Raw genomic sequence first — 57,671 nt, forward strand, 5'->3', positions numbered from 1 at the left:
CGCCCGCGCGCCCCCCCCCCGCGCCGGGGGGGCGACTCTTCTCCGCGGGGGGGGGCCCGGTCGCGCCCGGGCGGTCCGGGTGGTTCGCCCACTGGCTCCAGGAGCCGGGGTAGAGCACGGCATCGAATCCCGCGACGGCCAGCGCGAGTGCCTCATGCGCAGCGGTGACACCGGAGCCGCAGTACACGCCGACCGGCGCATCGCGTCGGACGCCGAGCGTCGCGAACCGCGCACGCAGGGCGTCGGGATCGAGGAAGCGGCCGTCGGCGCCGAGGTTCGCGGTGGTCGGGGCGCTCACCGCCCCGGGGATGTGGCCGGCGCGCGGGTCGATCGGCTCGACATCGCCGCGGTAGCGCTCGGCGGCGCGGGCGTCGAGCAGCACGCCGGTCAGTGCGAGGTCCTCCACGTCGTCCATGCCGACCCTCGGCAGGGCGCCGGCGCGGAGCACGACGTCGCCCGGCTCCGGCGGGGCGGGGTCCCCGGTCTCGAGCTCGAAGCCGGCCTCGCGCCACGCGCGGAGGGCGCCGTCGAGCACTCGCACGTCGGCGAGCCCCGCATCGCGGAGCATCCACCAGGCGCGCGCCGCCGACATCCCGCCGAGATCGTCGTAGACGACCACCGTGTCGCCCGTGTTCACGCCCCACGCCCGGGCGGACGACTGCAGCGCCTCGCGGGACGGCAGCGGATGGCGGCCGTCGGTCGGCGCCCCGTCCGCGGCCAGCTCGCGGTCGAGTTCCACGTAGACGGCGCCGGGGATGTGCCCGGCGCGGAAGTCGCCGCGCCCGTCCGGCCGGTCCAAGCGCCAGCGCACGTCGAGGAGCCGTGGTCGCCGTCCGGTCGGGAGCCCCGGGTCGAGGATCGCCCGCAGCTCGGCGGCCGTCACGAGAGGATCGGTCACGGCTCGACGCTACGCGCTCCGGAGTCTGCGGGCCCGGGGTTCGATGAGGTGCCGGTGGTCGGCGACGCCCCCCGGCGGGCCAACCACCGGCGTGCTCTGACGCGATCGGATAACCCCCCGACTACGCGCATGCACCCGCATCATCCCCCTTGCGAGAGATCGATCGCGGAGCGCCACACAATACCGGACAAGGTTGAGAACCTCCCCAAAAAGGGGGGCATTTCCGCGCAGTCCCCCTATTCGTGGGCAGTTATGAAGATCTCTTCACATTTGGCGCTTGACGTTCTCGGGAATGCCTCGATAACCTGACGACGCTTCGCCCCCCCGACGAAGCGTCGAGCGCAACCCGCAGCACTCTCAGCATCACAAGCTCGACGTCCACCTGTACCCCCCGACAGGTCTTCAATGCACGCGCCCCCCAGCGTGTCCGTCGTCCCCCACGACATCGACGCGCCCTCTCTCAGCACCTCGCAGCACCCCTGCGCCACGCGCCCGCACGGAGCGGAGCGATGACCGCGGCCACGCCCACCAGGGCGGACCTGCGGTCGGCCGTCACCGCAGCGCGACCGATCGAGCGATCGATCTGGTCCCGCCAGCGTCTCCTCGAACGGCGCCTCGTCGACCTCGCCGCGATCCTCGTCGCCATCGCAGCGGGGCTCGGGGTCGACGTCGTCCTCGGCATCGCGCCCGACGCGTCGCTCCGCGCCGGGATGCTGATCCTTCTCGGCATCGTCTGGTTCGCGGCGCTCCGGGCCGCTGCGCCGCACGAGCTCCGTCGCGTCGTCGCGGCTCGCCTCGATGCGCGCGCGGTGGTCGCCGGATCGGCCGCCGCGTTCGGTCTGCTCGCCGCGGCGGCGGCCTTCGCGCCCGGCCTCGACGTCCGCGCCGATCTGCTCGTCACGTTGCCCCTCGGCCTCGCCCTGCTGCTCGCCGGCCGCGGCGTCTGGCGCGTGCGTCTCGCCAAGGCGCGTGCCGCCGGCCGTCACCTGCCCCGCGCCGTCATCGTGGGCACCGGTCCTCAGGTGGACTTCGTGCTCCGGCAACTCGGCCGGACCCCCATCGCGTCGTACGTCGTCGGCGGGATCGTCCGCATCGGCGACATCTCCAGCGGCGCCGAGCTCCCGGAGAGCGACATCATGGCGTTCCGCGGTGCGGACGCCGTCCACGAGGCCGCGACGATCACGCGCGCCGACGCCGTCATCGTCGCGGGGACGCCGCACGACTCCGCCGAGTTCCTCCAGTCGCTCGCCTGGCAGCTGGAGCGGACGCCGACGGAGCTCGTGCTGGCCTCGACGCTCGACAGCGTCCGCCAGGGCCGGATCTTCTTCGACACCTCGGCCGGGCTCCCGCTCCTGCGTGTCGCGTCGCCGACGTTCTCCGGCGCCAAGCACGTGGTGAAGCGGGCGATGGACGTCGCGGTGTCGGGAGCGGCTCTCCTGGCGGCAGCCCCCGTGCTCGGGATCCTCGCCGTTCTGGTCCGACTGGACAGCAAGGGGCCGGCCCTGTTCCGTCAGGAGCGGATCGGGGTCGACGGCTCGACGTTCACGATGTTCAAGTTCCGTTCGATGGTTGTCACGGCCGAACAGGACCTCGCCGCGCTCGTCGCGCAGAACGAGGGCTCGGGCGTCCTGTTCAAGCTGAAGCGCGACCCGCGCGTCACGCGGGTCGGCGCGATCATGCGCAAGTACTCGCTCGACGAGCTGCCCCAGCTCTGGAACATCTTCGTCGGCGACATGAGCCTCGTCGGGCCGCGTCCTCCGCTGGCGCGCGAGGTCGCCGAGTACGAGGCGCACGTCCACCGTCGCTTGACCATCAAACCGGGCCTCACCGGTGCCTGGCAGGTCAGCGGTCGGTCCGACCTCAGTTGGGACGAGAGCGTGCGTCTCGATCTGCTGTACGTCGAGAACTGGTCCATCTGGGGAGACCTCAAGATCCTCTTCCGGACCGTCAAGGTCGTCATCGATCCCGCGGGGGCTTACTGAACATGGTCCATCTCTCTCAGCTCCGGCCGGCGACGCGCGAAGGCGTCGCCGGCCTTCCGGCGTCCCGTCGGCGACTGCGCGCCCTCGGTGTGGCGATGGTCGCGGCGATCGCGGCCTCGATGATCGTCGGTGTGGCCGCCGCCGCCCCCGCGCGCGCGGCCGTCACGGATCCGTGCGGCACCGGCTCGAACGCCATCGTCTGCGAGAACAGCAAGCCGGGGACTCCGGAGTCGCAGTGGGACATCGACGGGGCCGGCGACGCGACGATCCAGGGATTCGCCACCGACATCAGCGTCAACGCCGGGTCGACGATCGGCTTCAAGGTCAAGACCGACGCGAGCAAGTACTCGATCCGCATCTTCCGCACCGGGTACTACCAGGGCAACGGCGCGCGCCTGATCGCCACCATCGCGCCCTCCGCCGCGCTGCCGCAGACCCAGCCGCAATGTGTGAGCGACGTCTCGACCCAGTTGTACGACTGCGGCAACTGGGCGCTCTCGGCCAGCTGGGCCGTCCCGGCCACCGCGGTCTCCGGTGTCTACGTCGCCGACCTCACCCGGACCGATACCGGCGGCACCAGCCAGATCCTGTTCATCGTGCGCAACGATGCGAGCCACTCGCAGGTCGTCTTCCAGACCTCCGATCCGACCTGGGAGGCCTACAACTCCTACGGCGGCGCCGACTTCTACCAGGGCGCCGCGGTGGGCCGCGCCTACAAGATCAGCTACAACCGGCCGCTGATGACGCGGGACGGCTCGACCAACCACGACAACTACTTCAGCGCGGAGTACCCCGCCGTCCGATTCCTCGAGCAGAACGGCTACGACGTCAGCTACATCGCCGGAGTCGACACGGACCGCTACGGCTCGCTCCTCACCAACCACAACGTGTTCCTGTCGGTCGGTCACGACGAGTACTGGTCGACGGGACAGCGCGCGAACGTGGAGGCGGCCCGCGACAAGGGCCTGAACCTCCAATTCCTCTCCGGGAATGAGGTCTACTGGCACACCCGGTACGAGTCCTCCTCCGTCGATCCCTCCGGCGGCGGGTACCGCACGCTGGTCTCGTACAAGGAGACCTGGTCGAACGCGAAGATCGACCCCTCGACGACCTGGACCGGGACCTGGCGCGACCCGCGTTTCGCCCCGCCGTCCGCCGGTGCCGGCCGACCCGAGAACACCCTCACCGGCACCATGTACATGTCGAACTCCGACGACCTGCCGGTGACGGTCTCCTCGACCGAGGGCAAGCTCCGGATCTGGCGCAACACCAGCCTGGCGACCATGGCGGCGGGGACCAGTCAGGCCCTGGCGCCCCACACGATCGGGTACGAGTCGGACGAGGACGTCGACAACGGGATGCGACCCGCCGGGCTCATCGACATGTCGACCACGGTCGGCTCGACGCCGCAGTACCTCCGCGACTTCGGCAGCGTCGTCACGCCGGGCACCACGACGCACCACATCACGCTGTATCGCGCGCCGAGCGGTGCGCGGGTCTTCTCGGCGGGCAGCATCCAGTGGACCTGGGGACTCGACCAGGACCACGACGGCAACGGCGCGGCCGCCGATCCGCGGATGCAGCAGGCGCAGGTCAACCTGCTCGCCGACATGGGCGCGCAGCCGCTCACGATCATGAGCGGTCTCGTCAAGACGACGGCGAGCACCGACACGACCGCCCCGACCGTCACGGTGACCACCCCGGCTGCCAACGCCTCGATCGCCAACGGCGCCAGCGTGACCGTCACGGGCACGGCGAGCGATGTCGGCGGCGTCGTCGCAGGCGTCGAGGTCTCGACCGACGGCGGCACGACCTGGCATCCCGCTCGGGGGACCACCAACTGGACGTACACGTACGTGCAGCACGGCCAAGGCGCCCAGCGCATCCTGGTCCGGGGCATCGACGACAGCGGCAACTATCCTTCGACGCCGACCACGGTGACCGTGCAGTCCACGGGAGCCGCGACCGTGTTCGGCGCGACCGTCCCCACGACGCCCGACGCCGGCGACCCCTCGAGCGTCGAGCTCGGTCTGCGGTTCACTCCGGCCGCCAACGGGTACGTCCAGGGCGTGCGCTTCTACAAGAGCGCGGGCAACACCGGTGTCCACACCGGATCGCTGTGGGACGCCACCGGGGCGCGTCTGGCGAGCGTCACCTTCACGGGGGAGACCGCGAGCGGCTGGCAGAAGGCCACGTTCAGCTCGCCTGTCCCGGTGGTCGCCGGACAGCAGTACACGGTGTCCTACACGGCGCCGTCGGGCCACTACGCCGGCGACTCGTACTACTGGGCGTACTCCGCCCAGGCCTCGCCGCCGCTGACGGTCGACGGTTCGTACGCCGCGCCGTCGCCGGGCGTCTACGGAGATCCGGGCACCTACCCGGCCAAGGACTACCAGCGCACCAACTACTGGGTCGACCCCGTGTTCGACACGGTGGACAGCACTCCGCCATCGGTCGCGTCGCAGTGGCCGCTGCCCGGCTCCACCGGCGTCGCCGCCGCGACCACCATCAGCGCCGCGCTCACCGGCGGCATCAACGACGCCACGGTCGGGCTGACGGTCAAGTCCGTGCAGGGCTCGCTCGTCGCGGGGACGTCGGCGTACGACTCGACCCGCCATGTGATCACCTTCACGCCGGCGGCGGCCCTCGCGGCCGGCGCCTCGTACACGGCGACGGTCACCGCCCAGGGCCAGACGGGCACGCCCCTGTCGACCGGCGGCACGTGGACCTTCACGGTCGCGGCCGCGGGCACCGAGACCGGTTGCCCGTGCACGATCTTCCCCGACAGCACGCTGCCGACCACGCTGCAGGTGAGCGATGGCACGGGCGTCACGCTGGGCTCGAAGTTCATCCCGAGCGTGAGCGGATCGATCGTCGGCCTGCGCTTCTACAAGGGCCCGGGCAACGTCGGCCAGCACATCGCCACCCTGTGGAACGCGAGCGGCACGAAGCTCGCCCAGGTCACCTTCTCGAACGAGAGCGCGAGCGGGTGGCAGACCGCCTACTTCACCTCGGCCGTGGCGCTGACGGCGGGCACGACGTACGTCGTCTCGTACGTGTCGACGACCGGCAACTACTCCGTCACCCCGGGCCGCTTCACGAACGACTACGTCTCGGGGGCGCTCACCGTTCCCGCGCAGGGCGGGGTCTTCACGTACGGATCCGGCATGCCGACCTCGACCACGTCCACCGATTACTCGGTCGACGTCGTCTTCATGCGCAGCACCGCCGCGCCCGTGGTGCCGCTCACGGTGACGTCGCACGCCCCCGGCTCGGATGCCGCAGCCGTGGCGCCGACGGCACCGATCACCGCCACCCTCTCGGCCGACCCCGGCTCGACGATCCCGACGCTGTCGGTCGCCTCCAGCGGCTCGGCGGTCGCGGGCACGAGCTCGTACGACGCCGCGTCGCGGACGATCACGTTCACGCCGGGCGCTCCGCTCGCGTGGTCGACGCAGTACTCGGTCACCGTGTCCTCCGGGTCGACTGCGCTCGGCGGCGGCACCTGGTCGTTCACGACGGCCGCGCAGGCGCCGCCGGGTGCGAGCTACCACCTCATCGACGACACCCCGGCGACCGCGTCGAACAGCGACAGCGGCGCGGTGGAGCTCGGCATGTCGTTCACGGCCTCGCAGGCCGGCAGCGTCACCGGAGTCCGGTTCTACAAGGGCACCGGCAACACGGGCACCCACACCGGCTCTCTGTGGTCGTCGACCGGGCAGCGGCTCGCAACGGTCACGTTCGCCAATGAGACGGCCACCGGCTGGCAGACCGCCACGTTCGCGACCCCGGTCGCGCTGACCCCCGGCCAGCACTACGTGGTGTCGTACTACGCGCCGAACGGCCACTACGCCTCGACGAGCGGGTACTTCTCGGCGATGCACTCGTCGGGCCCGCTCAGCGCGGACACGGTGCAGAACGGCCGCTATCTCTACGGGGCGGGCGGTCAGATGCCGACCGGCAGCTGGAACGCGTCGAACTACTTCGTCGACGTCCTGTTCACGACAGCCGGCTCGGCCGCACCGGTGACGGTCGCCTCGACCTCGCCTGCCGCGGACGCCACCGCGGTGCCGACGTCCGCGACGGTCACGGCGACGATGTCCGCGGAGAGCTCTGCGGGACAGCCGACGATCGCCGTCACCGGTCCGTCGGGCGCCGTGGCGGGCTCCGTCACGAACGACCCGGTCGGCCACACCGTCACCTTCGCCCCGACGGCACCGCTCGCGACGAGCACGACGTACACGGCGACGGTCTCCATCGCGGGCGGCACGGTGACGGGTGGTTCCTGGTCGTTCACGACGGCGGCCGCGAGCGCCCCTGACGCCGGCTTCCACCTCGCCGCGCCGACACCCGCGGTCGCCGCCGAGGACGACACGGGGTCGGTGGAGCTGGGCATGGCGTTCTCGTCCTCGGCCGCGGGCAGTGTGACCGCGATCCGTTTCTACAAGGGGTCCGGCAACACCGGCACGCACACCGGCTCGCTCTGGCTGCCCGACGGCACGCGCGTCGCGCAGGTGACCTTCACGGGCGAGACCGCGGGCGGATGGCAGACGGCCACCCTCGCGACCCCCTATGTGGTGGTCCCCGGGCAGACGTACATCGTGTCGTACCACGCGCCGAACGGGCACTACGCCTCGACGAGCGGCTACTTCGGCACGACGCGCACCAGTGGGCCGTTGACCGCCGACGCCGTCAACGGCCGGTACAACTACGGCTCGACGCCCGCCCTGCCGGATGGCTCGTGGGGGGCGACCGACTACGGCGTCGACGTGACGTTCGTGCCGTCGACGTCGTCGACGCCGAGTACGCCGCCCACGACGCCGAGCACGCCGCCCGCGACCCCGTCGGTGACCGTCGGCACGACCAACCCGGCGCAGGGCACGACGGATGTCGCCCCGACGCTCACCGTGACGGCGGCGGTCACCGGTTCGGGCGCGTCGGGCACCAGCCTGGTGGTGACCGCCCCGGGCGGAGCGACGGTCGACGGAGCCTCGACGTATTCCGCGACCGACGGGACCGTGAGCTTCACGCCCACCACCCCGTTCGGATGGTCGACCGCCTACACGGCGACCGTGATGGCGGGCGGCGCGGCGGTCGCGGGGGGCACCTGGTCGTTCACGACGACCGCCGCACCCACCCAGGTCACGGGCGACTCGATCTTCGCCCTCGACGCGACGCCGCAGAACGCCGCGTGGAACGACCCGACCGACGTGCAGGTCGCCGTGCGCTTCAGCACGGACGTCGCCGGGACGGTGACCGCGGTGCGCTTCTACAAGGGCGACACGAACACCGGCACGCACACCGGCTACCTGTGGGGCCCCGACAAGGGGCTCCTCGCGACCGTCTCCTTCACGAACGAGACGGCGAGCGGCTGGCAGGTGGCACAGTTCAGTCAGCCGGTGTCGATCCTGCCGGGGCAGGAGTACCGCGTGGGTCTGCGGAGCACGACGGGCAATTACGCCGTCGACCTCAACGGTCTCGCGAACGGACTGACGAGCGGCCACATCACGGTGCCGGCCCAGGGAGCCGCGTACTCGAGCGGCAGCGCCTACCCGGACGCCCTGTCGAACCACAACTACTGGGTCGACCTGCTGTTCGCGCCGCAGACCCCGGGAAGCTGACCTCCGTTCGGGGACTGGCCATCGCCGGTCCCCGAACGCAGAATCGAAGCACACCGCACTGAGCCGGAAGATCATGACCTCCACCCTGAGCATCGCCGTGATCGGCGCCGGATACTGGGGTCCCAACCTCGCCCGGAACTTCCGTTCCAGCGAGCACTGGGATCTCGCCGCCATCTGCGATCTCGATCGAGCGCGTGCCGAGAAGCTCGCCACGTCGCTCGGGGGGATCCCGGTCGTGACCGATCTCGCCGACGTCCTCGCCGATTCCTCGATCGACGCGGTCGCCATCGCGACGCCGGCGCGCACCCATCACCCCATCGCGATGGCCGCGTTGCGGGCGGGCAAGCACGTCGTCGTCGAGAAGCCGCTCGCCGACAGCCGGGAGCTCGGCGAGGCGATGGTCCGCGAGGCCGACGAGCGCGGTCTGGTCCTCATGGCCGACCACACCTACTGCTACACCCCGGCCGCCCTCCGCATCCGCGAGCTCGTCGAGGCGGGCGAGCTGGGCGACATCCTCTTCATCGACTCGGTGCGTATCAACCTCGGGCTGATCCAACCGGACGTCGACGTCTTCTGGGATCTGGCGCCCCACGACCTCTCGATCATGGACTTCGTCCTTCCGGGGGGCCTGCAGACCGCGTCGGTCGCTGCCCAGGGCGCCGATCCGCTCGGAGCCGGGAAGGCCTGCATCGGCTACCTGAGCATGCCGCTCGCGAACGGCGGCGTCGCCCACGTGCACGTCAACTGGCTCAGCCCGACCAAGATCCGCCAGGTCGTCATCGGCGGATCCCGACGCACCCTCGTCTGGGACGATCTGAACCCGCAGCAGCGCCTCAGCGTCTACGACCGGGGCGTGGACCTCGCGCAGCAATCGGCCACCGACCGCACCGCCGCCACCGTCTCCTACCGTCTCGGCGACACCTGGTCGCCGGCGCTCCCGGAGCGCGAGGCCCTCTCGGCGATGGCGGCGGAGTTCGCCGCGAGCATCACGGAGGGTCGTCCGGCCCGTACGGATGGTCGGGCCGGATTGCGCGTGCTGTCCGCTCTCGAGGCCGCCCGCGGCAGCCTCGCCCAGAACGGCGCCCCCTTCGCCGTCACCGCATCCCCCAACTAGGAGTCCCTTCCCATGACCGATCTCAGCGGCCAGAACGTCCTCGTCACCGGCGGCGCCGGCACGATCGGCTCGACGCTCGTCGACCAGCTGCTCGATGCGGGTGTCGCGCACGTCGACGTCCTCGACAATCTCGTCCGAGGCCGCCGCGCCAATCTCGACGACGCGCTCGCCACCGGTCGGGTCGAGCTCCACGAGGGGGACATCCGCGACCGCGCGGTCGTGCGACGGCTCGTCGACGGCAAGGACACCGTCTTCCACCAGGCCGCGATCCGCATCACGCAGTGCGCCGAGGAGCCGCGTCTCGCGCTTGAAGTGCTCGTCGACGGAACGTTCAACGTCGTCGAGGCCGCGGCAGAGCTCGGCGTCGGCAAGCTCGTCGCGGCCTCCAGCGCCTCGGTCTACGGGATGGCGGAGGAGTTCCCGACGACGGAGCGTCACCACCACCACACCAACGACACCCTCTACGGCGCCGCGAAGTCGTTCAACGAGGGGCTCATCCGCAGCTTCCGCGCGATGCAGGGCCTGGATTACGTGCTGCTGCGCTACTTCAACGTGTACGGCCCGCGCATGGATGTCCACGGCCTGTACACCGAGGTCCTCGTCCGATGGATGGAGCGCATCGCCGACGGCAAGCCCCCGCTCATCTTCGGCGACGGCCAGCAGACGATGGACTTCGTCTTCACGACCGACATCGCCCGAGCCAACGTGCTCGCGGCGCAGAGCGATGTCGTCGAAGGCGTCTACAACATCGCGCGCGGCGAGGAGACGAGCCTGCTCGGCCTCGCCGAGGCCCTCCTGCGGGTCATGGGATCGGACCTCTCCGTCGAGCACGGCCCCGAGCGCGCCGTGAACGGCGTGGTCCGTCGGCTCGCCGACACGCAGGCCGCGCGTAGCGATCTCGGATTCGAGGCCACCACGGGCCTCGAGGACGGGCTCCGCCAGCTCGTCGCCTGGTGGGAGCCGCTCCGCGAGGAGATCGCGGCCGGTCGCGCGGAGGTGCCGGCGTGAGCCGCATCAACGTCATGAAACCGTGGCTCGGACCGGAGGAGGCCGAGGCCGTCGCCGAGGCGATCGCCTCCGGCTGGGTTGCGCAGGGCCCGCGTGTGGCCGCGTTCGAGGCGGCCTTCGCCGAGCGCATGCAGGCGGAGCACGCGGTCGCGCTCTCCAACTGCACGACCGCGCTGCACCTCGCCCTCGTCGTCGGCGGTGTCGAGGCCGGTGACGACGTCGTCGTGCCGTCGTTCTCGTTCATCGCGACGTCGAATGCGCCGACCTACGTCGGCGCCCGTCCGGTGTTCGCCGACGTGGACCCGATGACCGGCAACGTCACGGCCGAGACCGTCGAGGCGGCGATCACCCCGCGCACCCGCGCCGTGATCGTCGTCGATCAGGGCGGCGTGCCCGTCGACCTGGATGCGATCCGGGCCCTCTGCGACCCGCGCGGCATCCTCGTCGTCGAGGACGCCGCCTGCGGCGCCGGGTCGACCTACAAGGGTCGGCCCGTCGGTGCCGGCGCCGAGCTCACCGCCTGGTCGTTCCACCCTCGCAAGCTGCTCACGACCGGCGAGGGGGGCATGCTGACGACCCCGAACGCCGAATGGGCCGCGCGCGCGCGTCGTCTGCGCGAGCACGCGATGAGCGTGTCGGCCGCCGATCGTGCCGCCGCCGTGATCGCGCCCCCGGAGGAGTACGGGGAGATCGGCTTCAACTACCGCATGACCGACATGCAGGCGGCCGTGGGGCTCGTGCAGCTCGGTCGGCTCGACGCGATCGTGGCGCGCCGGCGCGGGATCGCCGCGGCGTATCGCGCGGCGCTCGGGAGCATCCCGGGTCTGCGCGTCGTCGCGGACCCGGAGCACGGCACCGCGAACTTCCAGTCGCTCTGGGTCGAGGTCGGCCCCCCGTATCCGCTCGACCGCGAGGCTCTCATGGTGCACCTCGCCGAGGCCGACATCTCGGCTCGTCGCGGCATCATGGCCGCGCACCGCCAGCCCGCCTATGCCGACCGCGACACCGGCGGCGTGCCGCTGCCCGTCACGGAGCACCTCACCGACGACACCCTGATCCTGCCGGTCTTCCACCAGATGACCGATGAGGAGCTCCAGCGCGTGATCGACGCGGTGCGGGCGCCGGTCGCCGTCGCCGCCGGTTGACATGGACGTCCTGCTGCTCGCCGCGGGCGGTCTCGCGCGCGAGGTCCTCGGCGCCGACCTGCCCGGGATCGACGTCATCGGCCTGCTCGACGACGACCCCGCGCGCGTCGGCGCCGAGATCGGCGGCCGACCCGTGCTGGGGGGCATCGACCTGGCCCGCGAGCGACCCGAGCAGCTCCTCGTGTGCGCCGGATCGGGCGCGGCCCGCCGGCGCATCGTCGAGCGGATCGGCGCGGGTGACGAGCGCTTCGCGACGGCGATCGACGCCTCGGTGCGCATCCCCGCGGGGTGCACGGTCGGCGCCGGATCGATCCTGCTGGCGGGGACCGTGCTGACCGCCGACGTCACGGTAGGGCGGCACGTCGTCGCCATGCCGGACGTCGTCCTGACGCACGACGACGTCATCGCCGACTACGCGACTCTCGCCGCCGGGGTGCGACTCGGCGGGGGTGTCCATGTCGGCGAGGCCGCCTACCTCGGCATGAGCGGCGCGGTGCGGCAGAATCTGCGGATCGGTGCGGATGCGCTGATCGGAATGGGAGCGGTCGTCCTTCGGGATGTACCGCCGGGAGAGACCTGGGTCGGCGTACCGGCCGAGAAGATGGGGGACCGTTCGTGAAGGTGCCGTTCCTGGACCTCGTGTCGCAGCAGGCCGAGATCGCCGACGAGGTGCTGGCCGGCTGGCAGCAGCTGCTGGCCACGTCGGCCTTCATCGGCGGGGAGCCCGTGTCGGCCTTCGAGCGCGAGTTCGGCGCCTACATCGGATCGACGCACACGGTCGGGGTCGCCAACGGGACCGATGCGATCGAGCTGGCCCTGCGCGCGCTCGGCGTCGGGCCAGGCGACGAGGTCGTCCTCCCGGCGAACACCTTCATCGCGACCGGGGAGGCGGTGTCCCGCATCGGAGCAGTGCCGGTGCTCGTCGACGTCGATCCCGACCATCTGCTCATGGACCCGGACGCGACGAATGCGGCGGTCACGTCGCGCACCGCCGCGATCGTGCCCGTCCACCTGTACGGCCAGATGGCGCCCATGACCGAGATCCTGGCCGTCGCCGAGCGGCACGGCCTTCCCGTCGTCGAGGACAACGCGCAGGCGCAGGGGGCGAGCTCGCCGGCGGGGCGTGCGGGTGCGGTGGGCAGGATCGCGGCGACGAGCTTCTACCCGGGTAAGAACCTCGGGGCGATGGGCGATGCCGGTGCGGTGACGACCGGCGACGCAGAGCTCGCCCATGCCGTGCGCGAGCTCTCCGCCCACGGGAGCTCCGTCAAGTACGTCCATGAGCGCATCGGTATGAACAGCCGGCTCGACGCCGTCCAGGCCGTCGCCTTGAGCGCGAAGCTGCGCCGGCTGGAGAGCTGGAACGCGGCGCGTCGTTCCGCCGCCGACCGCTACGCCGAGCTCCTCGCCGACATCGACGCAGTCGCGGCGCCCCGATCGCGGGAGGGCAACATCGACGTCTGGCATCTCTACGTCGTGCAGGTGGACCGGCGGGACCGCGTGCTGACCGCGCTCGGCGAGGAGGGCATCGGCGCCGCCATCCACTATCCGACCCCGGTGCACCTGAGCCCGGCCTACGCCGGTCTCGGGATCGCGCGCGGCGCCTTCCCCGTGGCGGAGGCCGCGGCCGACCGGATCCTCTCGCTGCCGATGTTCCCGCATCTCACCGCCGACCAGCAGGAGCTGGTCGCTGCGGGGCTGCGCCGCGCGGTCGAGGCGGGCTGAGGCGGAGCGGGCGCTGGCCGGGCGGCACGAGGGGGAGCGGATGACGCGGAGGAGGAATCGGCCTCCGGGCGGGGCCTCGCGCGCGCTCGTGTGGAGCTTCGGCAGCAACATCGTGTCCCGTCTCGGCACGCTGGCGATCGGGATCCTGCTCTCGCGCATCCTCGGCCCCGAGGCGTTCGGCACCTACGCCGTCGCGTTCGTCGCTCTGACCGCCGTCCTCAGCTTCAACGACGTCGGAGTCAGCCTGGCCATCGTCCGCTGGCAGCGCGATCCGCGCGAGATCGCCCCGACCGTCGCGACGGTCTCCCTGATCGCGAGCGTCGTGATCTTCTCCGCCGGGTTCTTCGTCGCGCCGTTCTACGCGGCGGCGATGGGTTCGCCGGAAGCGACGGGCGTGGTCCGGGTCCTTCTCATCGGCATCCTGATCGACGGACTCGTCGCCGTCCCCGCCGCCCTCCTGCAGCGCGAGTTCCGGCAGGGGACGCGCGCGGGCATCGACCAGCTCAACGTCTGGCTCGGTGCGGCGGTCTCGGTGGCGCTCGCGATCCTGGGCATGGGGGCGATGAGCCTGGCCATCGGTCGGGTGGTGGGGAGCGGGGTCTCCGGCATCATCTTCTTCATCGTCTCGCCGCATCCCCTGCGGTTCGGCCTCGACCGGGCGGTGCTGCGCGAGCTGCTCGGATTCGGTCTCCCGCTCGCCGGGACGAGTCTGATCGCCTTCGCCATCGGGTACGCCGATCAGGTGGTCGTCGGGGCCGTCCTCGGGCCGGTGTCCCTCGGCTTCTACGTCCTCGCCTTCAACCTCTCGAGCTGGCCCGTCAGCGTCTTCTCCTCCCCGCTGCGCGCCGTCGCCCCCGCCGCCTTCTCCCGGCTCCAGGACGACCCCGTCCAGATGGACCGCGCCTTCCGCTCCGCATTCCGTCTGGTCGCCATCGCCGCCCTGCCGGTATGCTTCTTCCTGGCCGGAGCCGCCGAGCCGATCGTCCGCTTCGTCTACGGTGAGCAGTGGGCGCCCGCCGCCCACGTGCTCGGCTGGCTCGGGCTCTTCGGCGCGTTACGGATCCTGTTCGAGTTGAGCTACGACTTCCTGGTCGTCCTCCGGCGTTCGGGCTGGTTGCTCACGATCCAGGCGATCTGGGCGCTGGTGCTGGTCGGCGCGCTGATCGGCGGGACGCTGCTCGACGGGATGCGGGGCGCGGCGATCGCGCAGCTGATCGTCGGATCGGTGGTGGTGCTTCCTCTCTACCTCGGGATGCTCGCGCGCTCGGGCGTCCGGATCGGGCCCATGCTGCTCCGGGCGGCCGTGCCGCTGCTCGCGGCCATCGTCGTGCTCGTCTCGTCGCTCCTGCTCGCCGCGGTGCTGGCGCCGCCGGTCGTCCCGGCCGTCCTGTCCGGCTTGCTCGCGGTCCTCCTGATCGGCGGCCTGCTCCTGCTCGAGCGCTCGTCGATCGCCGAACTGCGCGCCACCTGGGCGGCGAGCAGGGCTCTCGAGGCGAGTGCGGCATGAGGATCCTGGTGTACCCGCACGATCTCGGGATGGGCGGGAGCCAGCTGAACGCGGTCGAGCTCGCCGCCGGGGTGCGCGATCTGGGGCACGACGTGGTCGTCGCCGGGCGGCCGGGGGCGTTGAACGCACGGATCTCCGAGCTCGGCCTCGATTTCGTCGAGCTGCCGCGGCCCGGGAAGCGCCCGTCCCCGACGGTCGCGCGGGCGCTCCGCGACCTCATCGACGCCCGCTCGCTCGATCTCCTGCACGGCTACGAGTGGCCGCCGACCCTCGAGGCCGAACTCGCCGCCGTCGGGCGCCCGCGCGTCGCCGTGGTCTCCACCGTCATGTCGATGGCCGTGCCGCCGTTCATCCCGAGCGGCGCGGACCTCGTGGTGGGGACTCGCGAGATCGCCGACCACGAGGTCCGACGGCGGGGACGCCGGCGTGTCCACGTGGTCGAGCCGCCTGTCGACCTCTCCTACAACCGTCCGGACCTCGACCTCGACGTCGCCGGATTCCGGGCGCGGTACGCCCTCGACGACGACCGGGTGACGGTCGTGGCCGTCGCCCGGTTCGCCCACGAGCTGAAGCTCGAGGGGACCCTGACGGCGATCGACGTGGCGGCGGAGGAGCCGCGCATGCAGCTCGTCCTGGTCGGAGACGGACCGGCCCGAGACGAGGTGGCTGCTCGAGCCGACCGTGCGAACTCCGCCGCGGGACGCCGCGCCGTGGTCCTGACCGGGGCGCTGGCCGACCCGCGGCCGGCCTACGCGGCCGCCCACATCTCGCTCGGCATGGGGGGATCGGCGCTCCGCGCCCTCGCCTTCGGCTCGCCCCTCGTCGTCCAGGGGGAGCGCGGGTTCTGGCGCCTTCTCACGCCGGAGTCGCTGGAGTCCTTCCTCTGGACGGGCTGGTACGGCGTCGGCGAGGGCCCCGAGAGCGGCGCGTCGCGGCTGCGCGGGATCCTCGGACCGCTGCTCGGCGATGCGGCCCGGCGGGCGGACCTGGGCGCCTACGGCCTCCAGGTCGTGCGGGCCGGGTTCTCGTTGGAGCAGGCCGCGCAGCGGCAGGCGGAGATCTACGCTGCGGCGGTGCAGGAGCCGCCCTCGCGGGCCGTCCGGCGGCGGGGCGACGTCGCCTCCCTCGCCCGTTACTCGGCCTACTACGCCCGGAAGCGGCTGCGGCGGTTGCAGGGAAGCGAACGCGCGGACGACTTCAATGCGCGACCGGTGGCAGCGCGGAACGCGGCGGCACCGGGCCGGAGGGGCGCATGACCGGCGGAGCCGTCGTGTGGCTCGCCGGAGTCGACTGGGACGGGCCTCCTGGCACGGATCGACGCCTCGTGCCCGAGCTCGCCGCACTCCGCCCCGTGCTGTGGGTGGATCCCCCCGCGTCGGTGTTCGGGGCGGGGCCGGTGGACGAGCGACCGGTCGCCGGCGTGGTGCGCCGTCGCCCGATCAGCCTTCCCGGGATGACCCGGCCCGGATCCCGCGTCGTCGCCTCCGCACGGGCCGGCGCCGCGGCGCGGGCGCTGGCCCGTGCGCACGGGCCGGTGGCGGCGACCGTCGTGGCCCGCCCGCTCGCGACATTCCCACGGGGGGTCGGGGGCGCCCGCATCCTCTTCGCGACCGACGACTGGATCGCAGGGGCGGCTCTCATGGGCCTCGATCGTCGCGCCGTGGAGCGCGACCTCCGCTCCGCGCTCCGTGCCGCCGACGCCGTCGTGGCGGTGAGCCCCGCACTCCTCGACCTGCTCGACGGAATCGGGGTGGCACGACCGGAGGCGACGCGCCTGGTGCTGCCGAACGGCGCCCCGGCGGTCACCGTCGGCGCAGGTTCGGAGCCGGTGGCCGTCCTCGTCGGACAGCTCAACGAGCGTCTGGACCTCGCGGCGCTCGAGGCGGTCCTGGCTGCGGGGGTCGCGATCCGCGTCTACGGGCGGGTCGTCGCCCGCGAGGAGACGGTTCGATCGCGTCTCGAGGCGCTCCTGGCCCACGAGAGGGTCGAGTGGCGCGGTGCCGTCGCGCCCGAGGTCCTGGCGGCGGAGCTCCCGACCGCTGCCGTCGGCCTCACGCCGTACACGGACACGCCGTTCAACCGGGCGAGCTCGCCCCTCAAGACGTGGGACTACCTGGCGGCAGGGCTCCCCGTCGTGTCGACCGACCTCTCGGCGTCACGGTGGATCGACAGCTGCGAGGTCTTGGTCGCGACCGATGCGGTCGACTTCGCGGACAAGGCGCGGGCGCAGATCGATCGTGCTGCGGCGGTCGGACGAGCCGACGAGCCCCACCGACTCGCGACGGCGCACTCCTGGGTGCACCGCGCCGCCGCGATGGACCGTCTCATCGGCGCGGTGGCGACGACGCGGCCCACACCAGTGGGATCGGCTCGAGGGTGACGGCGTCGCGCCCGTAGCGCGTGGCGTAGACGTAGCCGCCGGCCAATCCCGCGGTGAGGAACAGCATCCCCGCGGCCTTGGGGAATGACAGGGCGTCGAAGAACGCGCTCTCGGCGGCCCCGACCAGCAGCGCCGCAGCGATCGCCGGGCCGAGTTTGCGCATCGCGATCGGGACCACGGGCGCGCGGCGTGCCGCGGTGACGGCCAGGATCGCCGGGACCAGCAGCACGGCCAGGAAGGCGGCGGTGCCGACGATCCCGATCTCGAGGAGCAGACCGAGGTACTGGTTGTCGAAGATCCGGTACATGGGCAGGAAGGTCCCGAAGCCGCGGCCCACGATCGGGCTGATGGCGAACTCGCGGAAGAACACGCCGAAGCTGTTGGAGCGCGAGAGGGCGCTGCTGTCGGAGCTGGCGTCGACGAACAACCGGATGACGCCCTGGATGAGGCCAGGAAGGGCGACCGCCAGCGCAGCCACCCCCGCGACCGCGAGACCGAGCGCGCGCCACCGGACCTTCGCGGACCATCCCGGGATGAGCGGGAGCAGCCCGAGGACGAGGCCGATGACCGCCGACCGCGAGCCCGAGCTCGCCAGTGCCGCGCCGAGGAGCGCGACCCACAGCCACGGCAGGATCCGTCGACCGCCGCGGTCGAAGATCGCCATCGTGACCGCCAGGGGCAGCAGCATCGCGAGCAGCGTCGTGTATTCGAGCGGATGCGTCGCGGTGGAGGCGCTCCGCACGAAGTCACCCCGGGTGACCAGGCCCTGGTAGTCGGTGGTCGCCGTCAGGCCCGGGATCGGGATCCGGGAGACGATCGGTGTGCGCGTCGCGAACTCGATCAGACCGATGGCGGCCACCACGCCGCCCGTCGCGACGAGGCGGCGCAGCAGCACGAGAAGACGGTCGAGGTCCGGGATCCCCTCGCTCGCCACGAGCAGGATGCCCGAGTAGGAGATGAGTCGCAGCACGCCGTTGTCGGCGGGCCCGATCTCCACGGTCGCGATCGCGCGGGTCATCGCCACGAAATAGCTGATGGCGACCGTGCAGAACAGGACGAACGCCAGCGCGCGAAGGGGGCGATCGATCTCCATCGCGTCCGACCGGACGCGTCGGATGCGGTGCCAGACCCACCAGAGCGCGGCGGCGAGTCCCCAGAGGACCGCCGGCGATCCGGAGGCTCCGATCCCCGGCAGATACCGATCGGAGGGCACGAGGAGCAGGAGCAGGACGTACACCGTCAAGAGGGTGACGGCGTCGAGCGCGACCGGTCGTCGCTCCGAGCGCGGGCGCCGGGAGGTCGACCGGGGCGCCGCGATCGTCATCGGCCGCGTGAGCGGCCGGGAGAGCGCCGAGCCGGTAGACGGGGGCCGGAGGATCCGGAGGACCGCGCGGGCGTCACGGCCTCACTCTCCGTGGTGTCGGCCTCGGCCTCCGCGGTCTCGGGCGCCGTCGGATCGTCGTCCGCCGGCTCCGGGTCGTCCTGGCGTGCCATCGCCTGCGGATCGTCGGCCCAGGCGGCGGACGCGGCCGACTCCGGTTCCCCGGCGGCCACGATGACGGGAGGGGGCGGCGCGTCCTCGTCGGACGGTTCACCCGTGAAGCGGCGGCGTCGCGCCGCCAGTGCTCGATCCACCACTCCCGCGACGAGCACCGTCAGAACCACGCCGGCCGCGATGACGATCAGGGTGATCTGGGTGCGGCTCTTGGTGCTCACGGTCGGCGAGTCGTCGACGGCGACATCGGTGATCCGGATCCGCGAGGACTCGGGGACGTCCAGCTGCGCCTGCAACCCGTTCAACGTGTCGGCCGCCGCGGCGCGCAGATCGGTGAGGGTCCGCAGGGCGCCGCTCGCCCGCGGTGCCTCCGTCGACAGCAGGAGGATGGGACCGCTCGTGGTCGTGTCCGGCCCCGCCACGTAGGTGACCCCCGGGTGCTCCGCGGCGATGGCGCTGCGCTCGCTCTCCGAGCTCATCCGCTGACCGAGGATCTCGAGCGCCTGTGCCAGCCCGTCGAGCTGCAGGTAGGGGTTGCCCGTCTTGTCGACGGACGCCGACGGGGGCAGGAGCACCATGCTGGCCTGCGCGGTGTAGGTCACGGGCGTCGACGCGAAGGCCGCGATCGCCGACGGGATCGTCAGCAGCACGCCGATCAAGAGGATGTACCAGCGCCGGGCCAGGCCGCGGGCGAGGTCGCGCAAGTACATGTCTGCTCCGTCGGGCAAATGAGGGGTCAGGTTATCATCGCTCGTCGACGACCCTGCTGTGAACGCCTCAGTTGTGGGGGGTCACCTTGTAGACGTGGTAGGTCGACTCCGTCGGGAAGGAGTCGGTGAAGGTCCCCGCTGCGCTGACCGCGACGCTCCGGCCCTCCGACAGCACCTCGACCGTGCTCCTCTTCAACTGCGGGGGCAGCGCGAAGGTGCGGGAGCCCGTGGATCCGTCGGTCATGGCGAAGACGTAGGCCGAGCCGCCGTAGGTCTTGAGCATCGTCTGCAGCCCCGGGCCGAACGTCCAGTCGTATGACTGGGTGTTCAGCACGGGGGCGAGCGCACGGATCTGCGCATCGACCTGGGTCATCGCGGCCACCTGAGCGGCGCCGCAGAAGCCCGGACCGCTGTTCTGGGCATCGCGCAGGACCGCCGCGCTCTGGCAGGGGCCCGAGAGGCTCTGGTTGAAGTAGACGACGCCGCGGGCCTCGGCGATGAGCGAGGACATCACCGCGCCCTTCAGCTGATCGGGTGTGATGTACGCCTGGAAGGACCGGGCGTCGCTGCCGTTCAGGTCCTCCACGAACTGCCAGACCGGCTGAAGACGCCCGTCCGCGGCGTCCTGGATGCGGAGAGCGCGCACCGCGTTGCCGTAGCTGGACGACGACCGGCACTGGTTCTTCTGGATCGAGACGAGGTACGGGTCGCGATACGGGGTGTAGCCGCAGTAGGCGTTGGTGTAGAAGTACTGATCCAGCGAGACCACGTCGGTGAAGTCGTTCACGTACTTCTGCGACTGGCTGAGCGGGAAGTCGCCGCTGATGACCATCTGGGTGAAGTTGGCGTAGTTGAAACGCCCGTTGCCTTTGACGCGGTCGAGGTCCGACCGCAGGGACGCGAGGCCATCGTCGCTGAGGTCGAAGCGGCCGTCGACCTCGTCGTCGAGGAAGTTCCCGACCCAGTTGCGCGTCGTGTTCGTGTACGTGCTGTTCAGCGGCCCGCCGGCCCAGTAGACGCCGTTGCGGTCGAAGATCGACGAGGGGGTGCCCTCCCACAGACCGATGTAGGTGTTGATCCCCGCCTGCTTGTCCCAGGCGACCTGCGCATCGGTGTCGATCTGGTTGTACCAGATGCCGATCGGGAAGAAGGAGGGATCCGTCCAGCCCGCAGCGGCGGCAGCGGGGAACTTGGACCAGTAGGCCGGACCGCCCTCCCACGGGATCCGCCCGAGGTTCAGGGCGAGCGCGCCGCCGGGAGCCGCGACCGGGCCGTCCGGCGCGGTGACCGGGGGAGCGGAGGCGGTGGGGGTGGCCGACGGCGTCGGCGTCGGGCTCCCGGGCGACGCCGACGGATCCGTCGGCCGGGTCGCGCGGTAGACGACGTCCACGAGGTAGTTCGAGTTCCGATACGAGCGCTGGGGGTAGGCGCCGACGACGTAGGAGTAGACGCCGGCGCCGCGCGGATAGGTGACCGTGCCGTCGGAGATCGGGTTCCGGAAGCCCTCGGCATCCGACGAATAGCGTCCCTTCGGGGCACTGTAGGACAGCACGTAGGTTCTGCCCGCCTCCACCCTGATCGGCCGGGAGAACGAGGCGGACTGCCATCCGGACCTCGATTCGTGAGTGAAGGTCGTCGTGGCGATGCGGATCCCGCCCGGGCTCCAGAGGGAGCCGACGTGCGTGCCCGTGTTCCGGGGGCCCTTGTAGAAGCGGACTCCCGTGACGGTGACCTCCTTCTTCGTCGAGAAGCGCACCCCGAGCTCCACCGGGCGCCGATCGGGGTCGGTCAGGGTGGTGGGTCGGATCGAATCCGTGAAGACGGACCGCGTCGCGCCTGCCGCCTGCCCCGTCGGGACGAGGGCGATCCACGCGAAGGCGGCGACCGCGACGACCGCCGCGATGATCACGGAGAGGCGGATGCGGCTCAACCCGGAGGCGATCCTGGTGCGGCTCATGGCGCTACTCCCAGCGTCTGGTCGCCCGCATGGGCGATAATGCCCCCCGCGGGCAGGGTAGCAGGACGCGGTGTCGAGTCCAAGGAGTCCTTCCGCTCGACGACGGGGAGGACCGGATGCGCGCCAGACCCCTGATCCGTCTCATTCGACCGTTCTGGCCCGTCCTCCTCGTCGCGATCCTGGTCCTCGCCGGGGGCCTCTTCATGGTGCGCGCGGACACGGGACTGTGGGCCGGCCGGGTCGTGCTCACGGCCGTCGCGCCCTCCGGCGGCGGCACCGGACGAGGACTGACGGCCGGCGGTCCCACCCTCGTGGATTTCGCGGCACTCGTGGAGCGCCAGTACGTCGGTGCGTCCCAGCCCGATCGGTTCGCCTCCGATACGGCCACCCTCGTCGGGAGCGGCGTCACCGAGGGATCCCGAGTCTTCCTGGCCAACGCCGGCGGCCAGTGGGCGGACAACTTCAACAGCCCCGCCATCATCGTCGAGTCCGTCAGCCACGATCGGCGGCGTGCGCTCCGACTCCTGGGGGACGCGATCTCGGGGCTCGACGATCGGGCCGCGTCGCTGCAGGAGAAGGCGGGCGTCGATCCCGACAACCAGATCACCTTCCTTGCCTCCCCGGCTCGCCCCGAGGTCGACCTCGAACACGGCAGCAAGGCGCGGGCGGTCGCCGCTTCCGCGGCGCTCGCGGTGCTCGCGGCGATCGCGACGGGATGGATCATCCGCCGTCTCCGCCGCCGTCAGCGGCTCGAGTCGTCGCGCTCCCAGGTCGCGGCGGGGTCGGGGCGCCCCGACCGTGCTCGAAGCGTCACCACGACGTAGACCACCGCGTCCCAGGCGGAACGGGGGCCTCGGATGCTCGCGAGCAGATCCCGCCCCGTCGAGGCGCCCGTGTCGACGCCCTGCTGATCGGCTCCGCGTCGAGCCCGGCGAAGGACGGCGAGGAGCGCCGCAGGGGTCCGGGGGGTGCGCACGACCACCGGCTCTCCGCCGATGATCCGCTTCTCGTCGGGCGCGAAGAGGCGATCGACGTGCAGGTCGTCGCCCACGGCATCCGGAAAGCTCCCCAGGCGCTCATGACCGACCCGGCTCAGGGCGTAGATCCCGGCTCCCCACAGCGCTCGATTGAGCGACGGTACGCGGGATCTCGCCCGGTAGTAGGCCCGGACGATCGCCGAGGCCCCGGTGGTGTCGTAGCGGAACGGCGGGCGTCCCGCGGGCTGTCCGTCGTCGAGCGCGCCGATGAGCGGCAGCAGGGTGTCCGGTCGCGTCTCGATGTCGGCATCGAGGTAGATCCGCGGCCAGGCGGTCGCGACCGCGTCGGCCGCGTTGAGAGCGGCCGCCTTGGATGACTCCGGGATCTCGAGGACGCGGACGCCGGTGTGGCGTCGTGCCCGCTCGGCGGTGTCGTCCCGGCAGCCGTTGCAGCTCACGATCACCTCCAGCAGGCCGTCGGCCGCCCACGGCGCGAACGGCGCGAGAGTGCGATCGATGACGGTCGCCTCGTCGTGAGCTGGGATGACGATGCTCGCGATCGGCGATCCGGTGCGCTCCGGTCGATCGCGGGTGGCAGCGGGCAGCGACGGCCACCGGCGCCGTCGCAGCATCGCGCGACGGGCCGCGGCGCGATAGCCGAGAGGCAGTCGCAGCAGTTCGTGGACGATCGACGCGCCGCGGAACGCGGCGGCGTAGGCCGGCGCGTGGTGCTTCTCGACGTACCGGACCTTGTTGACGGCGAGAAGGGCCGTGAGATCGGGGGAGGAGCCGGAGCCGCCCTGCTCATGACGCACGACCGCGCGGGGCTCGAACCACACGGAACCGCCCCGCTCGCGGACGCGGCGGAAGAAATCCGTCTCCTCCGAGTACAGGAAGAACCGCTCGTCCCACTCCCCGACGAGTCGCGCGACCCCGGTGCGGACGAGCAGCGCCGCACCGGTCGCCCACTCGACCTGGTGCGGGTAGCGGTAGCTCCACCGGTCGCCGTCGATCTCCGTCCAGGCGCCCGCGCGCCCCGGGAGGCGGCCGCCGAGTACGGCGTCCCCGATCGCTCGCGTGATGCTCGGCTCGCGTCGCAGCGATACCGACACCCTCCCCTCGGGATCGGTCATGAGCGGGACGACGACGGCGGCGGCCGATTGCCGCATGCGCTCCAGCATGATCCGGATCGCGCCTGGGACGACCGTCAGGTCGGGGTTCAGGACGAGCACGGCCTCGGCCTCGCCCACGTGGCGCATGGCGACGTTGATGCCACCCGCGTACCCCACGTTGCCGCCCGCGGGCACGGCGATGACATCCTCGTGGGCTCGCACTCGATCGAGCGTTCCGTCGGTCGACGAGTTGTCCACGACGACGACGCGGAGCCGGAGGTCGACGGCCTCCCGCCGGAGGGTCGCCACCAGCGGATCGACGTCGTCGGCGTTGCGATAGGTGACGACGACGACCGCCACATCGGCGGCCTCCTCGGCTGGGCGGAAGCGCGGCGGCGTCGACCCGGGATGTGCCGCCGTGAGCTCCAGCAGCGGAACGAGGCTGCTGTGGCGCCGGAGCGCCCGCAGCGCCGGCAGCCCGTTCACGAGATACCGGCGAGCGAGTCGGCGCGGCTCCAGCATCAACCGCCACGCCCACTCCATCCCCGCCCGCGAGACGATCGCGGGGGCGCGCGTGACCGTGCCCGCGAGGAAGTCCACGACCGCGCCGAACGCCAGGAGCACGCGGGCGCCCGAGGCGGGGCCCCACGCGTCGATCCAGATCTCCTGGCGCGGCTTGCCCAGGGCGATGAGGAGCAGGTCGACGCGCGCATCGGCGATCTCGGCCGCGAGCCGGCGGGCGGCGATCGGGTCGGAGAGGTCCTCGCGGTCCGGCGCCCAGGTGCCGGCGACGATGAGCGCCGGATGCCGCTCCACGACGCGCCGCCGCAGTTCGGCGTGCGCCTCGACGCTTCCGCCCACCACACCGAAGCGGACGCCGTCCGCCTCGGCACGGGCGAGGAGCGGCTCGATGAGATCGCTGCCGGCGAGGCGCGGCCACGGCCGGCCCGTGAGGCGTCCGGCCCGGGCGGCGACGGGGGCTCCGTCGATGAGGGCGAGCCAGTCGACCGAGCGCCCGTCGAGCGCCGCCGCGAACTCGTCGTCGTGGGCGAGGTGATGGAGATGGTCGAGGTTGACGGACACCACCCCGAGCGGGCGACCGTCCGGCTCGCGGAGGCGGCGGGCGATCAGCTCCACCGCCCCCGGCGCGTCGATCAGATCCACCTCGGCGCCCCCGAGCACCACCCGTCGGGGAGGATCGCCCTTCGTGTCCCCGCTCATCGGACCACCGACGGCGACCATGCGTGCGGGATGTACACGGAGGCGGTCCCGGTGCCGTCGGCCGGCACCTTCCAGATGTCGTCGTCGCCCACGGCGCCCGTACGCGGCATCCCGTAGAGCAGGGTGCCGTCGTCGAGCCAGTCCACCTGATCGTCGACGCTGCGGTGCTCCGCGACCGGCGTCACGGTGCCGGATGCGAGGTCGTAGACGACGATCTGCCACACGGGGTCGGTGAAGCTGCCGGAGTTCTGCTTGAAGGCCACGCGGGTGCCGTCCGGCGACAGCGAGGGGCATTCGGCGGTCTGGTGGATCGACGTCATGGTCCGCGTGCGGAGGTCGCCGCGGACGAGCCAGGTGCTGCCCGATGTGGCGGCGGTGGCGTAGAAGGTGTTGTCGTCGGCCGCGAACGTCACGCCCCAGATGTTCCGGTCGGCGCTCGTGCTGCGCCTGCCGTCGATGATGAGCCGGAAGTCCTCCAGGTTGCCGTAGCTCTTCCCCGCGGCCGTCGCGATGACCGTCTGCGTCGAGAACCCCACGGTGGAGTACGCCTCGCCGGTCACGAACGCGGTCGAGGCGACGAGCTTCGAGTCCGCCGAGATGCGCGTCCGGCTGGGGACGCCCGGCAGCGACCAGGTCTGCTGCTGCACGAAGCGGGGGCTGTACTGGATCGCGCGCCAGGTGGTCGTGATCCCGGCGTCGGTGCGGAGGCACATGATGCGCGACGCCGTGGAGTAGACGCGGTCGCAGGCCTCGGAGGACAGGGACCGCGGGCCTGTCGGATCGGCGAGCGGCACGCTCGCGACCAGGCCGTACCCGGACCCCGACGCGGTGTTGCGGAACACGACGCGCGGGCCGGAGAACCCCGCCTCGGCGTGATCGGTCTGCACGGCACTCGGCGCGTCCGCGGCCTGCCGCGCCCGGAGGAACGCGCCGACGCCGAAGACGACCGCGACGACGAGGGCGACGACGCAGATCGCGGCCAGCAGGAGCCAGCGGGCACGGGCGCTCATGCCGGCAGCCGGTGCCGCCGGAGGCGGAGGAGGATGGCGGCGACGACCGGGATCCCGATCCCGAGCGCGATCGAGACGATCACCATCGCCTCCACACGGCCTACAGCGAACCACAGGACACCGAAGCCGGCCGCCGACACGAAGCGGGCGATCGCCACCACCGTCTGCGCGGCGGCGATCCCGGTTCCCCGGGAGGACGCGGGCACGAACTGCGTCGCGAGGGCCGGCAGCACCCCGTCGGTCGCGGCGTAGTAGGCGCCCAGGCAGGCGATGGTCACGACGGTCGCCGCCGCTCCGGTGAACGGGAGCGCGGCGGAGACGTAGGCCGCCAGCAGGAGGACATGGCCGATGATGAACACCCGCACCCGGCCGAAGCGATCCGCGACCCGTCCGAGGGGGATCGCGAGCGCGAGGAAGGCGACGTTGGTCCCCACGTACAACAACGGGAACCACTGCGCGGCGAAGTCGTCGCGGGTCTGCAGGACGAGATAGAGGAAGCCGTCGCCGATCGTCAGCAGACCGAGGATCCCGGACGCTGCGAGGAGGATCCGGATCCCGGGCTGGGCCAGTTCCCGCCAGCGCAACGCGGGTCGGGCGGGCGGGCGATCCGACACGGTGTCCGCCGGGGTCACGGCCTCGGCCGCCTCCGCGCGCGGCCGGCGGTTCGGCACGATGATGCCGAGCACCGCCACCCCGATGATCGCGAACGCGAGCGACACGACGAAGACCGTGCTGAATCCGTTCGGGATGAGCAGCAGGATCACGAACGCCAGCAGGGGCCCGACGGCGGCGCCCAGATTGTCGAGGGTGCGGTGCACGCCGAAGGCGGTGGCCAGCTGCGCCTTCGGCGAGGCGGCGGTGATGAGCGCGTCGCGGGGCGCTGTCCGGATGCCCTTGCCGAGGCGGTCGGCGGTGAGCACGGCGGTGATCGCCGCGAAGCCGCCCGCGAAGAGGAGCCCGACCCTCGCCACCATGGAGAGCCCGTAGCCGGTGAAGGCCACCCACTTCGGCATGTCGTTCCGGTCGGAGAGCCAGCCGCCGCCGAGTCGGACGAAAGCGGACACGCCCTGGTACAGCCCGTCGAGGATCCCGTACGCGATCGTGGAGAGACCGAGGACCGACGTGATGTACAGGGGGAGGATCGCGCTGACCGACTCCGACGAGATGTCGGTCAGCATGCTCACGATGCCGAGCGAGATGACGACCGAGGACACCTTGTTCCGGGTGCGGACGCGGCGGTCCCGGTCGCCGCGCTCCGGACGATTCGTGAGCGAGATGTACACGTCAGCGCCTCGCGACCGTGAACAGGCCGAAGATCGACAGCTCCGTCCCGGCGGCGGTGGCGCTCGTCGTGATGGTGATCCGGTCGGCGGAGCGCGAGTACTCGGTGACGGTCGTGCCGGGCTGCGCGGTTCCGGGTGCGGACGTCATGCGGAGGGCGGCGTACCGCTCCGCATAGGCGGCCTGCACCTGCGCGGGGGTCGCCGCCACCTCGGCGGTCGCCGCGACCTGGACCCGTGCGCCGTCGACCGCGACCGAGCTGGACCGGACCGTCGATCCTTCGAGCGGCGCCGCGACATCGGGGAACCCGGTCACGAGGCGTCCGGAGGCGCTTCCCGGTTCCGGCGCGGAGGTCAGCAGCGGAGTGGCGGGATTCAACGCGGGTCGGGTCGGCGTGGCCGTCGGCGGCCCCGCCTCGCGGCCGCCCGTGACGGACGGGGACGGGACGGACGGGCCGTTGCCGGCCCAGACGAAGGCGATCACGGCGGCCGCGGCGACGACGACGAGGATCGCCGCGACGACGATCGCGATCCGGGGGCTGAGCTTCACGCCTGCGCCTCGATCCGCAGACCGTCGCTGTCCTCGACGTAGAGCTCGCCGCTGGAGGGGCAGCGCCAGCGCCCGTTCCCCTCGTCCACCAGCCGCACGCCCACGCGGCCGACCCAGCCGATCCGGCGGGCCGGCGATCCCGCGACCAGCGCGAACGCCGGCACGTCGCGGACGACGGTGGACCCGGCCGCGACGAGCGCCCACGGTCCGATCTCGACGGGGGCCACACAGACGCTGCGGGCGCCGATGGCAGCGCCGGCCCGCACGGTCACGCCGACCGCGTGCCAGTCGTCCGCCGACTTGAGGCTCATGTCCGGGTTGACGGCACGCGGATTCAGGTCGTTGGTGAAGACCACCGCGGGGCCGACGAACACCCCGTCCTCCAGGACGGCGGGCTCGTAGACGAGCGCGAGGTTCTGGACCTTGCAGTTGCGCCCCATGCGCACGCCCGGTCCGACGTAGACGCCGCTGCCGATCACGGTACCGCCGCCGATCTCCGCGCCGCTGCGCACGTGCGCGCGGTGCCAGATCTGCGCACCGGCGCCGACGATCGCGCCGTCCTCGACCTGGGCGGAATCGGCGATGCGCGGGGCGCGCTCCTCGGTCACGGCGTGCTCTCCCTGGGGGTTCGGGGGCGCCCGACGCCGTGGGGTGCGGGCGCGGGGTCGTCGGTCCTCCGTAGGTTACGTGGTCGAGCCGGGCTCGAAAAGCCGCCCGATGAGGGGGCGCTCAGCCGGCGAGCGCCTTGCGCACCCGTTGGACGCTGACCGGACCGCGGGCGCCGAGAGGCTGCGCGAAGAGCGACAGCCGGAGCTCCTCGAGCATCCACCGCACCGCGACCAGGCGCTCGGGGATGTCGAACCGCAGGGGGAGCGGTCCTCCCGCGTCGCGGTAGAGCGCGACGGCCTGCTCGACCTCGGTCTGCCAGGCGCGGTCGCGGCCCAGGTTCTCGGGCATCCGTTCGACGCGGTGGACGATGCCGGCGAGGTAGACGGGCACGCGCGGCAGCTGCGCCGCGCCGGTGATCCGGAGGAATCCGGGGTGGATGAGCGCGTCGAGCTGCGCGCGCGCGTCGGCGAGCGGGCCCATCAGCGCGAGCGACGACGACGCGGAGATCGTCTTGTCGGCCTCCCGCGCGGCGGCGAGGGCGCGCGCGGCGAGCGACACGACGGCGAAGGAGCGGTCGATGAGCGCGGCCGACACCTCCTGGCGGAGCGCGGCGAAGCCGGCCGCGTCGAAGGGTGCGCGCTCGCCCGCGAGGTCGTCGACCACGGCGAGGACGGCATCCTCGATGAGCGCCGCCACCGAGCGGTACGGGCTCGTCGCGAGCTGCAGCTTCTCGGTCGTCGTGAGGTGGTCCTGGATATAGGCGGCGGGGCTCGGCAGCGTCAGGGCGATGAGCCGGCGCACCCCGCGGCGGTGGGCGACGAGCTGCTCGCCCGCGTTCGCGAGCACCCGGAGCGCGACGTGGTCGCCCTCGTCCACGAGCGCGGGATAGCCGCGGACCGCGCCGTTCTGCAGCTCCGTCGGGAGGTCGCCCAGGTCCCAGGCGTCGACGCGGTCGCGCTCGATCGCGGATCGCGGCGGGGCGACGGCGCGGGCGACGGAGCTGCGGGTGCGTTCCGCCAGTCGCGCCTGCAGCTCGCCGAGGTCCTTCGAGGTGCCGACGCGTCGGCCGCGCTCGTCGACGGCGGCGAACCCCATGCGCAGGTGCGCGGGCAGGCGCTCGACGTCGAAGTCCTCCGGGCGGATCACCACGTGGGCGAGGCGGCGGGCGGCGTCCGCGATCGCCCGGGTGAGCGGAACGGACGGATCGTCGGGCAGCTCCGGCAGCATCCGTCGCGCCCAGTCCCCGGCCGGCACGAGCTCGCGGCGGAGCGCCTTCGGGAGCGTGCGCAGCAGCGCCGACACGAGCTCCTCGCGCAGCGCGGGGACGAGGCGGTCGTACCCGGCGGGCGAGGCGGCCGGGAGCTGCGCGAGCGGGATCTCCACCGTGATGCCGTCGTCGACCGCGCCCGGCTCGAAGCGGTAGTCGAGGCGGAATCCGCCCAGCTCGTCGGGGAAGGCCTCGGCGTCGTCGGGTTCGTCCTCCAGCAGGTCGGCGCGCGTCATCGCGAGGAGAGCGGGCGTCTCGCGGCGGGCGTCCTTCCACCAGCGCTCGAAGCGGCGCACGTCGGTGACGTCGGCCGGGATCCGGGCGTCGTAGAAGCCGACGAGCGCCTCGTCGCCGGAGAGGATGTCGCGGCGACGGGCCCGCTCCTCGAGCTCGCCGAGCTCGCGTCGCAACGCCCGGTTCTCGCGGTCGAACCCGTAGAGCCCGTTGCGGGTGACGTCGTACGGCCACTCGCCGCCGACCAGCGCGTGTCGGATCAGCAGCTCGCGCGCCTGCTCGGGGTCGATTCGGGCGAGCTGGATCCGGCGCCGCGGCACGATCGGCACGCCGAAGAGCGTCACCCGCTCGTCGGCGACCGCGGAGCCCTGCCGCTTCTCCCAGCGCGGCTCGGAGTACGAGCGCTTGACGAGCTCGCCGGCGAGCGGCTCGGCCCAGGCCGGGTCGATCGCGGCGACCGTGCGCGCGAACAGCCGACTCGTCTCGACGAGCTCGGCGGCCATGACGGCGGCGGGCGGCTTCTTCGCGAGGGACGACCCGGGGAAGATGGCGAAGCGCTGCTGCCGGGAGCCGAGGTACTCGGTCGCGGTGCGGCGGTCCTTCGCCTTCGCGCGCTCGTCGCGGAGACCGATACGGGAGAGGAGGCCGGAGAGCAGGGCCCTGTGGATCGCGTCGGGATCCACCCGCGGCGGACCGGCCGTGAGCCCGCCCTGCGACAGGATCTGGCGATACAGGTCCTGCCACTCCCGCACCCGCAGGTAGTTGAGGAACTCGTTCTTGCACATCCGCCGGAACGCGCTGCCCGACAGCGCCCGGCGCTGCTCCTCGAGGTGGTCCCAGAGCCTCAGCAGCCCGAGGAAGTCGGAGGTCGGGTCGGCGAACCGGGCGTGCGCCTGGTCGGCCTGCGCCCGCTTCTCGAGCGGCCGCTCCCGCACGTCCTGGATCGACAGCCCGGCGACGATCGCCGCGACCTCGCGCGCCACGCCCGCCTTCTTCGCCTCGACGAGCATCCGCCCGAAGCGCACGTCGACGGGCAGCCGCGCGAGCTCGCGCCCGACCCCGGTGATGCGGGGTCCCGCGGGTCGAGTGGTCGGCGCAGCCGACGATCCGCTCACGGCGCCGAGCTCGAGCAGGAGGTCGAGGCCGTCCTGGATGCCGCGCGGGTCGGGCGGGGTGAGGAACGGGAAGCTCGCGATGTCGCCGAGGCCGAGCGAGATCATCTGCAGGATCACCGCGGCGAGGTTGGTGCGGAGGATCTCGGCATCCGTGAACTCGGGTCGGCGCTCGAAGTCCTCCTCCGCGTACAGCCGGATCGCGATGCCGGGCGCCGTGCGGCCCGCGCGCCCGGCGCGCTGGTCGGCGCTCGCCCGGCTGATCGCCTCGATCGGCAGCCGCTGCACCTTCGCGCGCGGGCTGTAGCGCGAGATGCGCGCGGTGCCGGCGTCGACGACGTAGCGGATGCCGGGCACGGTGAGCGAGGTCTCGGCGACGTTGGTCGCGAGGACCACCCGCGGCCGCGTCGAGCGCGAGAAGACCCGGTGCTGGTCGGCCGCGCTCAACCGCCCGTAGAGGGGGAGCACCTCCAGCTCGGGGAAGCGGCCCGACACGGCGTCCGCGGCATCCCGGATCTCCTGTTCGCCGGAGAGGAAGACGAGCACGTCGCCCGGGGTCTCGCGCTGCAGCTCCGCGAGGGCGTCGAGGATGCCCTGCTGCACGTCGCGGTCGTCGGAGGCCTCGCCCTCCTCGTCCTCGGTCGCCTCGGCGACGAGCGGACGGTAGCGGATCTCGACCGGGTAGGTGCGCCCGCTCACCTCGACGATGGGGGCCGGAACCCCGCTCGCGTCGGCGAAGTGCGCCGCGAAGCTCTCCGGGTCGATCGTCGCGCTCGTGACGATCACCTTGAGGTCGGGTCGCCGGGGCAGCATCTCGCGCAGGTAGCCGAGCAGGAAGTCGATCGTGAGCGACCGCTCGTGCGCCTCGTCGAGGATGATCGTGTCGTAGCGGCGCAGCTCCCGGTCCCGGTTGATCTCGGCGAGCAGCACGCCGTCGGTCATGAGCTTGACGCGGGTGTCGCGCGCGGAGCGGTCGTCGAAGCGGACCTGGTAGCCGACCACGCCGCCGAGCTCGACCCCGAGCTCCTCGGCGATGCGCTCCGCGATCGAGCGGGCCGCGATGCGGCGCGGCTGGGTGTGCGCGATCCGCTCCCGGCCGAGCTCGAGACAGATCTTCGGCAGCTGGGTCGTCTTGCCCGACCCGGTCGCGCCGGCCACGACGACGACCTGGTGCTGCGCGATGGCGCGCGCGAGCTCGTCCCGGGCGGCGCTGACCGGCAGCTCGGGAGGGTAGGTGATGCGAAGCGGCTGCGCATCGGTCGGCGAGGGCATGAGCCCTTCAGGATACGTGCCAGGCTGGATCCATGACGGTTCCGAGCCTCCAGTTCAACGACGGCCACGCGATCCCGCAGCTCGGGTTCGGGGTCTACCGGGTCGACCCCGCCGAGACCGAGCGCATCGTCACCGACGCGCTCGAGGTCGGCTATCGGCACATCGACACGGCGGCGCTCTACGGCAACGAGGAGGGCGTCGGCCGCGCCATCGCGAACTCCGGCATCCCGCGAGACGAGCTCTTCATCACCACCAAGCTGTGGAACACCGACCAGGGCGCCGACGCGACCCGCGCCGCGTTCGCGTCGAGCCTCGAGAAGCTCGGCCTCGACCGCGTCGACCTGTACCTCATCCATTGGCCCGCCCCGGCGCGCGACCTGTTCGTCGAGACCTGGCGCACCTTCGAGGAGTTCCGCGACGCCGGCACGGCGACCTCCATCGGCGTCTCCAACTTCCGCCCGCAGGACCTCGACCGGCTCGCGGCCGAGACCGACACGGTCCCCGCGATCAACCAGATCGAGCTGCACCCGTTCTTCATCCAGCAGGGGCTCCGCGACTACGACGCGGCGCACGGGATCCTCACCGAGTCGTGGGGACCCCTCGGCCACGCCGTCGCCGACGTCCTCGGCTCCGGGCCGCTCGCCGAGATCGCGGAGGCGCACGGCGTCGGGCCGGCCCAGGTCGTCATCCGCTGGCACCTGCAGCACGGCCTCGTCGTGATCCCGAAGTCGAACAACCGCGACCGCATGGCGCAGAACTTCGACGTCTTCGGCTTCGAGCTGACGGACGACGAGATGGCCCGGATCGACGGGCTCGACACCGGCACGCGTTCGGGCGCGGACCCCGACACGCTCAACTGACCCGGGCGATGGCCTCCCGGCGGGGCGCCTCGCGTCTGGCGGACTCCACCAGCCCCTACCTGCTCGCGCATGCGCGCAACCCGGTCGACGGGTGGCCGTGGGGCGCCGAGGCGTTCGCCGAGGCGCGGCGGCGCGACGTGCCGGTCTTCATCTCGATCGGGTACGCGACCTGCCACTGGTGTCACGTGATGGCGCGCGAGAGCTTCATGGATCCGGCGATCGCCGCCGTGCTCGACGAGCGCTTCGTCGCCATCAAGGTGGACCGCGAGGAGCATCCCGACGTCGACGCGGCGATGCTCGCGCAGGCCGGCGCGTTCACGCGGAATCTCGGCTGGCCGCTCAGCGTCTTCACGACGCCGGACGGGGCCGCGTTCTACGCGGGCACCTACTTCCCGCCGCGCGCGGTGCAGCGGGTGCCGGCGTTCCGCGAGGTGCTCGACGCGATCACCGAGGCATGGACCGAGCGGCGGGCGGAGGTCGGCGCGATCGGCGCCGCGCTCGTCGAGGCCCTCGGCTCCCGGGCGCCGACGACCCGGGGCGCGGCGGTCGATCTCGACGCGGCGGCCGAGGCGATCGTGGCGCTCGAGGATCCGGAGCACGGCGGCCTCGGTCGCGGCGCCAAGTTCCCGAACGCGCCCGTGCTCGCGTTCCTCGCTGAGCACGGGCCGCGCGCGTTCGCGGAGCGCTCGCTCGACGTCATGGCCCGATCGCCGCTGCGTGACGCCGTCGACGGCGGGTTCTTCCGCTACGCGACCCGGCCCGACTGGTCCGAGCCGCACTACGAGCGGATGCTCTCCGACAACGCGCAGCTGCTCGCACTAGCGGCCCGGCTCGACCGGCGGGACATCGCGGAGGGCGTCGCGGGCTTCCTGCTCGACACCCTGCGGCTGCCGGGCGGCGCCTTCGCGTCGGCGCAGGACTCCGAGAGCGAGCTCCGCGGGCAGCGCAGCGAGGGCGGCTGGTACGGCCTCGACGCCGCCGAGCGGAATCGGTATCCCGCTCCCGCCCTCGACCGCAAGGTGCTCGCCGGGCTCAACGGTCTCGCGATCGGCGCGCTCGCGACCGCCGGACAGCGCTTCGCCCGGCCCGACTGGATCGCCGCGGCGGTCGTCGCCGCCGGCGCGCTGCCGGTGCGGGAGGACGGCCGCCTCGTGCGCTCCTCGCTCGACGGGCGCGCCTCCGACGCGGTCGCGACTCTCGAGGACTACGGGGGCGTCGCGGGCGGACTGCTCCGCCTCGCACTCGCCACCGGCGACGTGCGGCACGCGGTGCGCGCGCGGGAGCTGATCCGGGCGGCGGCCGACGGCCCGCCCGACGGCGCCGACCCGGTGCTCGCGGCGCAGGGCCTCGCTCTCGCCCCCGACCTCGCGGACGGCGCCCTGCCGTCCGGCCCCGCCCTCCTCGCCGAGGCGGCGCTCCTCCTCGCGACGCTGACCGGCGACGATGCGGCGCGCGCGCTCGCGGAGCGCACCGTCGCGCCGGCGCTCGCCGAGTCGGTCGGCCGCGCGAGCGCCTACGGCGCGGCCCTCGAGATCGCGGCGCGGCTCGGACGACCGGACCGGCAGCTCATCGTCGTGGGCGACCCCGCGTCCCCGCTCGCCGCGGTCGCCCGCACCGCCGCCGCGGACGCGCTCGCGATCGTGACGCCGGAGCAGGCCGAGGCGTTCGCCGACGCCGGCTTCGAGCTCTTCGCCGGCCGGACCTCCCGTGGGGGAGCGGCGACCGCGTACTGGTGCGAGCACTTCGTCTGCCGGCTGCCGACGACCTCCCCCGAGGGGCTCTCGACCCTCGTCGCCCTCGCCCCCTAGGCTCGGCGGGATGATGCGCCGCCTCGCCCTCGTGCCCGCCGCGGTCCTCGCCGCGGCCGGAGTCGGACTGGCCCTCGCGGCCTGCACGCCCCTCGGCTCGGTCGTGGGCGGATCGGGGACGCCGACCGCGTCGACCTCGGCGGCCCGCCCGACGGAGACGTCCGAGCCGGCGCAGCCCTCCGGCACCCCGGTCACGCCGGCGCGCCCGACCGTCGGCGCCGCGGGATGCACGCTCACCACCCCCGGGGCCTACCAGATCGGCGACTGCGCGCTGCTGCTCGTGCAGGGCGACGGGATCACGGTCGTCTCCGGCACGGCGGGGAGCGTCCGCATCCAGGGCAACAAGGATCAGGTGGTCGCCGACGCGGCGCCCGGGGTCCGGATCGAGGGGCAGGACAACACGCTCGTCGTCGGCGCCGACGTGGGCGGCCTGACGATCGCCGGCGACCGCAACAGCGTCACCGCCCAGGGGCGGATCGGCAGCGGGAGCGTGACGGGCAACGACAACACCGTGAAGGGGCGCGGCGGCGTCGGCGCGATCACCGACGGGGGCGCCCGCAACAGCATCGGCTGAGTGCGGCTCCGAGGCGGAGCTCCTAGCGCTGGGCGCCCTTCTTCGACGAGATGACGCCGGTGTCGAACCCGAGCAGGTGCAGCCCGCCGTGGAACCGGGCGTGCTCGACCTTGATGCAGCGGTCCATGACGATGGTCAGACCTTTCGACTCGCCGTACTCGGCGGCCTCCTGGTTCCAGATTCCGAGCTGCACCCACACGGTCCTCGCGCCGATCGCGAGCGCGTCGTCGACGACCTGCGGGATGTCGCTCGCCTTGCGGAACACGTCGACGATGTCGGGCACCACCGGGAGGTCGGCGAGGCTCCTGTAGACCGGCTGCCCGAGGATCTCGTCGGCGTTGGGGTTGACGAAGTACAGGTCGTAGTCGCCCGACTGCTGCAGGTAGGTCGAGACGAAGTAGCTCGACCGCGCGGGGTTCGGCGAGGCGCCGACGATCGCGACGCTCTTCGCCTCGCGGAGGATGCGCCGGCGCTGGATCGCGTCCGGCCCGTGCCAGGTGCGCTGCGACTTCAGCAGCTGGGCGAGCGGCGAGCTCGCCGGGATCGAGCAGGTGAGACCGTTCTGCAGGTCCACGGTCTCCAGGTCGGGCGCGGTCGTGCTCATGGGCTCAATCCTCCTGCAGCGCCGCGGTGAGCGCTCGGTCGAGGTCGTCGATGATGTCGTCCACATCCTCGATGCCGACGCTGATGCGCACGAGGCCCGGGAGCACACCCGCGTCGACCAGTTGCTGCTCGCTGAGCTGCGCGTGGGTGGTGGAGGCGGGATGGATGACGAGCGTCTTCGCATCGCCGATGTTGGCGAGGTGGCTGGCCAGCTGCACGCTCTCGATGAAGCGCTGCCCCGCCGCCCGGCCGCCCGTCACGCCGAAGCTGAACACGGAACCCGGCCCGAGCGGCAGGTACTTCGCCGCGCGGTCGTGGTGCGGGTGGCCCGGGAGCCCCGCCCAGTTGACGAACTCGATGCGGTCGTCGGCATCCAGCCACTCGGCCACGGCGCGCGCGTTGTCGACGTGCGCCTGCATGCGGAACGGCAGCGTCTCGACGCCCTGCGCGAGCAGCCACGCGGAGTGCGGCGCGAGCGCGGGGCCGATGTCGCGCAGCTGCTCGGCGCGGAGCCGGGTGAGGAACCCGTACTCGCCGAAGTTGCCCTCCCAGCTGAGGCCCCCGTAGCTCGGGGTCGGCGCCTCGAAGAGCGGGAAGCGGTGGCTGCCCCACGGGAACCGGCCCGACTCGACGACGACGCCGCCGAGCGTCGTGCCGTGGCCGCCGAGGAATTTGGTGGCCGAGTGGACGACGATGTCGGCGCCCCACTCGATCGGCCGGTTGAGGTACGGGGTCGCCACGGTCGCGTCGATGACGAGCGGCACGCCCGCCGCGTGCGCGACCTCCGCGAGGCCCTCGATGTCGGCGATCTCGCCGGAGGGGTTCGCGACCGTCTCGGCGAAGACGAGCTTCGTGTTCTCGCGGATCGCGGCGGCGTAGTCGGCCGGGTCGGTTCCCGCCACGAACGTGGTGTCGACGCCGAAGCGGCGGAGCGTCACGTCGAGCTGCGTCACCGTGCCGCCGTAGAGCTGGGATGCCGCGACGATGTGGTCACCGGCCCCGGCGAGCGCGGCGAAGGTGATGAACTCCGCCCCGAGACCGGAGGCGGTGGCGACGGCGCCGAGCCCGCCCTCGAGCGACGCGACGCGCTCCTCGAAGCTCGCCACGGTCGGGTTCGCGAGGCGGGAGTAGATGTTGCCGTACTTCTGCAGCGCGAAGCGGGCGGCGGCATCCGCGGTGTCGTCGAAGACGAACGCGCTCGACTGGTAGATCGGCAGCGCGCGCGCGCCGGAGACGGCATCCGGGATGTTGCCGGCGTGGATCGCGCGGGTGCGGAAGCCGTACCGCCGATCGGACTGCGGACGGTCGGAGCGGGCGGAATCGGCCATCCCTCGAGGCTATCCGCGCCCGCCCCCGCGGATGGAGCCCGTCGAAATCGGCGGTAACACGCCTTCACCCGTCCCGGATCCGTCGGGGCGGCTGTGACAAATGACGGAGATCACCGCGTGCGGTCATGGGCGAAGACCGGATCCACGCGAATTCGGTCCGCCCGAGTCCTTCGGCTCCGTCATTCGTCACAGGCGGGAGGGGGAGCGAGCGGGGACGGGGTCGGGCGGAGGGGTGCCTAGATCCAGCTCGGGAACCAGAAGTGCAGCTGCAGATACCAGCGGGGGATCGTCATCCCCGTCCACATCGGGAAGAAGAAGATGCTGAGCAGCACGCACAGCCCGAGGAAGACGCCGACCAGCCGCAGACCCTGCACCCGCCGCCACTCGGGCGAGCCGCGCGTGCCGATCAGCAGCCGGATCACCGCGACGAGGCAGAGCAGCAGGTAGGGCTCGAAGGCGATCGAGTAGAACTGGAACACCGTCCGCTGCAGGTACAGCATCCACGGCAGGTAGCCCGCGGCGAGGCCGGTCAGCACCAGCACCTCGCGCCAGACGCTCCGTCGGCGCACGAGCCGTACGATCACGATGACCAGCAGGGCGATGGCGGCGGCGGTCGCGGCCCACCAGATGAGCGGGTTCGCCAGCTCGAGGATCTCGCCGGCGGTGCCGTCCCCGTAGTCCTTGAACCACATCGAGGTCGGCCGCACGAGGAAGAGCCAGGTGAGCGGGTTCGCCTGGTACGCGTGCGGCGTGCGCTCGTTGATGTCGTAGTCCCAGATCTCCGTCTGGTAGTGCCACCAGTTCTGGAGCGTGACGGGCACGCCGGCGAGAAGACCGGTCCAGCGCTGGCCGCCGGCCTGGATCCACTGCCGGTCGTAGCCGCCGGAGGTCGCGAACCATCCCGTCCAGGTCGCGAGGTAGGTCGCCGCGCCGAGCGGCACCATGAGCAGGAACGTCGCCCACGACTGCTGCAGGAACGCGCTGCTGCCCCAGAAGCCGATGCCGGCGCGCCGACGCAGCGTCAGCTCCGAGACGACGACGTAGACCCCGAAGACGGCGAGGAAGTACGCCCCGCTCCACTTGGTGCCCGACATGAGACCGAAGGAGACCGCGGCGAGCAGCAGGAACGGCCGCCACCAGAGGATCGGGCCCCAGTCGGTCGTGCGCCCCGCGCGTTCGCGGCGGGCGACCCACGCGTCGAGCCGCGGCAGGGTCCAGCGCCGGTCGAGGAGCACGAGGATCACTCCGGCGAGCCCCCAGAACGCGACGATCCCGTCGAGGAGCGCGACGCGGCTCATGACGATCGCGTTGCCGTCGATCGCCATCAGGCCGCCCGCGATGACGGTGAGCAGCGTCGAGCGGAAGAGCAGGTGCGCGAGGACCATGACGAGCGCGACGAGCGCGATCCCGACGAGAGCGACCGTGATCCGCCAGCCCCAGCTGCTCGCGCCGCCGAACAGCATCATCCCGGCGCCGATCATCCACTTGCCGAGCGGCGGGTGCGCGACGAACTCCGGGCTCGAGGTGAAGCCGCTCAGGTCGCCGTTCTGGAACGCGGGGTTCGGGTCGGCGCCCCACGTGCCCTCGTAGCCGAGGTGCCAGATCGTCCACGCGTCCTTGACGTAGTAGGTCTCGTCGAAGACGAGTTCGTGCGGGTGGCTCAGCCCCCAGAGGCGGGCGACCGCGGCGACGATCAGCACGACGAGCGGTCCGCCCCACACCCAGAGCCGCCGGACGGCGGGGCGGGCGGACACGTCCTGCCACCAGTCGTCCAGCCGCGACCCGGTCGGCTCGACGAGGACGGTCACGGGCACGACTCTAGAAGAATGAGGATGTGATCATCCTCGGCGCGACGCCCATCGGCAACCTCGGGGACGCCTCCCGCCGGCTCGTCGACGCGCTGTCCGCGGCGACGGTCGTGGCCGCCGAGGACACCCGCACCGCGATCCAGCTCATGCGCGCCCTCGGCGTGGAGAACCGCCCGCGCCTCGTCGCCCTGCACGAGCACAACGAGACGGAGCGCGCAGCGGAGCTCGCGGAGCAGGCGCGCGAGGAGGACGTGCTCGTGCTCACGGACGCGGGCATGCCGACCGTGAGCGACCCGGGATACCGGCTCGTGGAGGCGGCGGTCGCGGCCGGCGTCCGCGTCACGGTGCTGCCCGGCCCGAGCGCCGTTCTCGCGGCGCTTGCCGTCTCGGGCCTGCCGACCGACCGCTTCGCCTTCGAGGGATTCCTGCCGCGGACGGGTCGCCGTGCCCACCTCGCGGCCCTCGCCGCAGAGCGCCGCACGCTCGTCTTCTTCGAGTCGCCGCACCGGATCGCGGCGGCGCTCGCCGACCTGGCCGCGACGTTCGGCGCCGACCGGCGCGCCGTGGTCTGCCGGGAGCTCACCAAGCTCCACGAGGAGGTGCGGCGGGGGACCGCCGCGGAGCTCGCCGCGTGGGCTGCCGACGGGGTGAAAGGCGAGATCGTGCTCGTCGTCGCCGGAGCGCCCGAACGCGCCGCGGACCCGGAGGCCGCGCTCGCCGAGGTCCTGGCGCTCGTCGCCGCGGGCGCGCGGCTCAAGGACGCGAGCGCCGAGGTCGCGGCGGCGACCGGGCTCGGTCGCCGCGAGCTCTACGAGGCCGCGCTGGCCTCCCGCGGGCGCTGACGCGCGTCGTCCCGGCCCGGGACCGAGGTAGACAGATCGGTTGACCCCCTTGCTGGGGGCAACACGCGTCGCTTACGTTCTGCTTCACGGTGCTTCCGCACCGGAATCACCTTCATCGGGGAAGCGAGGGATGCACGTGCGTGCATGGACGAGGAAGGCGGTCGCGCTGGTCGCGGCCGTTGCGGCGACGACCGGTCTCGGCGTCGTCGGGGCGGGGACGGCATCGGCCGCCGACCGCCAGACGTTCGCCGGATCGGTGCCCGGGTGGGCGACCGCGGCCAACGACCAGGGGGCGGCCGCCGCGGACGACACGGAGGAGGCGGAGATCTACCTGCCGCTGCGCGATCCGAAGGGGGCCGAGCAGCTGGCGACCCTCGTCGGCACGCCCGGCGTGGCGAACTTCCGCCACGGGGTCAGCCCGCAGCAGTGGATCGCGCGGTTCTCGCCGACCCAGGCGGACTTCGACGCGGTCCTGAAGTTCCTCACCGACAACCACCTCACCATCACGGCCTACCCGCAGTCGCGGCTCTTCGTGACCTTCCGCGGCACGGCGGACCAGCTCGGGTCCGTGTTCGGAACGAGCATCCACTCCTACTCCTTCGCCGGGCAGCGCCTGCTCGCCCCCTCGTCGGCGCCGTCGGTGCCGGCGACCCTCGCGGGCAAGATCAGCGCGATCGGCCTGGACCAGGCGAAACTGCTGACCCGGCCGGACAGCGTGCCGGCAGATCCGGACGCCGTCCCCGGCGGGTCCGCCGTCAAGCGGTTCGCCGCGCCGGCGCCGGTCGTCGACGCCCCGTGCTCGAACTACGCCGGCGAGCACACGGCGACGGTGCCGACCGCGTACGGCACGACGGTGTTCCCGACCAACCTCTGCGGCTACAAGCCGTCGCAGGTGCGGAGCGCCTACGGGGTGCAGTCTCTGGTGTCGAAGGGCATCAACGGCTCGGGCCAGACGGTCGCGATCATCGACGCCTACGCCTCGCCGACCATCGAGCAGGACGTGAACACCTGGGCCGCGGCCGCGGGGGAGCCGGGTCTCGCCCCGGGGCAGTACTCGCAGATCGTCCCGACGCCCGCGCAGTTCCTCGACAAGGACCTCTGCCAGCAGCCGAGCGGATGGCAGACCGAGCAGACCCTCGACGTGCAGGCCGTGCACGGTGTCGCGCCGGCCGCGAAGATCCTCTACGTCGGCGGGTACAACTGCGGCGGGGGCCTCGACGTCGCGATGTCGAAGATCCTCGACGGCAAGCTCGCGAACATCGTGAGCAACAGCTACGGCAACGGCACCGAGGCCCTGCCGGCCGACGTCCTGGCGGGTCAGAACAACCTGTACCTGCAGGCGGCGGCCGAGGGCATCGGGCTCTACTTCTCGAGCGGTGACGACGGCGACGACGCGGCCCTCAACAACGGCGTCGCGCAGCCCTCGTGGCCCTCGTCGAGCGCCTGGGTGACGGCGGTCGGCGGCACGTCGATGTTCATCGACCAGGCCGGCCGGATCACGCAGGAGACCGGGTGGGGTTCGGCCCGCGACCAGATCGTGAAGGCGTCCGACGGCTCGCTCCAGTACACCGACCCGCTGCCGGGTCCGTTCTGGGCCGGCGCCGGCGGCGGGGTCAGCACCGTCACGCCGCAGCCGGCGTATCAGCGCGGGATCGTCCCCTCGTCGCTCGCGAAGGGAAAGCGCGTGGTGCCCGACGTGGCGGCGCTCGCCGACCCGTACACCGGGTACCAGATCGGCTACCGCCCGATCGTCGACGACGACACCCTGGCCACGGGCGACTACACCAACGCGACCTACGGCGGCACCTCGCTCGCCTCGCCGCTCCTCGCGGCGCAGGTCGCCCTGGTGCAGCAGCAGACGCGCTCGGTGATCGGGTTCGCGAACCCGACGCTGTACGCGATCGACCGCATCCTGCCGTGGTCCTACCGCGACATCGTCCCGCCGTCGAGCCCCGTGGCGGTCGCCGCCACGAGCCCGAGCACGGGCAAGTCGTTCCTGGTGACGTTCGACCAGGACACCTCGCTCCAGACGGCCCGCCGCTACGACGACGTGACCGGTATCGGCGAGGTCTCCTTCACCCTGCTGAATCTGCTCGCGCAGGGTCGGCACTGACCTGACGCGGGTCGAGTAGCCGCGGAGCGGCGTATCGAGACCTCTCCTCAGAGAGACGGTCTCGATACGCGCGTCGCGCTACTCGACCCGCTCTGGGTTTTTCCCGGCTGTCCTGTATGCCGCCGCGCGGAGGGCGTAGACCGGATACGTGATGAACGCGGTCCGCATCCCCCGGTTCGGTGACAGCAGCGTCCTGGAGCTCGTCCAGGTCCCGGAGCGCGATCCGGGTCCCGGCGAGGTCATGGTCGCCGTACGGTTCGCGGGGATCAATCCCGGCGAGATCCCCATCCGCGAGGGACGGTTCGGCGGCGAGCCGCCGTTCGGCCAGGGCAGCGATTTCGCGGGAGACGTGGTCGGCGTCGGCGCGGGTGTCACGGCGTGGCACGTGGGTGACGAGGTCATCGGGATGTCGGATGAGCGCAGCGCGCAGGCCGACTACGTCACGATCGCGGCCGATCGCCTGGTCGCCAAGCCCGATGCGCTGCACTGGGACGTGGCGGGCTCCCTCTACGTGGTCGGCACCACCGCCGTCGCCGCGGTCGACGCGGTGGCGCCGAGGACCGGCGAGACGGTCGTGGTGGCGGGCGCCGCCGGCGGCGTCGGCGTGCTCGCGGCGCAGCTCGCGGCCCGTGCCGGCGCGCGCGTGATCGGCACCGCCTCCGAGGCGAACCACGCGGCTCTCCGAGATCTCGGCATCGAGCCGGTCGCCTATGGCGACGGCGTCGCCGATCGCATCCGTGAGCTCGCCCCGGGCGGTGTGGATGCCTTCATCGACACCTACGGCTCCGGCAATGTCGACCTCGCGTTCGACCTGGGCGTCGACGCCGCGCGGATCGAGACGATCATCGACTTCGCCGCCGGTTCGCGCGGCGTGAAGACCATCGGGATGTCGGCGGTCGCCGACCCCGCGGCCGCGGTCGCGCTCGTGGCCGACCTGCTCACGCGCGGCGGGGTGACGCTCCCGATCAAGGCGCGCTACCCGATCGACGCGGTCGCGACGGCGTACGACGCCCTTGCCGAGCGCCAGGGGCTCGGCAAGATCGTGCTGCAGGTCGGATCGGGCGCCTGACCGTCGCCGCTGTAGCGTCGGTCCCGTGATCGACGCGACCGTCGTCGGCTCCGGGCCGAACGGCCTCGCCGCCGCCCTGACCCTGGCGCGGGCGGGACTGCGGGTGCGGGTGCTGGAGCGCAACGCGACCATCGGCGGCGGCGCGCGTTCCGCGGAGCTCACCCTGCCGGGATTCGTGCACGACGTCTGCTCGGCCGTGCACCCCGCGGGGCTGGCGTCGCCGTTCTTCCGGGCGTGGGGCCTGACCGCGCGCGTTCCGTTCGTCGTCCCCGAGGCGTCGTACGCGCATCCCCTCGACGGCGGCCGCGGCGCGATCGCCTGGCGCGACCTGGCCCGCACGATCGACGGGCTGGGTCGCGACGGCGCCGCCTGGCGTGGCCTGCTCGAGCCGCTCGTGCGCCGGGTCGACGCGGTCACCGGGTTCACGCTCGGCCCGCTGCTCCGCGTCCCGCGCGACCCGTTCGCGGCGGTCGCGTTCGGGCTCCGCGCCCTCGACCAGGGCGGATCCGGATGGAACGGCCGCTTCCGCGCGGACGCCGCGCCCGCGCTCCTCACCGGCGTCACCGCCCATGCCAACGTGCCCCTGCCGTCGATCGCCGCGGCGGGTGCCGGCCTCATGCTCGCCGCGCAGGCCCACGGCCGCGGCTGGGGTCTGCCCATCGGCGGCACGCAGCGGATCGCGGACGCGATGGCGGACGACGTCCGCGCGCACGGCGGCGAGATCCTCACGGGCGTCGAGGTGACCGGCCCCGCCGACCTCGAGCCCTCGACCGTCACCCTGCTCGACACCTCGGCGGCGTTCCTCGACCGGTTCGGCGGCGACCGGCTCCCGACCGGGTACCGCCGGGCGCTCCGCGCGCTCCGGTCCGGAGCCGGGGTCGCGAAGGTCGACTTCGCGCTCTCCGCGCCGGTGCCGTGGGCCGATCCCGCGATCGCGCAGGCGCCGACCGTGCACCTCGGCGGGACACGGGCCGAGATCGCCTTCTCCGAGAACGAGGTGAGCCGCGGCCGGGTCGCGGACGCGCCCTACGTCCTCGCGGTGCAGCCGACGCTCGCCGACCCGAGCCGCGCGCCCGAGGGTCGGCACGTGCTCTGGGCCTACCTGCACGTGCCGAACGGGTCGCCGCTCGATCCGACGGAGCACATCGTCCGCCAGATCGAGCGCTTCGCCCCGGGATTCCGCGACACGATCCTCGCGGCCGTCCCGCGCACCGCGCCCGACCTCGAGCGCGACAACCCCAACGAGCGGGGCGGCGACATCAGCGGGGGAGCGGCGACCCTGCCGCAGCTCATCCGGCGGCCGATCCTCTCGCCGGAGCCATGGCGCACCCCGATCGCCGACCTCTACCTCTGCTCGTCGGCCACCGCGCCGGGGCCCGCGGTGCACGGGATGAACGGCTGGTTCGCCGCGCGGCTCGCGCTCCGCGACCGGTTCGGCATCGCGATGGAGCTGCGCGATCTCGCGCAGAGCTGAACCGCCGTCACGGGAAACACCCCCTCGTTAGACTCGGGCGCATGTCCTCCGGCGAGTCGTTCTTCGTCACGACGCCGATCTTCTACGTCAACGACGTGCCCCACATCGGCCACGCGTACACCGAGGTGGCCGCAGACGTCCTGGCCCGCTGGCACCGCCAGCGCGGCGACGACACCTGGTCGCTGACCGGCACCGACGAGCACGGCCAGAAGATCCTGCGCACCGCGACCGCCAACGGGATGGCGCCGCAGGAGTGGGCCGACCGGCTCGTCGAGACGGCGTGGAAGCCGCTGCTCCAGACCGTCGACATCGCCAACGACCAGTACATCCGCACGACCGACCCAGCCCACGAGCGGGGGGTGCAGGCCTTCATCCAGCAGCTCCGCGACGACGGCCACATCTACGAGGGCGTCTACGAGGGGTACTACTGCGTCGGCTGCGAGGAGTACAAGACGCGCGACGAGCTCGTGGAGACCGCCGACGGAGACTACGCCGGCGAGCTGCTGTGCGCGATCCACTCCCGGCCGGTCGAGATCCTCAAGGAGAAGAACTACTTCTTCCGGATGAGCGACTTCCAGCAGCAGCTGCTCGACCTCTACGGCTCGCAGCCCGACTTCATCCAGCCGGAGAGCGTGCGCAACGAGATCATCCAGTTCGTGTCGCAGGGCCTGGAGGACCTCTCGATCTCGCGCTCCAGCTTCGACTGGGGCGTGAAGGTGCCGTGGGACGAGTCGCACGTCGTCTACGTGTGGTTCGACGCGCTGCTCAACTACGTCACCGCGATCGGGTACGGCGACCCGCAGCGCGTCGAGGAGTTCCGTCGGCGCTGGCCCGCCGTCCACCTGGTCGGCAAGGACATCGCCCGCTTCCACGCGGTCATCTGGCCCGCGATGCTCATGGCCGCCGGCCTCCCCGTGCCGAAGCGCGTGTTCGGCCACGGCTGGCTGCTCGTCGGCGGCGAGAAGATGTCGAAGTCGAAGCTCACCGGGATCGCGCCGCAGCAGATCACGGAGGCGTTCGGCTCGGACGCCTTCCGCTACTACTTCCTCCGCGCGATCACCTTCGGCCAGGACGGCTCGTTCTCGTGGGAGGACCTGTCGGCCCGCTACCAGGCCGAGCTCGCCAACGGATTCGGCAACCTCGCCTCGCGCCTGATCGCGATGATCGCGCGCTACCGCGGCGGCGCGATCCCGGAGGCGGAGATCGACGCCGAGATCGCCGAGCTCGCGGCGCGGGTCACGGCCGACGCCGACGACGCGGTCGGCCGGGTGGAGATCCACCAGGCCATCGCCCACGTCTGGCGACTGGTCGACCGGCTGAACCTCTACATCACCGAGCAGGAGCCGTGGGTGCTCGCGAAGGACGCGGCCCGGGCGCGCCGGCTCGACCAGGTGCTCGCGACCGCGGCGCACGGGCTCGGAGCGCTCGCCGTCCTGCTCTCCCCGGTGATGCCGAAGGCGACCGCGCGGCTGTGGACCGCGCTCGGCGGTGAGGGCGCGGTGCAGGACGTTCCGCTCCTCCAGGCCACCGAGTGGAAGGCGCAGACGACGGGGAGCGTGCAGGCCCTCGAGGCCCTCTTCCCGCGCATCGAGGAGCCGGAGGCGGGAGCCGCGTGAACAACCTGGGCGACGACGCATTCCTGCGAGCGCGCGAGCGGCCGGCCGACCAGCCGGCTGAGTACCCGCCCCTGCCCGAGGCGCTCGTCGTCCCGGTCTACGACAACCACACCCATCTGGAGATCCAGGACGGTCTCGAGAGCCTCGACTACCGGGAGCAGCTCGACCGCGCCTCGAGCGTCGGGGTCCGCGGCGTCGTCCAGGTCGGCACCGACCTCGAGACCTCGCGCTGGAGCGCGGACGTCGCGGCGCGCGAGCCGCGCGTGCTCGCCGCCGTCGCGATCCACCCGAACGAGGCCCCCGAGCTCGAACGGCGGGGCCTCCTCGACGAGCACCTCGCCGGCATCGAGGAGCTCGCCTCCCGTCCCCGGGTGCGGGCGATCGGTGAGACGGGGCTCGACTTCTACCGCACGGGAGAGGACGGGCGCGAGGCGCAGATCCGCTCCTTCGAGGCGCACATCGAGATCGCGAAGCGCCACGGGCTCGCCCTGCAGATCCACGATCGCGACGCGCACCGCGAGGTCGTCGAGGTGCTCGACCGCGTCGGCGCGCCAGAGCGCACGGTGTTCCACTGCTTCTCGGGCGACGCCGCGTTCGCGCAGCTCGTCGCGGAGCGCGGCTGGTACCTCTCCTTCGCCGGCACCGTCACCTTCAAGAACGTGCAGCAGCTGCGGGACGCGCTCGAGATCGTGCCGCGGTCGACGCTCCTCGTCGAGACCGATGCGCCGTACCTGACGCCGGTCCCGTTCCGCGGTCGGCCGAACTCCGCCTACCTCATCCCGCTCACGCTGCGGGCGATGGCGGACGTCCTCCACACCGATGTGTCGATGCTCGCGGCGCTCATCTCGTCGAACACCGAGCTCGTCTACGGGCAGTGGGACTCCGACCCGGTCGACCCGCCGCCCGGTCCGTTCGAGCCGCACGACGAGCCGTCCGGGGACGCGCGCTGAGCCCACTGCTGGGCCCAGTCGAGGTCCGCGCGCTCGCCGAGGAGCTCGATCTCCAGCCCACCAAGAAGCTCGGCCAGAACTTCGTCGTCGACGCGAACACGGTGCGTCGCATCGTCCGCACGGCCGGGGTCGAGCCCGGCGACGAGGTGCTCGAGGTGGGGCCCGGGCTCGGATCGCTGACCCTCGGCCTGCTCGAGGCCGGGGCGCGGGTCACGGCGATCGAGATCGACCCGCGGCTGGCGCGGCGGCTGCCGGTGACCGCCGACGAGCTCGCGCCCGGCGCGCCGCTCACCGTGATCACCGAGGACGCGCTCCGCGTCGAGGAGCTGCCGGTCGCCCCGCGCCGGCTCGTCGCCAACCTGCCGTACAACGTCTCGGTGCCGGTGCTCCTGCACCTGCTCGAGCGGCTGGACTCGCTCGAGAGCGCGCTCGTCATGGTGCAGGCGGAGGTCGGCCAGCGTCTCGCGGCCGCCCCCGGCTCCAAGGTCTACGGCTCGCCGAGCGTCAAGGCGGCCTGGTACGGGGTGTGGTCGGCGGCCGGGATGGTGAGCCGCCAGGTGTTCTGGCCGGTCCCGAACGTCGACTCGATCCTCGTCGCGTTCTCGCGGCGTGCGGCGCCCGGCACGGAGGAGGAGCGCCGCGAGGTGTTCCGGCTGGTCGACGCCGCGTTCGGGCAGCGCCGCAAGATGCTGCGGCAGTCGCTCGGCGAGGTGCTCGGCGGCACCGCGGCGACGAGCGCGCGGCTCGAGCGGGCCGGCGTGGACCCCACGGCGCGCGGCGAGGTGCTCGACGTCGACGACTTCCTGAGGATCGTTCGCGCGCCCCGCTGAGGGGTGGCACCGGGACGAGGGGTGTCCGCCGTTCGGGGGACCGCACTAGAGTCCTGCCCAGCGCGCGGGACCGGGCCCGGCGCCCGATCGAGAGAAGCACGCCGTGGACGCGGTGCCGGTCACAGCAGGGTGGTACGCGGATCCCCTCCGCGTCGCCGTGCTGCGCTGGTGGACCGGCGAGGGCTGGAGCGGTCACACCTCCGACGACGCGACGGCGGCTCCCGACCCCGTGCCCTTCGATGGCGCCGGGCTCCCGGCGCCCGACCCCGCACAGACGGGTGGGTGGGACTCTCCGGACGCCGCTGAGAGTCTCCGCGTCGCCGGGCTCTGGCGCGAGGCCGCCGGACGGATCCGCGACCTCGTCGCGCGCCGCACCGCCGTCGTGCACGTGCTCGTCGACGACCTCGCGCCGATCGTCATCGACACCCGCTACCGGGCCTACGGCTGGCGCTACCCGCTCGCCGGGCTGCCGCCGTCGCCGCAGCGGATCGCGGTCGAGGTCGTGCCGTCCGCGCCGCTCGCCCCGACCGTGTTCGGCATGCGCAACGGCGCCGTCGCGGAGCTGCTCGACCAGCTCGAGCACCTCGCGCAGGTCGAGGCGGCGGCCTGAGTCACGCCCCGAACGGGTGACTAGGCTCTCCCCATGGGGAGCCCGAGCGCCGGCCGCGAGGTCCACGTCCGGGCTCCGGGCAAGATCAACGTCTTCCTCGGAGTCGGATCCTTGCAGGACGACGGCTACCACGACGTCGCCATCGCCTATCAGGCGGTCTCGCTCTGCGAGGACGTGCGCGTCACCGCGGCCGACGGGTTCTCGGTCGCGGTGAGCGGCTCGGTCGAGCTCGGCCGTGTGCCCACCGACGACCGCAACATCGCGATCCGCGCCGCGCGCCTGCTCGCCGAGCGCACCGGCTATCGCGGCGGGGTCCACATCGACATCGAGAAGCACGTGCCGGTGACGGGCGGCATGGGCGGGGGCTCCGCCGACGCGGCCGCGACGCTGCTCGCCTGCGACACGCTCTGGGGCACCGAGCTGCCGCGCGACGCGATGCTGGATCTGGCGCGGCGCCTCGGCGCCGATGTCCCGTTCGCGCTCACCGGCGGCACGGCGATCGGCACCGGTCGCGGCGACGAGCTCTCGCCCGCGCTCGCCAAGGGCACCTTCCACTGGGTGCTCGCGCTCGCCGACTTCGGTCTCTCGACGCCGGAGGTGTACGCCGAGCTCGATGCGCACCGGGCCCGCCACCGCGCCGACATCTCGCCCGCCGAGACGGCGCCGACGGTCGACGCCGACGTGCTGCAGGCGCTCCGGGCCGGTGACCCGCAGATGCTCGCGGTCGCGCTCCACAACGACCTGCAGGCGGCCGCGCTGCACCTCTCCCCGGAGCTCGGCGACGTGCTCGAGCTGGGGGAGCGCAACGGGGCGCTGGCCGGCATCGTCTCCGGATCCGGTCCGACCGTCGCCTTCCTGACCGCGGATCTCGATGCCGCCCTGGAGCTGCAGGTCGCGCTCTCCGCGGCGCAGCTGCGGGTCGTCCGTGCGACGGGTCCCGTGCACGGCGCGCGCGTCATCTGACCGGCGTAGCGTCACGAGGGTGACCATCTCGCTCGGCTACCAGATCCCCAACTTCAGCTACCCCGGCGGCGTCGAGGCGCTGTTCGACACGGTCGTCGCGCAGGCGCGCGACGCGGAGGCCTCGGGCTTCGACACGGTCCTCGTGATGGACCACTTCTACCAGCTGCCCGGCCTCGGAACCCCCGATCAACCGATGCTCGAGGCGTACTCGACGCTCGCCGCGCTGGCGGCGTCGACGAGCTCCATCCAGCTCTCGGCGCTCGTCACCGGCAACACCTACCGCAACCCGACCCTGCTGGCGAAGACGGTCTCGACCCTCGACGTCATCAGCCACGGCCGCGCGATCCTCGGGCTCGGGGCCGGCTGGTTCGAGATGGAGCACGAGCAGCTCGGCTTCGACTTCGACACCTTCACCGAGCGGTTCGAGAAGCTCGACGAGGCGCTGCAGATCATCCACCCCATGCTGCGCGACGAGCGCCCCGAGTTCACCGGCAGGTGGTACCGGGCACACGGCGCGATGAACGTTCCGCGCTACCGCGAGAGCGTGCCGATCATGCTCGGCGGCCAGGGCGAGCGCAAGACCTTCCGGCTCGCGGCCCGGTACGCGGACCACATGAACATCATCTGCGCGCTGCCCGACCTCCCGCGGAAGATCGAGGTGCTCCGGCAGCGGTGCGAGGAGATCGACCGCGATCCGGCGACCCTGAAGACGAGCTATCTCACGAGCGTCGGCCTCGTCGAGACGCCGGCGGAGGCCGACGAACTGCTCGCCGGCGTGCCGGAGGACCGGCGCGCCGGCGTGTTCGTCGGCACGGCCGACGTGATCGCCGACCGGATCGCGAACGAGGTGCTCGGCGCCGGGCTCGACGGCGTCATCGTCAACGCGCCGCGCAACGGCCACGTGCCGGGGGTCGTCTCGACGCTCGGCGCGGCGCTCGCACCGCTCGTCGGGTGACGCCCGCCTAGGCTCGACGGGATGGCCCACCTCCTCGGCGCCGAGCGCATCTCCCTCGAGTATCCGACCCGCGTGGTCCTCGACGACGTCACGGTCGGCCTCGAGGAGGGCGACCGGATCGGGGTCGTCGGCCGCAACGGCGACGGCAAGTCGACGCTGCTGCGCCTGCTCGCCGGTCGCCAGGATCCCGACTCGGGCAAGGTGACGCGACGCGGCGGCGTGACGCTCGGCATGCTCGACCAGGGCGACGTGCTGCCCGACGACGAGACGGTGGCGCACGCGATCGTCGGCGACCGCGCCGAGCACGAGTGGGCCGGCGACGCGAAGGTGCGCGACGTGCTCGCGGGTCTCGTGCGCGACATCCCGTGGACCGCGACGATCGGGGGCCTGAGCGGCGGGCAGCGGCGCCGGGTCGCGCTCGCCGCGCTGCTCTCGCGCGACTGGGACGTGCTCCTGCTCGACGAGCCCACGAACCATCTGGATGTCGAGGGCGTCGCCTGGCTCGCCGAGCACCTGAACGGCCGCTGGCCGAAGAACCGCGGCGGCCTCGTCGTCGTCACGCACGACCGGTGGTTCCTCGACGCGGTGTCGACCGACACCTGGGAAGTGCACGACCGCGTCATCGAGCCGTTCGAGGGCGGCTACGCGGCGTACATCCTGCAGCGCGTCGAACGCGACCGGATGGCCGCGGCGACCGAACAGCGGCGGCAGAACCTCGCGCGCAAGGAGCTGGCGTGGCTGCGGCGCGGGGCGCCGGCGCGCACCTCGAAGCCGAAGTTCCGCATCGAGGCGGCCAACCAGCTCATCGAGGACGTGCCGCCCGTGCGGGACGGGGTCTCGCTCGCGCAGCTAGCGACGGCGCGGCTCGGCAAGGACGTCGTCGACCTACTCGACGTCTCCGTCTCCTTCCCATCTCGCGAGGAGTCGCGTCAGGGGGCCTCAGCGGGGGAGGAGGCCCCGCGAAGCGACTCCTCGGGGGAGCAGTCGGTCGTGCTGCGCGACGTGGAGTGGCGCATCGCGCCGGGGGAGCGGACCGGGATCCTCGGCGTCAACGGGGCGGGCAAGTCGACCCTGCTGGGGCTCGTCGCCGGCACAGTGGAGCCGACCTCCGGCCGGGTCAAGCGCGGCAAGACGGTGCGCATCGCGCAGCTCGATCAGCGGCTCGCGGACCTCGACGAGATCGCCGAGGAGCGTGTGAGCGCGGTCATCGCGCAGCAGCGCAGCTCGTACGTGAGCGGCGGGCAGGAGCTCACCCCCGGCCAGCTGCTCGAGCGGCTCGGCTTCACGAACGCGCAGCTCTCGACCCCCGTCAAGGACCTGTCGGGCGGGCAGAAGCGACGGCTCCAGCTGCTGCTGATCCTGCTCGACGAGCCGAACGTGCTCATCCTCGACGAGCCCACCAACGACCTCGACACCGACATGCTCGCCGCCATGGAGGATCTGCTCGACACCTGGCCGGGCACGCTCCTCGTCGTCTCGCACGATCGGTACCTGCTGGAGCGCGTCACCGACCAGCAGTACGCGGTGCTCGACGGGCGTCTGCGGCATCTTCCGGGCGGCGTCGACGAGTACCTGCGGATCTCCGCCGATGCGGGTCGAGCAGCCGCGCAGCGGCGCATCGCGACCTCGGCCCCCGAGGATAAGGACCTCGATGCGCCGGCTGCTCCGGCTGCCCGGCATGCGCTCACCGGCGCGGCGCGGCGCGACGTCGAGAAGGAGCTCTCCTCGCTCGACCGCCGGCTCGCGAAGCTCGGCGAGCGCATCACGGCGCAGCACGCCGCCTTCGCCGGGCACGACCAGTCCGACTACGTGGGCCTCGGTGAGCTGCAGGCGCAGCTGGCCTCGCTCGAGGACGAGACGGCGACGCTCGAGGAGCGCTGGCTCGAGCTGAGCGAGCAGCTCGACGGCTGACGTCGAGCGGCGCTCGGCGGTCCGTCCGGCGTTGCCGGCCTCGCGGACGACCGATCGGGTCGACGACCTGATGAGCACGCCGATCCCGGGCCTCAGGATAGGGTGCCGACGTGGAGGAGCCGACGCGTCGTCCGGAGGCCCGGCCCGAGACCATTGCGCAGAAGCAGGTCCGGCTGTTCGGGGGCGGCCGCGACACCGGGCGCATCGAGGCGTTCTCCGACGGGGTGTTCGCGATCGCGCTGACGCTGCTCGTGCTCGATCTGCGGGTGCCGGAGCTGCACGGCCGGACCGTATGGGCGGCGATCGTCGCCCTCTGGCCGCAGTTCCTCGGCTATGTGCTGAGCTTCCTGATCATCGCGATCAACTGGGTGTTCCACCACCGCAAGTTCCGCGCGATCATCCGCTACGACACCCGGCTCATCTGGATCAACCTGGCGTTCCTCTTCTTCGTCGCGCTCGTACCCTTCCCGACCAGCCTGCTGAGCGAGTACGCCCCGGATCCCGCGGCGGTGTCGCTGTACGCCGCGAGCGTGGCGATCCTCGGCCTCCTCGCGACCGTGCTCTGGCAGTACGCCCACCGCAAGGGCTTCCTGAGCCCGGCCGTCGACCGCGACCTCGCCCGCTTCACGACCGTGAACAACCTCGTGGTCCCGGTCGTCTTCGTCGCGTCGATCCCGATCGCCCTGTTCTGGAACGCCGAGATCGCCATGTTCTTCTGGATCGCGAACTGGCCCGTGTCGATCGTCGTCGACCGGGTGTGGGGCCACCGGGCGGCCGGGCCCGACCCGGACGGCGAGCCCCTCAAGGACTGAGCGCTACAGCGCGGCGGGGTCGTCGAAGTCGAGGCTGAGCTTGCGCAGCAGCGCCGCGAGCCGCTCCTGATCGGCGCGCGACAGTCCCTCGAGCAGTTCGCCCTCCACCTCCACGAGCCCGCTGATGGCGGCATCCACGCGCTCGCGTCCCGCCGAGGTCATCACGACGAGCACGCCGCGCCCGTCGTGCGGATCGGTCCGCCGCTCGACCAGTCGCCGCTCGACGAGCCGGTCGATGCGGTTCGTCATCGTCCCGCTCGAGACCAGCGTCTGCTGGAGCAGCGACTTCGGGCTCAGCTGGTAGGGCGCGCCCGCACGCCGGAGCGCGGCGAGCACGTCGAACTCCCACGCCTCCAGCCCGGACGCGGTGAACGCGGTCTTGCGCGACCGGTCGAGGTGCTTGGAGAGCCGGCCGACACGCGACAGGATCTGCAGCGGCGAGAAGTCGACGTCGGGTCGCTCCCGGCTCCAGTCGGCCACGATGCGGTCGACCTCGTCGGCGCCGGGCTCCACCATCCGGCCATCATCCCAGAGCGCGCCCGCGGATTTGAGAGGATGGGGCCGCGATCCGCCGTGGTGTAACGGCAGCACGACGGCCTTTGGAGCCGTGAGGCCCAGGTTCGAATCCTGGCGGCGGAGCTGCTGGCTGGCTGGGGCTGGGAAGGGTCCTTGTATCTCCGAGCCTCCCGAAGTCATAACTCCGGTCGACGAAAGTGAATCGCCGATCCACGGGTCGGCGGCCCATCGCTTCTCACGGGCTGGCGGAGCGTCGCGTGTCGGGCCGCGCCGCAGTATCAGTGGTCTTCTCCGTGCGTTCGTCGTGGAGTCTGGCGCGCGGGGAGCTTGACCCCGTGATCCGACAAGGGACAGTGGCAACAACTTCCATTGGCTTCGCACCTGTCCACGATTCCGGCAGCGTCGGCCGAGGCGTCGGAATCACGCAGGTGAAGGGAGGCTTGCGGGCGCCGTTCCTCAGCTTCAAGGGGTGCCCTGACCGTCACCGACGAAGGCGACTTCCTGCGTATCGTCCTTCCGGCTCTCCTCATCGCGACTCTGGCGGCGGTGGTTGCGGTCCTCGAGGTGGGGTCCCAGCTGCGCTCGGTCAGCAGGTTGGTGACAGTCGACTGATGCGTGGTTGGCCGGTGTGGGCCCGGGCGCGGGGCGCCCGAGGGCGCCGGAGCCGACCGGGCCGCCGTGGCGACGTCCCTCATCACGGTGGTGCGGGCCGACCCCGTGAGGCCGACCCGCACCGCGCGCGCGTCACTACTGGTTCGCTGCGATCGCCGCCTTCTCCTGCGAGATGAAGCTTGCCGCCGCCTGGGCGGGGGTCTGCTTGCCGAACAGCACGTCGCTCGCGATCGGGTTGAGCACGTTCTGCGTGTTGATGGCGGGCAGGGCCAAGGGGTTGGGCGCCTTGCCGGTGTGGCCGCTCAGCGAGTTGACGAAGTCGACCTGTGCCTGGTCAGACGGCGTCAGGTTCTTCGTGACGGCCTTCTGCACCGACGGCACCGCCGGGATGCCCAGCGTCAGCTGATTCAGCGGGCCGGCGGCCGAGCTGTTGAGCAGGAAGTCGATGAGCTCGGCCGCTTCCTTCGGGTGCTTCGTCTTGCCGTAGACGGCGTACTGCACCGTCGGCTGGAGGTACTCGCCGACACGGGTCGAGGTGTCGCCGGGCAGGCGGAGGATGCGCATGTCGTCGCCCGAGGACTGGGCGTAGATCCCGATGAAGTTGATCGGGACGTAGGCCATCGCGACCTTCCCGGTGCCCATCAGGCTCTGCTCGAGGGCGGCGCCGTTGTCCTGCGTGCTCACGGACGCGCTCGGGGCGCCGCCCGTGTCCTGCAGGTTCTTCGAGATCTCGAACATCTTCTGGACGATCGACTCGGAGACCGCGAGCTTGCCCTTCGCCGTGAAGAGGTCGCTGCCCTCCTGCCGTGCGATGGCCTGCAGGAACTGATCGTTGACCGGCTGCACGGATCCGTACGTGCCGGCCGGGCTGTTCTTCGTGATTTGCGCGGCGATCTTGACGTAGTCGTCCCAGGTCCAGGTCTTGTCATCCGGGATGGGCACGCCGGCTGCCTTGAACACCGCCGTGTTGATGACGATCGCGCGTGCGCCGATGCCGGTCGGGATCGCGTCGAGGGCGCCGTCGACCTTGCCGGCGTCCAGTGATCCGGCCGGGTACTTCTTCGTGTCGATGTACTTGGAGAGGTCGAGGAGCGCGCCCTTCTGCGCGTACGACGGGGTCGAGTCGTACGTGATCTGGATCGCGTCGGGGGCGTTGCCGCCCGCCACCTGGGTCGCGAGCTTGGGGTAGTAGGGGGCGTAGTCCGAGGGCTCGCCCTTGACCGTGACGTTCGGGTACTTCTTCTCGAACAGCTTGATCTGCTTCGCCTTGATGGCGTTCAGCTGGTCGCTGCCCCACCATGCGAAGCGGAGGGTGATCTTCTGGTCGCTGCTCCCGCCGGACCCGCCGGCGGAACATCCGGTGATGATGAGGACCGCGCTCAGAGCCACGCTTGCCAGCGCCAGCTTCTTCGCACCACGAGGCATTTTCATTCTGATTCCATTCGCGCTTGATGTTTCGGTGGATGGGCGCGATCGCGGCAGTGACGCCGACGCATCGCGGACGGGGACTCCGTCGCTGTGCTGATAAAGCGCTTTCTCATTGCGCCCACGAAAAGACCGCGGGCGCCGCCGCCCGGGATGCCGGCACGGTGCGGGAGGCGGGCTCATCGCGCGAGAGTGCGGGCGCATCCCGTCGAGGGGGGAATCGCGTCATGCTCCGCTCCTTTGCGGTCGAGCCCGAGGGCCTCCCGTGAGGCAAACCTCGACGAGAAAACGTTTCCCGGAAAGTATCAACGCACGGGAGAGGTGTCAACAGGTCGGCGGAGGTCAGCCCGCGAGCGTCTCCTCGAGAAACCTCCACGCCTCGTCCTGCATCGCCGGGTCGAAGACGTGATCGACGTCGTGGAAGGAACCCCGGTATCCCTCGACGCCGCGGAGCCGTTCGTGCGCCTCGAGCATCCCCTCCTCGGGGAAGAGCGGATCGCGCCACCCGTACTGCACGAGGGTCCGGCGCGCTGCACCGCGCGGGACGACGTCCGGCCAGTCGGTGAGGCCCGGAAGCCCAGGGCTGTTCAGGAGCCACGAGTGCACGTCGAGATAGCGGGGGAACAGAGAGTCGAACGTGGCCATCATGCAGGTCACGACGGACGCACGCACGCGCTCGTCGAGCGCGGAGAGCAGCACGGAGCGCCCCCCGCCTCCCGAGAAACCGAACGAGGCGACCCGTGTCGGGTCGACGACGTCGAGCCCGGCGAGGACGTCGAGCGCGACGAGGTCGTCGAACGCCACCGCCCCGGCGAAGGTCGTGTCGAGCAGCCCGCACGCCTTGGCGAGAGTGTCCTCGTGCAGCGAGGAGGCGAGGTCGAAGACGTCCTCCGGCGTCGGGGTGATCCCCCGGTCGCGCCAGAGTGCGGCGTATGCGGTCAGCGTCTCCTCCAGCCGGATGCCCGGCCGCGTGAGGTCGAACCGACGGCTCGCCCAGGAGAAGGCGTCATGGACGAGGACCGCGAAGCCGCGTGCGGCGAGCCGATTGGCCGCGCCGAGTCGCCCGTACCAGGCGAGCTGCCGCTCGATGCTATGGGTCGAATTCGCGAGACCGAGATCGACGAGCTGATCCGCACCGAGGGATCGCGTGCCGCCGTGACAGTGCAGCCCCAGCACTCCGGGCAGGCGGCCGCGGCCGTCCCGCGGCGTCACGAGGTAGGCCCGCGTCTGCGGACCGAAGCCCACCGACCAGGAGAGGGCGGAGACGGTCACATCGTCGACGGCCCATCGGTCGTCGACCGACACCTCCGGGGCCCGCGGGGGCGTCCGGACCCCGAGCACCCCGGCGAGCTCGTCGACGTCCCGGCGGCCGGTCGTCCGCATCGGACAACCGGCGAGGAATCCGGGCCAGTCCTCGTATCCCGCCAGCGGATCCGGCGGTCGCCCGCTCACGCGGCCGGCGGCGCGGCCAGGCGGCGCACGCTCCCGCGGAGCTCGACCCGCGGCCGCAGGAACACGTTGTGCCCCGGCGCCCGATGGTTCAGGAGATCCCACATCCGCGCCCAGGCGTGGGCGCCAAGCTCCGCGACCGGCACCGATGCCGTGGTCAGCGGCGGCGTGGTGTAGCGGGCGAAGGGGATGTCGTCGAAGCCGGCGACCGAGACGTCGTCCGGCACCCGCACGCCCTTCTCGTGGAGCGCGCTCAACAGACCCATGGCCACCAGATCGTTGTAGGCCAACGCGGCCGTGGCGCCGGTCTCGAGCACGCGGTCCGCCACCGCGTACCCGCTCTCGAAGTCCACTCCG

The 57,671-nt window shown here is 72.2% G+C and carries 43 protein-coding genes and 1 tRNA gene (1 of these 44 running past the window's edge); 27 read left to right on the forward strand and 17 right to left on the reverse strand.

Going from position 1 to position 57,671, the window contains the following annotated elements; genetic code table 11:
• On the reverse strand, nt 1-883 hold an 883-nt coding region (locus ACTHM3_RS10660; RefSeq protein WP_440406121.1), incomplete at its 3' end, for a sulfurtransferase.
• 524 nt (nt 884-1,407) lie between these two features.
• Here ACTHM3_RS10660 and ACTHM3_RS10665 point away from each other — a divergent pair.
• The 10 genes from ACTHM3_RS10665 (at nt 1,408) to ACTHM3_RS10710 (ending at nt 17,380) form a co-directional block, all read left to right on the forward strand.
• The gene (locus ACTHM3_RS10665) at nt 1,408-2,880 is read left to right on the forward strand and encodes a sugar transferase (RefSeq protein WP_440406077.1); all 1,473 of its coding nucleotides are present in this window, start codon (nt 1,408-1,410) and stop codon (nt 2,878-2,880) included.
• 2 nt (nt 2,881-2,882) lie between these two features.
• The gene (locus ACTHM3_RS10670; protein ID WP_440406078.1) at nt 2,883-8,501 is read left to right on the forward strand and encodes a DUF4082 domain-containing protein; all 5,619 of its coding nucleotides are present in this window, start codon (nt 2,883-2,885) and stop codon (nt 8,499-8,501) included.
• A gap of 73 nt (nt 8,502-8,574) precedes the next feature.
• Nucleotides 8,575-9,615 carry a Gfo/Idh/MocA family protein gene (locus ACTHM3_RS10675; protein WP_440406079.1) on the forward strand — a complete coding sequence of 347 codons (1,041 nt, stop codon included), beginning with the start codon at nt 8,575-8,577 and terminating at the stop codon, nt 9,613-9,615.
• Nucleotides 9,616-9,627: 12 nt separating this feature from the next.
• Complete coding sequence (locus tag ACTHM3_RS10680) at nt 9,628-10,623, forward strand: NAD-dependent epimerase/dehydratase family protein (RefSeq protein ID WP_440406080.1); 996 nt, start codon at nt 9,628-9,630, stop codon at nt 10,621-10,623.
• 14 nt (nt 10,624-10,637) lie between these two features.
• Nucleotides 10,638-11,768 (forward strand): DegT/DnrJ/EryC1/StrS family aminotransferase, encoded by a 1,131-nt coding sequence (locus tag ACTHM3_RS10685; RefSeq protein WP_440406122.1) that lies wholly within the window; start codon nt 10,638-10,640, stop codon nt 11,766-11,768.
• 1 nt (nt 11,769) lies between these two features.
• Nucleotides 11,770-12,387 (forward strand): NeuD/PglB/VioB family sugar acetyltransferase, encoded by a 618-nt coding sequence (locus tag ACTHM3_RS10690; RefSeq protein ID WP_440406081.1) that lies wholly within the window; start codon nt 11,770-11,772, stop codon nt 12,385-12,387.
• On the forward strand, nt 12,384-13,493 hold the full coding sequence (locus ACTHM3_RS10695) for a DegT/DnrJ/EryC1/StrS family aminotransferase (protein ID WP_440406082.1): 1,110 nt from the start codon (nt 12,384-12,386) through the stop codon (nt 13,491-13,493). Before ACTHM3_RS10690 ends, ACTHM3_RS10695 begins: the two co-directional genes overlap by 4 nt.
• Before the next feature lie 40 nt (nt 13,494-13,533).
• The gene (locus tag ACTHM3_RS10700) at nt 13,534-15,000 is read left to right on the forward strand and encodes a lipopolysaccharide biosynthesis protein (RefSeq protein ID WP_440406083.1); all 1,467 of its coding nucleotides are present in this window, start codon (nt 13,534-13,536) and stop codon (nt 14,998-15,000) included.
• Nucleotides 14,997-16,256 (forward strand): glycosyltransferase, encoded by a 1,260-nt coding sequence (locus ACTHM3_RS10705; protein ID WP_440406084.1) that lies wholly within the window; start codon nt 14,997-14,999, stop codon nt 16,254-16,256. Before ACTHM3_RS10700 ends, ACTHM3_RS10705 begins: the two co-directional genes overlap by 4 nt.
• Complete coding sequence (locus tag ACTHM3_RS10710; RefSeq protein ID WP_440406085.1) at nt 16,253-17,380, forward strand: glycosyltransferase; 1,128 nt, start codon at nt 16,253-16,255, stop codon at nt 17,378-17,380. Before ACTHM3_RS10705 ends, ACTHM3_RS10710 begins: the two co-directional genes overlap by 4 nt.
• On the opposite strand, the gene ACTHM3_RS10715 is transcribed toward ACTHM3_RS10710, so the two are convergent.
• The 3 genes from ACTHM3_RS10715 to ACTHM3_RS10725 all read right to left on the reverse strand — a co-directional run bounded on the left by ACTHM3_RS10715 (nt 17,325) and on the right by ACTHM3_RS10725 (nt 21,542).
• Nucleotides 17,325-18,617, reverse strand: a complete 1,293-nt coding sequence (locus ACTHM3_RS10715; RefSeq protein ID WP_440406086.1) for an O-antigen ligase family protein — start codon at nt 18,615-18,617, stop codon at nt 17,325-17,327. The genes ACTHM3_RS10710 and ACTHM3_RS10715 overlap by 56 nt on opposite strands.
• An 83-nt stretch (nt 18,618-18,700) precedes the next feature.
• A complete protein-coding gene (locus tag ACTHM3_RS10720) occupies nt 18,701-19,585 on the reverse strand; it encodes a hypothetical protein (RefSeq protein ID WP_440406087.1) in 885 nt (294 codons plus the stop codon).
• Between the two features lie 67 nt (nt 19,586-19,652).
• A complete protein-coding gene (locus ACTHM3_RS10725) occupies nt 19,653-21,542 on the reverse strand; it encodes a DUF4082 domain-containing protein (protein WP_440406088.1) in 1,890 nt (629 codons plus the stop codon).
• 116 nt (nt 21,543-21,658) lie between these two features.
• On the opposite strand from ACTHM3_RS10725, the gene ACTHM3_RS10730 reads away from it, so the two are divergent.
• Nucleotides 21,659-22,366 (forward strand): hypothetical protein, encoded by a 708-nt coding sequence (locus ACTHM3_RS10730; protein ID WP_440406089.1) that lies wholly within the window; start codon nt 21,659-21,661, stop codon nt 22,364-22,366.
• On the opposite strand, the gene ACTHM3_RS10735 is transcribed toward ACTHM3_RS10730, so the two are convergent.
• The 6 genes from ACTHM3_RS10735 to hrpA all read right to left on the reverse strand — a co-directional run bounded on the left by ACTHM3_RS10735 (nt 22,285) and on the right by hrpA (nt 32,186).
• A complete protein-coding gene (locus ACTHM3_RS10735; protein WP_440406090.1) occupies nt 22,285-24,852 on the reverse strand; it encodes a WecB/TagA/CpsF family glycosyltransferase in 2,568 nt (855 codons plus the stop codon). The genes ACTHM3_RS10730 and ACTHM3_RS10735 overlap by 82 nt on opposite strands.
• Complete coding sequence (locus ACTHM3_RS10740) at nt 24,849-25,862, reverse strand: TolB family protein (protein ID WP_440406091.1); 1,014 nt, start codon at nt 25,860-25,862, stop codon at nt 24,849-24,851. Before ACTHM3_RS10740 ends, ACTHM3_RS10735 begins: the two co-directional genes overlap by 4 nt.
• Nucleotides 25,859-27,145 carry an MFS transporter gene (locus tag ACTHM3_RS10745; protein ID WP_440406092.1) on the reverse strand — a complete coding sequence of 429 codons (1,287 nt, stop codon included), beginning with the start codon at nt 27,143-27,145 and terminating at the stop codon, nt 25,859-25,861. Before ACTHM3_RS10745 ends, ACTHM3_RS10740 begins: the two co-directional genes overlap by 4 nt.
• 1 nt (nt 27,146) lies before the next feature.
• A complete protein-coding gene (locus tag ACTHM3_RS10750) occupies nt 27,147-27,692 on the reverse strand; it encodes a hypothetical protein (RefSeq protein ID WP_440406093.1) in 546 nt (181 codons plus the stop codon).
• Entirely contained in the window at nt 27,689-28,300 is a 612-nt protein-coding gene (locus ACTHM3_RS10755) for an acyltransferase (protein ID WP_440406094.1), read from the reverse strand. The genes ACTHM3_RS10750 and ACTHM3_RS10755 overlap by 4 nt, the downstream gene beginning before the upstream one ends.
• Nucleotides 28,301-28,421: 121 nt before the next feature.
• Nucleotides 28,422-32,186: an ATP-dependent RNA helicase HrpA gene (hrpA, locus tag ACTHM3_RS10760; protein ID WP_440406095.1), complete on the reverse strand. Its 3,765-nt coding sequence runs from the start codon at nt 32,184-32,186 to the stop codon at nt 28,422-28,424.
• Between the two features lie 32 nt (nt 32,187-32,218).
• Between hrpA and ACTHM3_RS10765 the strand changes: the two genes are divergently transcribed.
• Genes ACTHM3_RS10765 through ACTHM3_RS10775 form a run of 3 tightly spaced genes read left to right on the forward strand, consistent with a single transcriptional unit; the run spans nt 32,219 to nt 35,428 of the window.
• Nucleotides 32,219-33,046, forward strand: coding sequence for an aldo/keto reductase (locus ACTHM3_RS10765; RefSeq protein WP_440406096.1), 828 nt, complete (start codon nt 32,219-32,221; stop codon nt 33,044-33,046).
• Nucleotides 33,047-33,054: 8 nt separating this feature from the next.
• A complete protein-coding gene (locus ACTHM3_RS10770; RefSeq protein WP_440406097.1) occupies nt 33,055-34,854 on the forward strand; it encodes a thioredoxin domain-containing protein in 1,800 nt (599 codons plus the stop codon).
• 10 nt (nt 34,855-34,864) lie between these two features.
• Nucleotides 34,865-35,428 carry a DUF3060 domain-containing protein gene (locus ACTHM3_RS10775; protein ID WP_440406098.1) on the forward strand — a complete coding sequence of 188 codons (564 nt, stop codon included), beginning with the start codon at nt 34,865-34,867 and terminating at the stop codon, nt 35,426-35,428.
• Nucleotides 35,429-35,450: 22 nt separating this feature from the next.
• Here ACTHM3_RS10775 and ACTHM3_RS10780 read toward each other — a convergent pair whose 3' ends face one another.
• The 3 genes from ACTHM3_RS10780 to ACTHM3_RS10790 form a co-directional block, all read right to left on the reverse strand.
• Nucleotides 35,451-36,032: a CoA-binding protein gene (locus ACTHM3_RS10780; RefSeq protein ID WP_440406099.1), complete on the reverse strand. Its 582-nt coding sequence runs from the start codon at nt 36,030-36,032 to the stop codon at nt 35,451-35,453.
• Between the two features lie 4 nt (nt 36,033-36,036).
• Nucleotides 36,037-37,359, reverse strand: a complete 1,323-nt coding sequence (locus ACTHM3_RS10785) for an O-acetylhomoserine aminocarboxypropyltransferase/cysteine synthase family protein (RefSeq protein WP_440406100.1) — start codon at nt 37,357-37,359, stop codon at nt 36,037-36,039.
• Nucleotides 37,360-37,595: 236 nt separating this feature from the next.
• A complete protein-coding gene (locus tag ACTHM3_RS10790; RefSeq protein WP_440316184.1) occupies nt 37,596-39,167 on the reverse strand; it encodes a dolichyl-phosphate-mannose--protein mannosyltransferase in 1,572 nt (523 codons plus the stop codon).
• A gap of 26 nt (nt 39,168-39,193) precedes the next feature.
• Here ACTHM3_RS10790 and rsmI point away from each other — a divergent pair, with 26 nt between their 5' ends.
• From rsmI to ACTHM3_RS10850, 12 genes are all read left to right on the forward strand, one after another.
• Nucleotides 39,194-40,009 (forward strand): 16S rRNA (cytidine(1402)-2'-O)-methyltransferase, encoded by an 816-nt coding sequence (gene rsmI / locus ACTHM3_RS10795; protein WP_440406101.1) that lies wholly within the window; start codon nt 39,194-39,196, stop codon nt 40,007-40,009.
• A 130-nt stretch (nt 40,010-40,139) separates the two neighbouring features.
• Nucleotides 40,140-42,122 carry a S53 family peptidase gene (locus tag ACTHM3_RS10800; RefSeq protein ID WP_440406102.1) on the forward strand — a complete coding sequence of 661 codons (1,983 nt, stop codon included), beginning with the start codon at nt 40,140-40,142 and terminating at the stop codon, nt 42,120-42,122.
• A 151-nt stretch (nt 42,123-42,273) separates the two neighbouring features.
• Nucleotides 42,274-43,191, forward strand: coding sequence for an alcohol dehydrogenase catalytic domain-containing protein (locus ACTHM3_RS10805; RefSeq protein ID WP_440406123.1), 918 nt, complete (start codon nt 42,274-42,276; stop codon nt 43,189-43,191).
• A gap of 25 nt (nt 43,192-43,216) precedes the next feature.
• Nucleotides 43,217-44,665, forward strand: a complete 1,449-nt coding sequence (locus ACTHM3_RS10810) for a phytoene desaturase family protein (protein ID WP_440406103.1) — start codon at nt 43,217-43,219, stop codon at nt 44,663-44,665.
• A 41-nt stretch (nt 44,666-44,706) separates the two neighbouring features.
• Nucleotides 44,707-46,281 carry a methionine--tRNA ligase gene (metG, locus tag ACTHM3_RS10815; protein WP_440406104.1) on the forward strand — a complete coding sequence of 525 codons (1,575 nt, stop codon included), beginning with the start codon at nt 44,707-44,709 and terminating at the stop codon, nt 46,279-46,281.
• Between the two features lie 5 nt (nt 46,282-46,286).
• Nucleotides 46,287-47,231 carry a TatD family hydrolase gene (locus ACTHM3_RS10820; protein ID WP_440406124.1) on the forward strand — a complete coding sequence of 315 codons (945 nt, stop codon included), beginning with the start codon at nt 46,287-46,289 and terminating at the stop codon, nt 47,229-47,231.
• Nucleotides 47,228-48,061, forward strand: coding sequence for a 16S rRNA (adenine(1518)-N(6)/adenine(1519)-N(6))-dimethyltransferase RsmA (gene rsmA, locus ACTHM3_RS10825; RefSeq protein WP_440406125.1), 834 nt, complete (start codon nt 47,228-47,230; stop codon nt 48,059-48,061). Before ACTHM3_RS10820 ends, rsmA begins: the two co-directional genes overlap by 4 nt.
• Before the next feature lie 103 nt (nt 48,062-48,164).
• A complete protein-coding gene (locus tag ACTHM3_RS10830; protein WP_440406105.1) occupies nt 48,165-48,671 on the forward strand; it encodes a DUF2510 domain-containing protein in 507 nt (168 codons plus the stop codon).
• Between the two features lie 33 nt (nt 48,672-48,704).
• Complete coding sequence (locus tag ACTHM3_RS10835) at nt 48,705-49,634, forward strand: 4-(cytidine 5'-diphospho)-2-C-methyl-D-erythritol kinase (RefSeq protein WP_440406106.1); 930 nt, start codon at nt 48,705-48,707, stop codon at nt 49,632-49,634.
• A 19-nt stretch (nt 49,635-49,653) separates the two neighbouring features.
• Entirely contained in the window at nt 49,654-50,589 is a 936-nt protein-coding gene (locus tag ACTHM3_RS10840; protein WP_440406107.1) for an LLM class F420-dependent oxidoreductase, read from the forward strand.
• Nucleotides 50,590-50,610: 21 nt separating this feature from the next.
• Nucleotides 50,611-52,500: an ABC-F family ATP-binding cassette domain-containing protein gene (locus ACTHM3_RS10845; protein WP_440406108.1), complete on the forward strand. Its 1,890-nt coding sequence runs from the start codon at nt 50,611-50,613 to the stop codon at nt 52,498-52,500.
• Nucleotides 52,501-52,610: 110 nt separating this feature from the next.
• Nucleotides 52,611-53,312, forward strand: a complete 702-nt coding sequence (locus ACTHM3_RS10850; RefSeq protein WP_440406109.1) for a TMEM175 family protein — start codon at nt 52,611-52,613, stop codon at nt 53,310-53,312.
• A gap of 3 nt (nt 53,313-53,315) precedes the next feature.
• On the opposite strand, the gene ACTHM3_RS10855 is transcribed toward ACTHM3_RS10850, so the two are convergent.
• Nucleotides 53,316-53,828: a MarR family winged helix-turn-helix transcriptional regulator gene (locus tag ACTHM3_RS10855; RefSeq protein WP_440406110.1), complete on the reverse strand. Its 513-nt coding sequence runs from the start codon at nt 53,826-53,828 to the stop codon at nt 53,316-53,318.
• Nucleotides 53,829-53,879: 51 nt separating this feature from the next.
• Here ACTHM3_RS10855 and ACTHM3_RS10860 point away from each other — a divergent pair.
• A tRNA-Gln gene (locus ACTHM3_RS10860) sits at nt 53,880-53,951 on the forward strand.
• 624 nt (nt 53,952-54,575) lie between these two features.
• On the opposite strand, the gene ACTHM3_RS10865 is transcribed toward ACTHM3_RS10860, so the two are convergent.
• The 3 genes from ACTHM3_RS10865 to ACTHM3_RS10875 all read right to left on the reverse strand — a co-directional run.
• Entirely contained in the window at nt 54,576-55,829 is a 1,254-nt protein-coding gene (locus tag ACTHM3_RS10865) for an ABC transporter substrate-binding protein (protein WP_440406111.1), read from the reverse strand.
• Between the two features lie 378 nt (nt 55,830-56,207).
• On the reverse strand, nt 56,208-57,248 hold the full coding sequence (locus ACTHM3_RS10870) for an acetylxylan esterase (RefSeq protein WP_440406112.1): 1,041 nt from the start codon (nt 57,246-57,248) through the stop codon (nt 56,208-56,210).
• 65 nt (nt 57,249-57,313) lie between these two features.
• Nucleotides 57,314-57,671 carry the end of a LacI family DNA-binding transcriptional regulator gene (locus ACTHM3_RS10875; protein WP_440406113.1) on the reverse strand. The gene runs 665 nt beyond the window's last position, so the window shows 358 of its 1,023 coding nt (coding positions 666-1,023); the start codon falls outside the window, past its right edge — the gene reads right to left on this strand; the stop codon is at nt 57,314-57,316.

Source organism: Pseudolysinimonas sp. (assembly GCF_051954455.1).
Taxonomy (GTDB): Bacteria; Actinomycetota; Actinomycetes; order Actinomycetales; family Microbacteriaceae; genus Pseudolysinimonas.

Excerpts from the sequence above, each read along its gene's own strand:
- ACTHM3_RS10780 (WP_440406099.1), bottom strand. The coding sequence starts at position 36,032 with ATGAGCACGACCGCGCCCGACCTGGAGACCGTGGACCTGCAGAACGGT.
- ACTHM3_RS10765 (WP_440406096.1), top strand. The coding sequence starts at position 32,219 with ATGACGGTTCCGAGCCTCCAGTTCAACGACGGCCACGCGATCCCGCAG.
- ACTHM3_RS10675 (WP_440406079.1), top strand. The coding sequence starts at position 8,575 with ATGACCTCCACCCTGAGCATCGCCGTGATCGGCGCCGGATACTGGGGT.
- ACTHM3_RS10670 (WP_440406078.1), top strand. The coding sequence starts at position 2,883 with ATGGTCCATCTCTCTCAGCTCCGGCCGGCGACGCGCGAAGGCGTCGCC.
- ACTHM3_RS10735 (WP_440406090.1), bottom strand. The coding sequence starts at position 24,852 with ATGAGCGGGGACACGAAGGGCGATCCTCCCCGACGGGTGGTGCTCGGG.
- ACTHM3_RS10705 (WP_440406084.1), top strand. The coding sequence starts at position 14,997 with ATGAGGATCCTGGTGTACCCGCACGATCTCGGGATGGGCGGGAGCCAG.
- ACTHM3_RS10775 (WP_440406098.1), top strand. The coding sequence starts at position 34,865 with ATGATGCGCCGCCTCGCCCTCGTGCCCGCCGCGGTCCTCGCCGCGGCC.
- ACTHM3_RS10770 (WP_440406097.1), top strand. The coding sequence starts at position 33,055 with ATGGCCTCCCGGCGGGGCGCCTCGCGTCTGGCGGACTCCACCAGCCCC.
- ACTHM3_RS10730 (WP_440406089.1), top strand. The coding sequence starts at position 21,659 with ATGCGCGCCAGACCCCTGATCCGTCTCATTCGACCGTTCTGGCCCGTC.
- ACTHM3_RS10800 (WP_440406102.1), top strand. The coding sequence starts at position 40,140 with ATGCACGTGCGTGCATGGACGAGGAAGGCGGTCGCGCTGGTCGCGGCC.
- ACTHM3_RS10855 (WP_440406110.1), bottom strand. The coding sequence starts at position 53,828 with ATGGTGGAGCCCGGCGCCGACGAGGTCGACCGCATCGTGGCCGACTGG.
- ACTHM3_RS10690 (WP_440406081.1), top strand. The coding sequence starts at position 11,770 with ATGGACGTCCTGCTGCTCGCCGCGGGCGGTCTCGCGCGCGAGGTCCTC.
- ACTHM3_RS10665 (WP_440406077.1), top strand. The coding sequence starts at position 1,408 with ATGACCGCGGCCACGCCCACCAGGGCGGACCTGCGGTCGGCCGTCACC.
- ACTHM3_RS10835 (WP_440406106.1), top strand. The coding sequence starts at position 48,705 with ATGGGGAGCCCGAGCGCCGGCCGCGAGGTCCACGTCCGGGCTCCGGGC.
- ACTHM3_RS10725 (WP_440406088.1), bottom strand. The coding sequence starts at position 21,542 with ATGAGCCGCACCAGGATCGCCTCCGGGTTGAGCCGCATCCGCCTCTCC.
- ACTHM3_RS10870 (WP_440406112.1), bottom strand. The coding sequence starts at position 57,248 with ATGCGGACGACCGGCCGCCGGGACGTCGACGAGCTCGCCGGGGTGCTC.
- ACTHM3_RS10805 (WP_440406123.1), top strand. The coding sequence starts at position 42,274 with ATGAACGCGGTCCGCATCCCCCGGTTCGGTGACAGCAGCGTCCTGGAG.
- metG (WP_440406104.1), top strand. The coding sequence starts at position 44,707 with ATGTCCTCCGGCGAGTCGTTCTTCGTCACGACGCCGATCTTCTACGTC.
- ACTHM3_RS10710 (WP_440406085.1), top strand. The coding sequence starts at position 16,253 with ATGACCGGCGGAGCCGTCGTGTGGCTCGCCGGAGTCGACTGGGACGGG.
- hrpA (WP_440406095.1), bottom strand. The coding sequence starts at position 32,186 with ATGCCCTCGCCGACCGATGCGCAGCCGCTTCGCATCACCTACCCTCCC.
- ACTHM3_RS10680 (WP_440406080.1), top strand. The coding sequence starts at position 9,628 with ATGACCGATCTCAGCGGCCAGAACGTCCTCGTCACCGGCGGCGCCGGC.
- ACTHM3_RS10785 (WP_440406100.1), bottom strand. The coding sequence starts at position 37,359 with ATGGCCGATTCCGCCCGCTCCGACCGTCCGCAGTCCGATCGGCGGTAC.
- ACTHM3_RS10700 (WP_440406083.1), top strand. The coding sequence starts at position 13,534 with ATGACGCGGAGGAGGAATCGGCCTCCGGGCGGGGCCTCGCGCGCGCTC.
- ACTHM3_RS10685 (WP_440406122.1), top strand. The coding sequence starts at position 10,638 with ATGAAACCGTGGCTCGGACCGGAGGAGGCCGAGGCCGTCGCCGAGGCG.
- ACTHM3_RS10720 (WP_440406087.1), bottom strand. The coding sequence starts at position 19,585 with ATGTACTTGCGCGACCTCGCCCGCGGCCTGGCCCGGCGCTGGTACATC.
- ACTHM3_RS10845 (WP_440406108.1), top strand. The coding sequence starts at position 50,611 with ATGGCCCACCTCCTCGGCGCCGAGCGCATCTCCCTCGAGTATCCGACC.
- ACTHM3_RS10740 (WP_440406091.1), bottom strand. The coding sequence starts at position 25,862 with ATGAGCGCCCGTGCCCGCTGGCTCCTGCTGGCCGCGATCTGCGTCGTC.